Below are 57,014 nucleotides of genomic sequence, written 5' to 3' on the forward strand. Positions count from 1 at the left end.
AGAACAGCGCCTCGTTGAGCTTCTCGCCGGCCCGCAGGCCGGTGTAGCGGATCTCCACCTCCTCCGCCTCCAGCTGCACCTGACGGGCGAAGTTGCCATGCTCGCCGCCACCCCGCTCTCCGAATGGCAGCGGGTCTCCGCCGCTCTTCTCCTTGATGGCCTCGATCAGCTGGCTCTTGCGGAGGCGTCCGGTACCGCTGATCCCGAGGGTCGAGGCGAGCTTCTGCAGCTCGGCCAGGACCAGGCCGTCCAGGCCCGCGGCGGCGGTACGACGGCGCCGCGCCGGGGCCGCGGGGGCGTTGGCCGCGTCCGACGCCTCGGCGTCCGGGCGCGCGCCCATCAGATCGGTGGAGTCGCTCACTAAGGGTCCTTCCCTGGAGCGGACGTCGGCCTGTCTGGCTCGGCGACCGGTTGTGCTGTCCTGACCAACGCTCGACTGCGTCGGTCCGAGGCGGTGATCCCCCGAATGGCTCTGCCAATCGGGGAAGAGCTGCGATGTGCACGGTGGTGCGAAGTGGCGCGGGCCGGGCTTCGTGCCGACCCCGCTGCCCGCGATTCCCGGGCCCCCGTCGCGTCACGGCGACCGGGCCCCATCCGGGCGCGGTGCTACGTGGGAGGCCGCGGGAGGGAGTCAGGTGCCGTCACGGCTTCGGGATACGGCCGCATCCGCGCAGGCAGGCTGCGTACGCGCTGCGGAGGGGTCCCGGAGGATCGTGGTCCCGTTCGGCCACGGCCCCACTCGTGCGGACTGGCCGCAGCTGTGGGAGGGCGGGATCGGGACGCGGCGCACCGCACCCCGGAGGGCATCTGGTGCAGCAATGAGGTTAACACTACCGACCCCCTGACACATTCCCCGGCCCTGTTCTCGTCAATCGTGTCCGCGCGGGCGAACCGCTCAGCCGTCCAGCGGGAGCACCTGGGTGCCGGCGGCGTCCAGGTCCAGCCGGTGCGCGGCGAAGTCCGGGCCCGCGAAGGAGAGCAGCTTCTCGGCTCCGGCCTCGTCCGCCAGCGCCAGCACCGTGGGGCCGGCGCCGGAGATGACGGCGGGCACGCCCTCGGCGCGCAGGGCACCCACCAGGGCGGCGCTGCCGGGCATGGCGGAGGCGCGGTAGTCCTGGTGCAGGCGGTCCTCGGTGGCGGCGAGCAGCAGTTCCGGACGGTTCGTCAGGGCCTCGACGAGCAGGGCCGCGCGGCCCGCGTTGACGGCCGCGTCACCGAGCGGGACGGTCTTGGGCAGCAGGCCGCGGGCGGTCTCGGTGAGCACCTCGGTGGAGGGGATGAAGACCACCGGGACGACCCGGGAGGACGGCTCCAGGCGGACGGCCTTGGCCGACTCCTCGTCCGTCCAGGCGATGGTGAAGCCGCCGCGCAGGCAGGCCGCGACGTTGTCGGGGTGGCCCTCCAGCTCGGAGGCGAGGGCCAGCAGGGCGTCGTCGTCCAGGGCGGACGGGCCGCCGATGGTGACGGCCCGGGCGGCCACGATGCCCGCGCAGATGGCCGCGGAGGAGGAGCCGAGGCCCCGGCCGTGCGGTATCCGGTTGGCGCAGACGACCTCCAGGCCGCGCGGCTGGCCGCCGAGGCGGTCGAAGGCGGCGCGCATCGAACGGACCATCAGGTGCCGTTCGTCGCGCGGCAGGGAGTCCGCCCCCTCGCCCGCGATGTCCACCGAGAGGCCGCTGTCGGCCACCCGGACCACCACGTCGTCGTACAGGCCGAGGGCGAGTCCGAAGGCGTCGAAACCGGGGCCGAGGTTGGCACTGGTCGCGGGGACCCGGACCCGGACGGCGGCAGCACGGAACGCGGGACCAGCCATGGTGGTGGGACTCTCCTGAGGGATGACGGCCCGGTTGGGGGGCGGGCCTGCGGTGGTACGTGTGCGGGGCCTGAGGTCGGCGCCCCCGGCGGGCGGCGCGTCCGCACGCGGCACGGCCCGCTGGATCCAGACTATCGAAGAGAGGTTCCACAGCGGTACACCCCGCACCCCTCCGATCTGCCGTGTTGCCGGATCTGGCCGGAAAGCGTGCCGTTCCTGACGGCACGCGATCAGGTGCGGGAGCCCGTCGACGACGCGGACGGGCCACCCCCCGAAAGGGGCGGCCCGTCCGTTGACGCGGTGTCAGTCCAGCAGCCCCAGACGGCGGGCGGCCGCCTCGGGGTCGATCGGGACGATCTGCGGCTGCGGCGCGCCGGCCACCGCCCAGTCCGGGTCCTTGAGGCCGTTGCCGGTCACGGTGCAGACGATCCGCTGGCCCGGGTCGACCAGGCCGGCCTCCGCCTTGGCCAGCAGGCCGGCCACCGAGGCGGCCGAGGCGGGCTCCACGAAGACGCCCTCCTGGGAGGCCAGCAGCCGGTAGGCGGACAGGATCTGACGGTCCGTCACCTTGTCGATGAGGCCGCCGGAGTCGTCCCGGGCGGCCAGCGCGTAGTCCCAGGAGGCCGGGTTGCCGATCCGGATCGCGGTGGCGATGGTCTGCGGCTTGAGCACCGGGGCGCCGTCCACGATGGGGGCCGAGCCGGACGCCTGGAAGCCCCACATCCGCGGGGTGCGGGCGGCCAGGCCGTCCTTGGCGTACTCGGTGTAGCCCTTCCAGTAGGCGGTGATGTTGCCCGCGTTGCCGACCGGGAGGACGTGGATGTCCGGGGCGTCGCCGAGCATGTCGACGATCTCGAAGGCGGCGGTCTTCTGGCCCTCGATGCGCACCGGGTTCACCGAGTTGACCAGGGCGACCGGGTACTTCTCGGAGAGTTCACGCGCCAGGGTGAGGCAGTCGTCGAAGTTGCCGTCCACCTGGAGGATCTTCGCGCCGTGCACCAGGGCCTGGCCCATCTTGCCGAGCGCGATCTTGCCCTGCGGCACCAGCACGGCGGAGACCATGCCCGCGCGCACCGCGTACGCCGCGGCGGAGGCCGAGGTATTGCCGGTGGAGGCGCAGATGACGGCCTGGGCGCCGTCCTCCTTGGCCTTGGAGATGGCCATGGTCATCCCGCGGTCCTTGAAGGAGCCGGTCGGGTTGGCGCCCTCGACCTTGAGGTAGACCTCGCAGCCGGTGCGCTCGGAGAGGACCTGGGCCGGGACGAGCGGCGTGCCGCCCTCCAGCAGGGTGACGACGGGGGTGGCGGCGGTGACCGGCAGACGGTCGCGGTACTCCTCGATGAGCCCGCGCCACTGGTGGGTGTGACCGCTCTGGACTACGGCGTTCATGGTGCTTCCTACTCCCCTTCAACCCGCATGATGCTGGCCACGCCGCGCACGCTGTCGAGTGCGCGGAGCTTGTCGACCGTCGCCGACAGCGCGGCGTCGGTGGCGCGGTGGGTGACCACGACGAGCGAGGCGTCGCCCGCCCGTCGCCCGCCACCACCCTCAACGGAGGCGACTTCGTCGCCGCCCACGCTGCGGCCCTGCTGGCGGACGGTGTCGATGGACACCCCGTGGTCGGCGAAGACGGTGGCGACCTGCGCCAGCACGCCCGCCCGGTCGTCCACGTCCAGGCTGACGTGGTACCGGGTGATCACCTGGTCCATCGGCTTGGCCGGCAGCTGGCTGTAGACCGAGTCGCCCGGGCCGGTGGCCCCGTTGAGCTTGTTGCGGCAGACCGCGACCAGGTCGCCGAGCACCGCCGAGGCGGTCGGCGCGCCGCCGGCGCCCGGACCGTAGAACATCAGCCGGCCGGCCGCCTCGGCCTCCACGAAGACCGCGTTGTACGCCTCGCGGACCGAGGCCAGCGGGTGGCTGAGCGGGATCATCGCCGGGTGCACCCGGGCGGTGACCGACTCGCCGTCGGCGGCCCGCTCGCAGATGGCCAGCAGTTTGACCACGCAGCCCATCTCCTTGGCGGAGGCGATGTCGGCGGCGGTCACCTCGGTGATGCCCTCGCGGTAGACGTCCGCGGCGGTGACCTCGGTGTGGAAGGCGATGCCGGCCAGGATCGCGGCCTTGGCGGCGGCGTCGAAGCCCTCCACGTCGGCGGTCGGGTCGGCCTCGGCGTAGCCGAGCGCGGTGGCCTCCTCCAGCGCCTCGGAGTACCCGGCGCCGGTGGAGTCCATCTTGTCCATGATGAAGTTGGTGGTGCCGTTGACGATGCCGAGCACCCGGTTCACCTTGTCGCCGGCCAGCGACTCGCGCAGCGGGCGGATCAGCGGGATCGCACCGGCGACGGCGGCCTCGTAGTAGAGGTCCACGCCGGCCGCGGCGGCCGCCGCGTGCAGCTCGGTGCCGTCCTTGGCGAGCAGCGCCTTGTTGGCCGAGACCACCGAGGCGCCGTTCTCGAAGGCCTTGAGGATCAGGCTCTTGGACGGCTCGATCCCGCCGACCACCTCGATCACCACGTCGATGTCGCCGCGGCCGACCAGGGCCTCGGCGTCGGTGGTGAGCAGCTCCTCGGGGACCCCGGCGCGGGCCCGGCCGGCCCGGCGGACCGCGATGCCGGCGAGCTCGACCGGAGCGCCGATCCGCGCGGCGAGGTCGGCGCTGTGCGTCGTCATGATGCGCGCCACCTCGGAGCCCACCACACCACAGCCCAGCAACGCCACCTTCAGCGGGCGCGTACGCATCATCCGACTCCGCTCTGCTTTCTCGGGGATTCCGGCGGGCTCCATGGTCGGCGGTTGCCGCTGCCCGCAGGGTATTCGGTCCGTACCAGTCTCCGGGACCAGCCGCACGGATCTACGGCCGGTCCAGGATCTGAGACGAGGATTTCTCTATCCGATATCGAGACGCAGGAGATCCTCCTCCGTCTCGCGCCGGACGATCACCCGGGCCGAGCCGTCCCTGACGGCCAGCACGGGGGGCTTGAGGGCGTGGTTGTAGTTGCTCGCCATCGAGCGGCAGTAGGCGCCGGTCGCGGGGACGGCGATCAGGTCCCCGTCCGCCAGGTCGGCGGGCAGGAAGGCGTCGCGGACCACGATGTCGCCGGACTCGCAGTGCTTGCCGACCACCCGGACCAGCATCGGCGCGGCCTCGCTGGTGCGGGAGACCAGGGCCACCGAGTACTCGGCGTCGTACAGGGCGGTGCGGATGTTGTCCGACATCCCGCCGTCGACGCTGACGTAGGTGCGCAGTCCGTCGAGGGGCTTGATCGTACCGACCCGGTAGAGGGTGAACGCGGTCGGCCCGACGATCGCCCGGCCCGGCTCCACGCTCAGGCGCGGCGCGGTCAGCCCGGCGGCCGCGCACTCCCGGCGGACGATGTCCGCCAGCGAGGCGGCGATCTCGGCCGGCGTGCGCGGGTCGTCCTCGCTGGTGTACGCGATGCCCAGGCCGCCGCCCAGGTCGATCTCGGGCAGCTCCACCCCGTGCTCGTCCCGGACCTCGGCCAGCAGGCCGACCACCCGGCGGGCGGCCACCTCGAAGCCGGCCGTGTCGAAGATCTGCGAGCCGATGTGGCTGTGGATGCCGCGCAGCTCCAGGCTCGGGTGGGCGAGGGTGCGGCGCACCGCCTCGGCGGCCCGGCCGCCGTTCAGCGAGAGGCCGAACTTCTGGTCCTCGTGCGCGGTGGCGATGAACTCGTGGGTGTGCGCCTCGACGCCGACCGTCACCCGGATCAGCACCGGCTGCCGGACGCCCAGGCGCTCGGCCACCGCGGCCAGCCGCTCGATCTCCTGGAAGGAGTCCAGCACCACGTGGCCGATCCCGGCCTTGAGCGCCTGCTCCAGCTCCTCGACGGTCTTGTTGTTGCCGTGCAGCGCGATCCGCTCCCCCGGCATCCCGGCCGCCAGCGCCACCGCCAGCTCGCCCGGGCTGCACACGTCGAGGTTCAGCCCCTCCTCGTGCAGCCAGCGCACGATCGCCTTGGAGAGGAAGGCCTTGCCCGCGTAGTAGACGTCCGCCCCGGGCCCGAAGGCGTCCCGCCAGGCCCGGGCCCGCTCGCGGAAGTCGGCCTCGTCCATCACGTACGCCGGGGTGCCGTGCTCCGCCGCGATCGCTTTCACGTCCAGCCCGCCGACGGTGGCGACGCCGTCGGCGCCGCGCGCGACGGTGGAGGACCAGACCTTCGGGTCCAGCGCGTTGAGGTCGGCCGGGGGCGCCAGGTAGTGGCCCTCGGGCAGCACGTCCCCGTGGCGGGGACCGGCGGGGTGGGCGGAGCGGCTCATCTGCTTTTCCTTACGAGGAGGGGCGGTGACGAGTCCTGACGGACCGTCACCGCCCCCTGGATTCTCGGGGGTTGGTGCGTCTACATCCGCTCGGGCGTCGATACGCCCAGGAGCGTCAGGCCGTTGGCGATGACCGTGCGCGTGGCGTCGGCCAGCCAGAGGCGGGCGTGCGTGAGGTCGGTGACCTCCTCGTCGCCCTTGGGCAGGATCTGGCAGTTGTCGTAGAACCGGTGGTAGTCACCGGCCACGTCCTCCAGGTAGCGGGCCACGTGGTGCGGCTCGCGGTACTGGCCGGCCTGGGCCAGCACCCGCGGGAACTCGCCGAGCTGGCCGAGCAGGGCGCGCTCCCACTCGGTGGAGAGCAGCTCGGGCTTGAAGCCCTCGGCCGAGGCCTTGGCGATGCCCTTCTGCTCCGCGTTCCGCTGCACCGAGCACATCCGGGCGTGCGCGTACTGGACGTAGAAGACCGGGTTCTCGTTGGTCTGGCTGGTCAGCACGTTGATGTCGAGCGTGATGGTCGAGTCGGTGGGGTAGCGCACCAGCGAGTAGCGCGCGGCGTCCACGCCGATCCACTCGACCACGTCGTCGATCGTGATGATGTTGCCCGCCCGCTTGGACATCCGGACTTCCTGCCCGTCCCGGACCATCTTCACGAACTGACCGATCATCACCTCGATGTTCTTGTCCATGTCGTCGCCCGCGCAGGCGGCGATGGCCTTGAGGCGGTTGACGTAGCCGTGGTGGTCGGCGCCGAGCATGTAGACCGAGACCTCGCTGCCGCGGTCCCGCTTGCTCAGGTAGTAGGCGGCGTCGGCGGCGAAGTAGGTGGTCTCGCCGTCGGCCTTGATCAGGACGCGGTCCTTGTCGTCACCGAAGTCGGTGGTGCGCAGCCAGATCGCACCCTCCTGGTCGAAGACGTGACCCTGCTCGCGCAGCCGCTCGATGGACTTCTCCACCGCGCCGGAGTCGTGCAGGCTCTTCTCGGAGAACCAGGTGTCGAAGTGGGTGCCGAACTCGTCCATCGAGCGCTTGATCTCGGCGACCATCAGCTTGAGGCCCTCGGTGCGGAACACCTGGACCTGCTCGTCCTCCGGGAGGTCCAGCACGCCGGGGACGTTCTCCACCAGGACCTTGGCGATGTCGACGATGTACTCGCCGACGTAGCCGTCCTCCGGCGCGGGCCGGCCGTTCGCGGCGGCCTGCAGCGAGGCGGCGAACTTGCCGATCTGCACGCCCGCGTCGTTGAGGTAGTACTCGGTGGTCACCTCGGCGCCGGTCGCCTTGAGCACCCGGGCCAGCGAGTCGCCGACCGCCGCCCAGCGGACGCCGCCGATGTGGATCGGGCCGGTCGGGTTCGCCGAGACGAACTCCAGGTTGATCTTCAGACCCTTGAGCGCGTCGTTCCGGCCGTACGCCGGGCCGGCCTCGACGATGCTCCGCGCCAGCTCGCCACGGGTGGCGTCCTCCAGCGTGATGTTGAGGAAGCCCGGACCGGCGATGTCCACCTTCGACACACCGGCGATCTCTCGGAGACGCCCGGCCAGCGCCTCCGCGACGGCTCGCGGCGGCTTGCCGGCCGGCTTCGCGAGCTGGAGGGCCACGTTGGTGGCGTAGTCGCCGTGGTCCCTGTTCTTGGGCCGTTCGATCGTCACGTGCTCGGGCACGGCGACGGTCAGCTCGCCCGCCTCGATGGCGGCGCTCACTGCGGCCTGGACTGCCTGGGAGAGATCTGCGGGTGTCACGGGCCCCAGCCTAGGCGAGAGGGGGCCGGGGGCCGCACCTGGTTTGCCGGTTGAGACGTGCGCGCCGCGACCGCGTTCGCTCTCGGCGAACGCCCCGCCCCGCTCCCCCTACTCCCCGAACCCGTGCGCGAACCGCTGCCGCCGACCCGGGTCGCTCACCTTCATCGCCATCAACCGGCGCACCAGCGCCACCAGGTCGGCCGGGTCGAAGGGCTTCCCCAGGTACCCGTCCACCCCCACCGACTGGCCCTGCCTCAACTCGGCCGGGGCGCAGGCGCTCACGATCGCGATCGGCAGCCGCGCGGTGGCCGGCGCCGCCCGCAGCCGGGCCGCCGTCTTCAACCCGTCGAGCCTCGGCATCATCACGTCCAGCGTCACCACGTCGGGCGCCACCCGGCGGACCACCTCCAGGCACTCCGCACCGTCGGCGGCGGTCACCACCTCGAAGCCCTCAAGCTCCAGGTTGACTCTGATCAGCTGGCGGATCACCTCGCTGTCGTCCACCACGAGGACCCGCCCGGAGGCTCCGGACACCTCACCGAGGGTAGCCGCGCACCCACCCGCCCGTCCGGCCTTTTCCCCACATCCGTCTCACCTTCCGCCGGCCCCCTCCCAAACCCGTGCACGGACCACTCCCCCGACCTGGTAACGTTCTCTCCGTCGCCGCAAGGGGACACAGCAGGCCCCCGTAGCTCAGGGGATAGAGCACCGCCCTCCGGAGGCGGGTGCGCAGGTTCGAATCCTGCCGGGGGCACTTCGCAAGAAGTGCCACAGAGGCCCAGATTGACCATCGGTCAGTCTGGGCCTTCGTCATGTTCCGGGCCTTGGAGCGCGCAGCGCGGGTGTCCCGGGTTCCTCTGCCGGTGACGGGTGGTCAGCCGGCGACTTCCCGGTAGAGGTCCTGGAGGTCGGGGCCGAGGGCGGGGCTGTAGGAGGTGTCCTCGGTGTCGCCGCCCTGTTGGTGGCCGCCGATGATGCCGATGAGGTGGCCGGTAGTGGTGTCGATGAAGGGGCCGCCGCTGGTGCCGCCGGGGTAGGAGGGGCAGTCGATGCGGCGTTGGGTCGGGGACTGGGCGGTGGTGGTGTTGGTGCAGAGCAGCGGGGTGTCGCTGCGGGCGGGGTAGCCGTAGAGGCGGGCGGTGGCGGTGAGGGGGGCCGCGAAGTCGACCGGGGTGCCGCCGAGGACGGACTGGATGGTGCGGCCGGTGGTGGGGTCGGGGGCGATCTCGAGCAGGGCGAAGTCCTCGTCCGGGTCCTCGGAGTCCTGCCAGGCCTCGGTGGTGTGGACGGCGGTGACGCGCCAAGTGCCGTACGGGGCTTCGCCGTTGCGGTAGGCGGGGGTGAAGGTGACGCCTTCGGCGGTGTCCAGGCAGTGGGCGGCGGTGACGGCCAGGGTGCCGCCGGGGCTGTCGATGACGCCGGCCGTGCAGAAGTGGTGGCCGCCGGAGGAGAGGACGCCGACGCGGTCGGCCTCGGGGCCGGACGGTGCGGTGGAGGTGGTGCCGTACACGACGGCGACGGGGGTGGGAGACGGCGCGGGGGTGGGGGAAGGCACGGGCGCGGGGGCGGGCGAGGCGGGCGGGTCGGCCGCGGGGACGGTGACCGCCTCCGCGGCGGTGAGGGCCTGCGGGGTGGGGGCGGTCTCCGGGGGCGTCGCGTTGCGCGCGGCGGCGGGCGTGACGGCGAGCAGCAGGCTGAAGGCGGCGGCCAGGCCGAGGCGGTGCCAGAGGTTCAAGGCTGCGCTCCTGCCGAGAGGGGTCCGGGGGTTCCCACCTTGGGCTGCGGTTCTGAGGATCGGATGATCCACCGCCTTGAAGAGCCTGGGAATCCCCCGGACGGAACCTGGGAGCGACTACCTGAGGTCGGTCACGCGGCGTCAGTCCACCACCGCGGGTTCGACGATGCGGCCGTCGTGGAGTTCGAGGACGCGGTCGGCCTGGGACATCAGGGTCGGGTCGTGGGTGGCGACCAGGGCGGTGACGCCCTGGGAGTGGACGACGGCGCGCAGGAGGTCCATGACGGCGAGGCCGGTCTCGGAGTCGAGCTGGCCGGTGGGCTCGTCGGCGATGATCAGGGCGGGGTCGTTCGCGAGGGCCCGGGCGATGGCGACGCGCTGCTGCTGGCCGCCGGAGAGTTCCGAGGGGAGCTGGTCGGCATGGCCGGCCAGGCCGACCAGGGCGAGGAGGGTGTGGACGCGCTCCTCGCGTTCGGCGGCGGGCAGGCGCCGCAGCCGCATCGGGACGCCGACGTTCTCGGCGGCGGTGAGCACCGGCAGCAGGCCGAAGGACTGGAAGACGAAGCCGATGCGGTCGCGCCGCAGGGCGAGCCGGCCGTTCTCGTCGAGCGCGGAGAGGTCGGTGCCGTCGATGACGATGCTTCCGCCGGTGGCACTGTCGAGACCGCCGACGAGGTTGAGCAGGGTGGTCTTACCGGAACCGGACCTGCCCTTCAGGGCAGTGAGTTCCCCCCGTTCGGCCATAAAGGAAACGCCCCGAAGGGCATGCACCTCATTGGCCCCGCTGCCGAAGCTCCGTCGCAGGTCAGAGACCTGGACCATGGGCCCGGACTGGTTCTCCGTCATTTCGGCATCCCCCAGAGAGTGTGACGAGGGAAGAATTCTGCCCATCAACATCTCGATTCGCGCAAGACCCTTCCCGTAACGAACGATCTCTGACAGAGTCGTCCGCTATCCGGGACGGGGGTTTACGGGGAATGTTCATGTTCGTTCTGCGGCGCCTGCGTGGGCGGCTGCCGCTCGCCGCTGCGGTCCTGCTCATGGTGCTCACCACGACCACCGTGCTGACCGCGCTGGCGGCCTTCGACCGCACGGTCGGCGAGGCCGGCCTCCGCCGTGCCCTGACCGGGGAGCCCCGGGCCGCCGTACTGGTGGGGACCGACCGTCAGAGTGCGCGCGAGAAGGACGACGCCGCGGTGGCCGCGTTCGGCCGCGAGGTGTTCGACGGGCTGCCGGTGACCACCCGCAGCGTCGCCCGCAGCAAGGCGTACGGGCTGCCCGCCAAGCAGGCCCAACCGGCCGACGCGCAGCCGGACTTGACCGTACTGGCCGCCCTCTCCCCCGACCGGGTCGAGCTGCTCGGCGGCCGGCTGCCGCAGCCGCCGCGGCCGGGCGCCCCGGTCGAGGTGGCCGCGCCGCAGGGCGCGCTCCCCCGGCTCGGCCTGGACGCCGCCGCGCTGCCCGCGAAGCTGACCATCGTCGACCGCTACACCAACGTCCCGCTCGACGTGCTGGTCACCGGCGTCTACCGGGCCGCCGACCGCTCCGCGGACTACTGGCGGCTGGACCCGCTGGGCGCCCGCGAGGTGCAGGTCAAGGGCTTCACCACGTACGGGCCGATGCTGGTGGACGACTCCGCGTTCACCGGCGGCCGGGTGGACCAGGGCGGCCGCAGCTGGCTGCTGACCACGGACTTCTCCACCGTCACCACCGAGCGGATGGCGTCGCTCCGGCAGCGTCTCCCGCAGCTGCGGGAGGACTTCCAGCAGCGCAGCGGGCTGCAGGCCGAGACCGGCCTGGCCGATCTGGTCGGCGAGCTGCGCTCGGCCGCGCTGGTGGCCCGGTCGACGCTGCTGATCGGGGCGCTCCAGCTGGTGGTGCTGGCGGTGGCGGCGCTGCTGCTGGTGGTGCACCTGGTGACCGAGCGCCGCGCGGGCGAGAACGCGCTGCTGACCGCGCGCGGCGGCAGCCGGGCCCAGCTGGCCGGGTACACGGCGGTGGAGTCGGTGCTGCTCGCGCTGCCCGCCGCGCTGCTGGCCCCCCTGCTGGCGGGCCCGGTGCTGCGGCTGCTGGGCCGTCAGGAGGCGCTGGCGGGGCTGGCGCTGGACAGCACCGGCTGGTGGCAGCGCTGGCCGGTGGCGCTGGTCTGCGCGCTGGCCGGCGTGGTGCTGACCTCGCTGCCTCGGGGCGGCGCGCAGCGCACCCGGTCCCGGCGGCAGGCGGTGGTGAGCACGGCCGCGCGCTCCGGCGCGGACGTGGCGCTGCTGGTGCTCGCGGTGCTGGCCTACCGTCAGCTGGCGGGCCGCACCGGCGGGTTGTCCACCACCGCGGACGGCGAGCTCGGGGTCGACCCGGTGCTGGTCGCGGCGCCGACCCTGGCGCTCTGCGCGGGCACCCTGCTGGTGCTGCGACTGCTGCCGTTCGCGGCCCGCTGGGGCGCCCGGACGGCGGCCCGCGGCACGGGGCTCGGCCCGGCGCTGGCCGGCTGGCAGCTGGCCCGCCGCCCGGGGCGGGCGAACGGCCCGGTACTGCTGCTGGTGCTGGCGGTGGCCACCGGCGTGCTGGCGCTCGGTCAGCACACCGCCTGGAGCCGCTCCCAGCACGACCAGGCCGACTTCACCACCGGCGGCGGCCTGCGGATCTGGGGTTCGGCGATCGGCGTCCTCGGCCAGTCCGGCCGCTACGGCGCGCTGCCCGGCGGCGAGCGGCTCGTCCCGGCCTCGCAGGTGGACCAGAGCCTGCCCGCGGGCAAGGTCGGCAAGCTGCTGCTGCTGGACACCGCCAAGGCGGCCCGCGAACTGCCCGTCCGCCCCGACCTGTTCGACGGCGTCCCGGCCCGGGACGTGCTCGGTCCGCTGGCGGGCGCGCCCGGCGGCGGCGTGCCGCTGCCCGGCAGTCCGGTGCGGGTCGACCTGACCGTGGACGTGAAGCTGGGCCCGATGCCGGAGACCGCCTTCCCGCCGGACTCGGTCCAGGGCCCCTCGCTCCGGCTGATGCTCCGTGACCGGTACGGCCTGGTGCACCGGGTGTCGGTGCCCTCGCTCGGGACCGGCGGCGAGCGGACCGTCCGGGTCGACCTGGCCGCCCTGGCCGGCCCGCCGGTCGGCTCCGTCGCCACCCCGCTCACGCTGGCCGCCGTGCTGGTCAACTTCCCCCAGAGCTACGCCCAGCCGGAGGGCGAACTGACGGTCCGCCGGCTCGCGGTGTCCGACACCGCCGACGGCCCGGCCGCGCCGGTGGCGCTGCCCGGCACCGGCTGGCAGGCGCACCAGGAGGCGGAGGTCCGGCCCGGCGAGTCGACGCCGAAGGACGCGCTCAAGGTGCTGCCCGGCCCGGAGGGCGGCCTGGCGATGGGGTACCAGCCGACCGGCGCCTCCCCCTTCGGCCTGGCCTCCGTCGTGCTGGCCCCGCCCGGGGCCCGGCCCGACGGGCGCCCGGACGACGGGCCGCTGCCCGCCGTCGCCACCCGGGACTACCTGGCCTCGGTCGGCGCGAAGACCGGCGACCGGATCGAGGTCCTGGTCGGCGGGGTGAAGCTGCCCGTGCGGGTCGTCCGGGCGGTGGAGGCGCTGCCGGTGGCCGGGGCCACCGCGATCGCCGTCGACCTGCCGGCCGTGCACGGCCGGCTGGCCGCCCGCGGGATCGAGGCGGGCGCCCTGATGGAGTGGTGGCTGCCCGCCGCCGCACCGGGCGACCGCGCCCCGGCCGTGGCCGCCGCCGCGCTGCGCGGCGGGCCCGGCCTCCAGCAGCTGGAGCTCTCCGGCGAGCGCGCCGACGCCATGCTGCGCGATCCGCTGAGCGCCGCCCCGCAGGGCGCGCTGGCCGCGCTGGCGGTGGTCTCCGCGCTGCTGGCGGCGATCGGCTTCGCGGCCTCCGCCGCCGCCTCGGCCACCGAACGGGCCGGCGAGTCCGCCGTCCTGCTGGCACTCGGCACGCCCCGGCGGCTGCTGACCCGGGCGGTGGCGGCCGAACAGGCCGTCCTGGTGCTGCTCGGCACCGGCGTCGGCCTGGTGCTCGGCGCCGCCCTGGTCCAGCTGGTGGTGCCGCTGCTGGTGCTCACCCCGGCCGCCCGGCAGCCCCTGCCCGAGGTGCTGGTCGGCCTGCCGCTCTGGCCCACCCTGGCGCTGACCGCCGCCACCGCCGGGCTCCCGCTGCTCACGGCCGCGCTCGGCGGCGCCCGTCGAGGCGGCCCGGCCGCCGGTCTGCGCCGCCCGGAGGAGTCATGACCGCTCAGCTGACCACCACCCCGGACGGGCCGGAGCCCCGGCACCGCCCGGCCGGCGCGCCCTGGGTCCGCACCCGTCTGCGGGCCATGCCCGCGGCCGCCCTGCTGACCGCGCTGCTCGCGCTGGTCACCGCCTTCCTGGCCGCCGCCCTCCCGCTGACCGCGGACCGGGGCGCCGACCGCGCGCTGCGCGGCTACCTGGCCGGTGCCGGCGAGGACGCCACCAGCCTGCACGCCGGCGCTCCCGGCCGGTTCGGCAACGAGATCGCCTCCCTGGACTCCGTCGCGAAGCTGCTCACCGAGAAGATCGGCGCCGAGCTGCCGCTCGCTCCGGGCGGCCCGGTGTACGGCACCGGCGGCGTCCACTGGCAGGGGCTCAGCACCCCGGGGGTGGCCGCTCCGGACGGGGTGCCGCCGGAGCTCACCCTGCTCTACCTGCACGAGGCCGAGAAGCACCTCCGGCTGACGCAGGGTCAGTGGCCGACCGGCCGGCCGCAGGACGGCGAGCCCTGGCCGGTGGTCTTCGCCGAGGCCACCGCCAAGACCCTGAACATCCACCTCGGCCAGGTCCTGGACGCCGGAGCGGACGCGCGGTTCGGCGGCGAGGCCCCCCGGGTCAAGGTGGCCGGGCTGTTCACCGCCGACTCCAAGGACCCGTTCTGGATCGGCCACGGCTGCGCGCTGAAGGCCTGTCAGACCTACACCCGGACCCCGCCGTACGACATGTACTGGCAGGCGGCCGCCCTGGTCAGCCCCGACTACGTGAAGGCGGTCGGCGCCTGGGGCACCGGCACGATGGACTTCTGGCGCCTGCCGGTCAGCACCGAGGCGCTGCGGGCCGACCGGCTCGCCGAGACCTCGGGCTCGCTGGCCACCGTCACCTCCGGCCCGGTCGCCGCCTCCGTGGTCTCCGAGAGCCGGCGCACCGACCTGCGGGTGGAGTCCCAGCTGCGCGCCCTGATCGACGAGGCGCGGGCCCGGCAGACCGCCGCCACCACGCTCACCTCGGTCGGCCCCGCCGGGGCCGCCGGAGTGGCCGCCGTGGTGCTCTGCCTGGCAGCCGCGCTGGCCGCCGACCGCCGCACCGCCGAACTCCGGCTGCTCCGGGCCCGCGGCGGCAGCACCGGCGGGCTGGCCCGGCGGCTGCTCGCCGAGGGCGCCGTCACCGTGCTCCCCACCGCCGCGCTCGGCACCGCCACCGCCCTGCTGCTCCTCCCGACGTACCGTCACACCACCGCCCTGGTCGCGGCGGTGACGGTCACCCTGCTCGCCTGGCTGGCCTTCCCGGTCCGGGCGCTGCTCGCCCTGCGGGCCCCGAAGCCCGGCAGCCGCCGCCGGCTGATGGCCGAACTCCTCGTCCTGGCCGCCACGGTGGCCGCCGTGACGCAGGCCCGCCGCCGGGGCGTGACCCCGGTCGGCGAGGGCATCGATCCGCTGCTGGTCGCCGCCCCGCTGCTGCTCGCGCTCTCCGGCGCGGTGCTGCTGGCCCGGCTCCAGCCGCTGCTGATCGGTCTGCCGGCCCGGTGGTCCGCCCGCCGCCCCGGCGCGGTGGGCTTCCTCGGCCTGGCCCGGGCCGCCCGTGGCGGTCCCGGCGGACGGCCCTCGGTCCTGCCCCTGCTGGCCCTGCTGCTCGCGGTCGGCTGCGCCGCCTTCGGCTCCACCGCCCTGGCGGGGGTGACCACCGAGCGCGCCGCCTCCGCCCGCTACCAGGTCGGCGGCGACGCCACCGTCCGGGCCCTGGTGCCCGGCACCCTCCCGGACGGCTTCGCCGAGGCCGCCGCCCGGCTGCCCGGTGTCCGCACTGCCGTCCCGGTGCGGACCGAGGACGACCTGACCATGACCTCGGAGGACGGCGGCTCGGCCCGGGTCGCCCTGGTGGCCGCCGACCCCGTCCCGTACGCCGAGGTGGCCGCGGTCGCCGGGCGCGGCACCTTCGACCCCGCCCTGCTCGGCCCCGCCCGGGACGGCGTGCTGCCCGCCCTGGTCAGCCCCTCGATCCCACAGGGCGACTACAAGCTCTACCTGCCCGGCGGCATGCTGCGGATCCACACCGTCGGCACGGTGGGCATGAGCCCCGCCGTGCTCGGCACCTCCATCCCGACGGTGCAGATCGCCGCCGTGCCGGCGGTCGGCCCGGCCAACAGCTGGCTCGCCACCGGCCCGGTCGACGAGGGCGCCCTGCGCGCGCTCGCCGAGAAGAGCTTCCCCCGGGTCGACGACGCCGCGATGCCGGACGCGCAGAAGCCCGGCTTCAGCGTGCACACCAGCGCCGGGACGGTGCGCGCGCTTGGCGAGGACCCGCTCCAGGCCGCCGCCGAACGCACCTTCTGGGCCGCCGTCGTCACCACCGCCCTCTACGCGGTGCTCGCCGTGCTGCTCACCCTGGTCCGGGCCGTGCCCGAACGGGCCGCGCTGCTCGCCCGGCTGCGCACCATGGGCCTGATGCCGCGTCAGGGCCTGGCCCTGGTGCTCGCCGAATCGCTGCCCCCGGTGCTGCTGGCCGCGGCCGGCGGAGCCGGGGTCGCGGTGGCCGCCGTCCTGCTGCTCGGCCCGGCCGTCGACCTCAGCCCGCTGGTCGGCACCGCCGTCGACCCCGGCCTGCGGCTGCTCACCGGCCCGGTCGCCGCCCAGGCCCTCGGCCTGGCCGCGCTGGCCACCCTCGCGGTGCTGGCCGAGGCCGCCGTCACCGCCCGACGCCAGATCACCACCGAACTGAGAGCAGGTGACCAGTGACCACCACCCCACCGCCCAGCCTGGCCGACCTCCGGGCCAAGGCGCTGGCCGCCGCCGCCCCGGCGGCCCCCAAGGGCGACGCCGCCATCGTCTGCGAGCGGCTGGTCCGGATCTTCACCACCGACAAGGTGGAGGTCCAGGCCCTCCAGGGCCTCGACCTGACCGTCGACCGCGGCGACCTGGTCGCCCTGGTCGGCGCGTCCGGCAGCGGCAAGTCCACCCTGCTCAACGTGCTCGCCGGGCTGGACACCCCGACCGCCGGCTCCGCCACCGTGGCCGGCTGCGACCTGCTCACCCTCGGCGGCAAGGAACTGCTGCGCTACCGCCGCGAGGTGGTCGGCTTCGTCTTCCAGCAGACCGCGCGCAACCTGCTGCCCTTCCTGACGGCGGCCCAGAACGTGGCCCTGCCCATGCAGTTGCGCGGCGGCTCCCGGAAGTCCGGGCGGCAGCAGGCCGCCCGGGTCGGCGAGCTCCTGGAGGCCCTGGAGATCGGCGAGTTGGCCGGACGCCGCCCCGCCCAGCTCTCCGGCGGCCAGCAGCAGCGCGTCGCCATCGCCGTCGCCATGGCCAACGACCCGGCCGTCCTGCTGGCGGACGAGCCGACCGGCGAACTCGACTCCGAGACAGCCGCCGGCGTCTTCGAGGCCCTGCGCACCGTCAACCGCGAACTCGGCGTCACGGTGGTGGTCGTGACCCACGACCCGATGGTGGCCGGCGAGGTCCGCCGCACGGTCGCCATCCGCGACGGCCGCACCAGCAGCGAGGTCCTGCGGCGCACCGTCACCGACGAGGACGGCCAGGAGAGCGTCAGCGAGCGCGAGTACGTGATGCTCGACCGCACCGGCCGGGTCCAGCTCCCCCCGAAGTTCGTGGCGGCCCTCGGCATGCAGCACCGCGTCGCGGCCGACCTGGCAGCCGACCACATAGAGATCCGCCCGGACGACCACACGTAGGACTCGGCCCGGAAGGGCAGCGACCCAGGGGCGCGAGGAACTGCGCGGGTCGGAAGGCGGCCCACCGGCAACTGAACCGCCGTCAGCCAGTTGCAGGTGCTGCCGTTCCCCTGCGCGCAGTTCCCCGCGCCCCCGGTGTGACCACTCTCGTCAGCCAGCCGTGCCGTTCCGCTGCGCGCTCACGCGGCGGAGCCGCAGATCAGCAGAGCCCCGCGCCCCCGGGATCACCACGTACGTCCCTCGCGGCCCCGCACGTGCGTCCCTCGCGTCACCACGTGCGTACGACGGGCCCCGTTCCGGGGGCGGTGCAGGCGTACGCCCCGGTCAGTGCTCCCGCGTGGGCGGCGTCGAGCGGTGGGCGGCCCGCGAGCCAGGCGTGCAGGAAGCCGGCGACGTTGGCGTCGCCCGCGCCGTTGGTGTCGACCACGGGGCGGCCCGGGTCCACGGCCGGGACGTGGTGCAGGACGGAGGGGTCCTCGCGCAGCAGCACCCGGCTGCCGGCCGCGCCGTCAGTGGCGCAGACCACCCGCGCCCGGCCGTCCGCCAGGACGCGCCGCATCAGGTCCGCCGTCCGCCCCCGGCTCCCCGCCGCCGAGAGGAAGACCAGGTCGGCGTTGAGCGCGTAGTGCAGGTGGTGCGGGTTCTCACCGTCCCAGTCGTGCAGGTCGGTCGAGCTGGTCCGGCCGAGCCGCCGGACGTCCTCGAACATGTCGCGGTTGACGCCGGTGATCGAGAGGTGGACGTGCCGGCTGCGCTCCAGGTGCGGCAGGTAGAAGGCGGACGGCAGCCGCAGCTCCGCCGGGTGCCGGCCGTCGTAGAAGGAGAACCGGCGGCCCTGGGCGTCCACCAGGTTGACCGAGCGCGGGGTGCCGTCCGGGGAGACCAGGTGGTGGAACGGCAGTCCGTGGCGCCGGAATTCGGCCAGCAGCAGTTCGGCCTGCGGGTCGTCGCCCAGGTAGTCGAGGAAGGTGGTGCGCAGCCCCAGCCGGTGGGCGCCGAGCGCGACCCCGGTGCCGGTGTGTGCGGCATGGTCGCGCACCGGTGGGACGTGCAGCGAGTCGGCGTCGGGCAGGTGGAGCCGGTCCACCCGGACGATGGTGTCGACGCCGGCTCCGCCGACCACCAGCAGGTCGTTCTCGGTCATGGCGGGAGTCAACCAGGGCCGCCCGTACGACGGCAATCCCTTGCGGAAAGAATCCGCAAGGGATTGCCGGGAGTTGACGCCCCGTCAGGCGGGGTCAGACCGCCGCGTGCACCGTCCGCTCGGACTCCGCCTCCCCCGGGACGGGCTTGTGGTCGATCATCAGGAAGGCGATCACCGCCGCCGCGATCAGGATGCCCATGGCCACGACGGTGGCCACCGAGTAGCCGTGCACCGCACCCTGGGCCTGCACCGCCGGGTCGGCCGCGTTCCGGCTCACCAGGTAGGTGGTGGTGACGCTGGCCGCGATGGTGTTGAGCAGCGCGGTGCCGATCGAACCGCCCACCTGCTGGGCGGTGTTGATGACGGCGGAGGCGGCGCCGGTCTCGTTGGGGGCGACGCCGAGGGTGGCCAGGCTCATGGTCGGCATGAAGATCAGGCCCATGCCGAAGCCGAGCAGCAGCTCGCTGGGCAGCACCATCGTCAGGTAGGAGCTGTCCACCTTGAGGTTGATCAGCCAGGCCATGCCGGCCGCGGCCAGCAGCAGCCCGGGCACCACCAGGTTCCGGGACGGCACCCTGGTCATCATCCGGGCCGCGAAGCCGGTGGAGGCCAGGATGATCGCCCCGGTCATCGGCAGGAAGGAGACGCCGGCCATGACCGGCGAGTACCCCTTGATCACCTGGAGGTAGTAGGTGAGGAAGAGGAACAGGCCGAACATCCCGATCATCGCCATGCCGACCGCCAGCGCGGCGCCGCCGCGGTTGCGGTCGCCGATGATGTGCAGCGGCAGCAGCGGGTGGGTGGTGCGCTTCTCCACCACGACCAGCAGGGCCAGCAGCAGCACGCCGAGCACCAGGCAGCCGAGCACCAGCCAGTCGCCCCAGCCGCGGCCGGTGGCCTCGGAGGTGCCGTAGACGATGGCCAGCAGGCCGCCGCAGCCGAGCACCGCGCCGGGCAGGTCGAGCCTGGTCCGGTGGTGCTTCTCCACGTGGTCGCGCTGGAGCAGGTAGAAGGCGCCGATCGCGGCGCCGAGGGCGATCGGGATGTTGACGAACAGGCACCAGCGCCAGTCCAGGTACTCGGTGAGCAGACCGCCGGAGATCAGGCCGATCGCGGCGCCGCAGCCGGCGATGGCGCCGAAGACGCCGAAGGCGGTGGAGCGTTCCTTCGGGTCGGTGAAGGTGGTGGAGAGCAGCGAGAGGGCCGAGGGGGCGAGCACCGCGCCGAAGGCGCCCTGGAGGGCGCGGGCGGCGAACAGCATCCAGCCCTCGGTGGCCAGGCCGCCGATCGCGGAGGCCACCGCGAAGCCGAGCAGGCCGACGGTGAAGGTCCGCTTGCGGCCGAACAGGTCGCCGATCCGGCCGCCGAGCAGCAGAAGTCCGCCGAAGGCCAGCGTGTAGGCGGTGATCACCCACTGCCGGTTGGCGTCCGAGATGCCGAGGGCCTTCTGGGCGGATGGCAGCGCGATGTTCACGATGGTCGCGTCCAGCACGATCATCAGCTGGGCGATGGCGATCACGGCCAGTGCCCACCAGCGGCGGGAATCGGCCGTGCGGTCTTCGGGAGCGTGCAGATGGGACACCGTGGGCCGCCTTCCGGGGGACGCCGGAGAGAGCGCGCTCTCTCCGAGCTGCTCCATCCAGGAGATCCCTCGGACGGGTGAGCGGCAATTCGGCCGCCCGGGCCGGTGCCCGGGCGGCCGTCCGCCCCTACAGTGCGGCCAGCACCTCGACCAGGTCGTCCAGGCCGAGCGAGCCCTGGGAGAGCGCGGCCATGTGCCAGGCCTTCTGGTCGAACTCCTCGCCGCGGGCCACGGCGGCCGCCCGGGCCGCCTCCCGGCCGCGCAGCCAGGCCCGCTCGCCGAGCTTGTAGCCGATCGCCTGGCCGGGCAGGCCGAGGTAGCGGATCAGCTCGCTGTCCAGGAACTCGACCGAGAGCCCGCAGTAGCGGCCGAAGAACTCCCGAGCGTCGTCGGGGAGCATCGCCTCGCCCGGCCGGTACGGCGAGTCGGCCGGGAAGTCCAGGCCGACGTGCATGCCGATGTCCACGATCACCCGCAGCGCGCGCATCATCTGCGCGTTCAGGTAGCCGAGCCGGTGGCCGGGGTCGGTCAGGTAGCCGAGCTCGTCCATCAGGCGCTCGGCGTACAGCGCCCAGCCCTCCAGGTTGGCGCTCACCCCGCCGAGGGTGACCTGATAGGTCGACAGCTTGTCGGCGCAGTACGTCCACTGGGCCAGCTGGAGGTGGTGGCCGGGGACGCCCTCGTGGTACCAGGTCGAGACCAGGTCCCAGACCGGGAAGCTCTCCCGGCCCAGCAGCGGCAGCCAGGTGCGGCCGGGGCGGGAGAAGTCCAGCGAGGGGGCGGTGTAGTACGGGGCGGCGGCGCTGCCGGGCGGGGCGATCCGGGACTCGACCTGCAGCAGCGGGTCGGCCAGGTCGAAGTGCACGCCCTGGAGGTCGCTCATCGCCTGGTCCATCAGGCCCTGGAGGTACTCCCGGACGGCCTCCTCCCCCCGGATCGCCGGGCCGTCCTTCTCCAGCCAGGCCATCGCCTCCATCGGGGTGGCTCCGGGCAGCACCTTGCCGGCCTCGGCCCGCATCTGCGCGTCCAGCTCGTGGAACTGCCCCCAGGCCCAGGCGTACGCCTCGTCCAGGTCGAGGTCGGAGCCGGTCCAGTAGCGGACCCAGCGGGCGTACCGCTCGCGGCCGACGGTGTCGGACTGGCCGGCGGCGGCCGCGCCGTAGACATCGCGCAGCCAGTCGCGCAGCTCGGCGAAGGCCTCGGCGGCGGAGACGGCGGCCGCCGTCAGGGCCTCCCGCTGCTCGGCGGGGGCCGGCTCGACGAAGCGGCCGAACCAGCCGCCCGGGCCGCCCTCCAGCCACTCCTCCAACTGGCCGACCACGGTGGTGACCTGACGGGGGCCCGAGAGCAGGCCGCGCTCGATGCCCTCGGCGAGCAGCTCGCGGTAGCCGGCCAGGGTGGCGGGCACCCGGGCGAGTCTGCGGCCGATCAGCTCCCACTGCTCCGGGGTCCCGGTGGGCAGCAGGTCGAAGATCTCGCGGACGCCGTGCAGCGGGGAGGAGAGGTTGCGGACGGCGCGGAAGTCCTCGCCGGCCTCGTGGACGGCCAGCTCCGCGGTCAGCCGCTCGCGCAGCAGCCGGGCGCAGCGGCGCTCGGCCTCGTCGGCGGCCGCACCGGCCGCCTCCGCCGCGTCCAACCGTGCCAGGGTGTGGCGGGCCAGCTCGGCCACGGCGGCCTGGCCGGCCGGGGAGAGGTCGGGGAGCCGGTCGTCGTCCTGCGGCCCCAGCCCGAGGTAGACCGCGGTCAGCGGGTCGAGGGCGACCAGGGCGTGGACGTACGCGTCGGCGATGCGGCGCGGGGTGGAGCCGTCGCTGTCGGAGTTGATCAGTGGTTCAACCATCCGGACATCCTCGCGCAGGCGGGCCGGTTTGCAAGCCCCCCGGAGAGGGATGCCGGGGCGCCGCCGGAAACTGCCCCCGGCAGTTCGGACCGACCGTCAGGGGGCGGCACGGCGGCGCAGGGCGCGCAGGGCCTCGACCGGGTCCCAGACCGGGCGGCCGCGGGCGAAGCGGTAGAAGCTCAGGCCGATCAGCACCGAGCAGAAGTGGCCGAGGTCGGTGAAGGTGTGCGAGGTGATCAGCGGGAGGAGGTAGAAGAAGAGCAGGCCGGTGCCGTAGACCCAGCGCCAGCGGCCGGCGAACCGGTAGGTGAGCACGCCCTCGACCCCGGCCAGCGCGTAGGAGACGCCCACGTCCACCGTGGTGGCCATGTTCTCCGGCAGCCGTCCGGCGTCCACTCCCCAGGCGACGATGCCCTCGCTGATGAAGGTGGCCAGCACGTGCGCGGTGAGCGCGACGGCCAGCCAGCGCAGGGTGCCGAGCCAGCGCTCGGCCGGGACGTGGAAGACGTTGAAGATCACGAAGTAGAAGGGGAAGGAGGCGGACTCGGTCCAGATCGCGCTGGCCAGCAGGGCGTGCACCGGGTGCGAGCGCAGCTGGTCGATGTTGGTGGACCGCTTCCCCAGGAACCAGTCCAGGTTGGCCGGGTCGATCCGGGCCACCACGAAGCTGGTGCAGGCCAGCAGCAGCAGCCAGGTGAAGGTGCCGGGCGCCGCCCTGACGTACCGCCAGACCGCCTGCCCCGCGCGGGCGGCCGCGCCCCGGCGCACGGGCTGCTCGTTCACGCTCTCCTGCAACCCGACTCCCTCGCTGGTGCGGCCGACGCTGACATGATGGTCCGTTATGTCCGCTTCATCGGGCCGCCCCGCCGAAACCGGGGCAGATCGGGGGAGGGGTGGAGGCCGGGCGGGCGGCTACCCTGACGGCCATGACTGCGACGATCCCGACCACGGACCCGGCACCGGCTCCGGCTCCGGCTCCGGCCACGGCCTCGGCGGAGGTCCCGGCGGACCCGGCCACGGCGACGCGGCGGCCCGGATACCGGCGGCTGCCCGTGCAGCAGCGTCGGGAGCAGCTGATCGCGGTGGCGCTGGAGCTGTTCGCCTCCCGCCCGCCGGAGGAGGTCAGCCTCGACGACGTGGCCGAGGCGGCCGGCGCCTCCCGGCCGCTGGTCTACCGGTACTTCGCCGGCAAGCAGCAGCTCTACGAGGCCGCCCTGCGCAGCGCGGCGGAGGAGCTGTCGGGCCGTTTCACCGTGCCGCCGGACGGCACGCCGACCGAGCAGCTGGCCGCGGTCCTGGACCGGTACTTCGAGTTCGTGGCCGAGCACCACACCGGGTACGGGGCGCTGCTGCGCGGCGGGTCCGTGGTGGAGACGGCGCGGACCGGGGCGATCGTGGACGAGGTGCGGCGGGTCGCGCTGCGGCGGACGCTGCGGCACCTCGGGGTGCGGGAGGCCGCAGGGCCGCGGCTGACCCTGCTGGTCCGCTCCTGGATCTCGGTGGTCGAGGCCTCGGCGCTGACCTGGCTCGACGAGGGGCGCCAGATCGAGCCGGAGTCGCTGCGGGACTGGCTGATCGACCAGTTCGTGGTGATGACCGCCGCGACCGCCGCCCACGACCCGCAGACCGCGGGGGTGTTGACCGCCCTCCTGGACCGCGACCCGCAGGCGGTCGCCCTGCTGCACCGCCTGGCCCCGTAACGGCGCGAGGAACGTACGTGGTGATCCCGGGGGCGCGAGGAACTGCGCGCGGGGGAACGGCAGCACCTGCAACTGGCTGACGTGCCCTCAGGTGCAGGTGAGCCGCCTTCCGCACTCGCGCAGTTCCTCGCGCCCCCAACAAACTCGCCTGCGGCGAGCGCGTCAGGCCTTGCCGAGGACCTGGCGTTGGCGGCCGAGGCCGGTGACCTCGAGTTCGATCACGTCGGCGGGCTGGAGGAACGGGGTGCCCGGGCGGCCCAGGGTGACGCCGGCGGGGGTGCCGGTGACGATGACGTCGCCAGGCTCCAGGACCATGAAGTGGCTGAGGTAGCGGACCAGTTCGACCACCGGGAAGATCATCTCGGCGGTGGTGCCGTCCTGCCGGAGCTCGCCGTTGACCCAGAGGCGCAGCCCGAGCTCCTGCGGGTCCCCGGCCTCGTCCGGGGTGACCAGCCAGGGGCCGAGCGGGGTGAAGGTCTCGGCGGACTTGCCCTTGTCCCACTGGCCGCCGCGGTCGAACTGGAAGGCCCGCTCGGTCACGTCGTTGACCACCGCGTACCCGGCGATCGCCGCGGCCGCGGCCTCGTGGTCGTCCAGGTACCGGGCCGTCCGCCCGATCACCACGGCCAGTTCGACCTCGTAGTCGGTCTTGGTGCTGCCGCGCGGCACCAGGACCTCGTCGTACGGACCGACCACCGTGTTGGAGGGCTTGAGGAAGACCACCGGCTCGGCCGGGATCGCCGCGCCGGCCTCCGCCGCGTGGTCACGGTAGTTGAGGCCGATCCCGACCACCTTGCCCGGCCGGGCGACCGGGGCGCCGGTGCGCTCGCCCTCGATCGAGGTGACCGGCAGCTCGCCGGCCGCGACGGCCCGGGCGAGCCCGGCCGGGTCGAGCGCGGCCAGGAAGGCCCCGTCGATGTCGCCGGTGATCCCGGAGAGGTCGTACGCGGTGCCGTCCTGCCCGAGCACCACGGGGCGCTCGGCGCCCTGGGGGCCGACTCGGAGGAGCTTCACTGCCCATCACCACCTGGTTCGTCGCATGCCATGGAGGAGCATCCGAGGTATATCAACCGCCGGAGCCTTCGATCCAGAGGTGTCCAGTCGGCGGATTCCTATCAATTCATCCAAGCCGCCGGAGCACCGATTCGGTGTCCAGCACGCTTGACAGCGGGCCCCCGGTGCTCCGTCGGAGCTGACTGGTAGACAGGTGCCCATGGCGATCAGCAAGCACATCGAGGAGTTCCACGGGCTCCCGGTCCACGACTTCACCGACCACGAGGGCACGCCCGATGCCGGGCCCGCGCCGGAGTCGGTGGCCTGGCGGGTGCAGGTGGAGTACGACGGGGGCCAGGACTTCGCGGCGGTCTGGGCGGCCTTCACCGCGGCGGTGGACACCACGCGGGTGCGGGCCCTGGTGATCGGGCCGTGGTGGGAGGAGGAGTACGAGCTGGTGACCCCGGTGGTCACCGCGCTGGCGGCGGACGCCGCGCGCTTCCCGCAGCTGCGGGGGCTCTTCCTCGGTGAGGTCACCTTCGAGGAGTGCGAGATCTCCTGGCTCCAGATGGACGACGTCACCCCGCTGCTGACGGCCTATCCGGAGCTGACGGAGCTGGTGGTCCGCGGCGCCGACGGCGACTACGAGGGCAACGGCGGGCTGCGGCTGGAGCCGGTGAAGCACCAGCACCTGCGGGCGCTGCGCTTCGAGTCCGGCGGGCTGCCGGGCGAGGTGGTGCGGGCCGTGCTGGCCTCCGACCTGCCCGCGCTGGAGCGGCTGGAGTTCTGGCTCGGCACCTCCGACTACGGCGCCAGCTACACCGACGAGGACCTCGCCCCGCTGCTCTCCGGCGAGCTGTTCCCCGCCCTGCGCCACCTCGGTCTGGAGAACGGCATGCGGCAGGACGCGCTGGCCGCCGCCGTGGCCGACGCCCCGCTGACCGCCCGTCTGGAGGGGCTGAGCCTGGCCCTCGGCACGCTGACCGACGCGGGCGCCGAGTCGCTGCTCGGGCTGACCCACCTCAAGCGCCTCGACCTGCACCACCACTACCTCACCGCAGCCGCGCAGGAGCGGCTGCGCGCCGCGCTGCCCGGCGTCGAGCTGGACCTCTCGGGGGCCGAGGACCCGGAGGACGACTGGCGGTACGTGGCGAACGGCGAATGACGGTCCGTCACGCGGTCGTCGGCCACCCGGGCCACCGCCGGGTGGAGCTCTTCGCGGCGGCGGTCCGGGCGGCCGGGCTGCCCGAGCCGGTACTGCTGCCCTGGCGGGAGGTGCTGCGCGGCGAGGTCGAGGTCCCCGAGGGCGCCGCCGTCCGGGTGGACTCCCCCGGCGAGGACCCGGAGGTGGACGCGCTGCTGCGCGGCCCCGGGTACGCGCCGACCCGGGTGGAGGGCAGCGCCGCCTGGTACGCCGGGCTGCTGCGCGGCCTGGGCACCCTGGCGGAGGCGGTCGGCCGCGCCCCCGGCGCCCGGCTGCTGGCGGACCCGGCCCAGGTGGCCGTGGTCTGCGACAAGCGGGCCACCCACGCACTGATGACGGCTCACGGCGTCCCGGTGCCCCGGGCCCTCGGCGGCGGGCCGGTCGAGGGTTGGGACGGGCTGCGCCGGCGGCTGGCGGAGGCCGGGCTGAACCGGGTCTTCGTGAAGCCCGCGCACGGCTCCTCCGCCGCCGGGGTGGTGGCGCTGGAGTTCGGCCCGCGCGGCCGGGTGCACGCCACCACCTCGGTGGAGCTCGCCCCGGACGGGCTGCACAACTCGCTCCGGGTCCGCCGCTACACCGCCGAGGCCGAGATCGCCGCGATCGTCGACCGGCTGGCCCCGGACGGGCTGCACGTGGAGCGGTGGGTGCCCAAGGCCGCGCTCGGCGGCCGCTCGGCCGACCTGCGTCTGGTGGTGGTGCACGGCAGGGTCACCCACGTGGTGGCCAGGACCGCCGCCGGACCGCTGACCAACCTCCACCTGGGCGGCCGCCGGGGCGGGCCGGCGGAGCTGCGGGCCGCCGCCGGTCCGCACTGGGCCGGGCTGCTGGAGCTCGGCGCACGGGCCGCCGCCTGCCTGCCCGGCCTGCCGATGGTGGGCGTGGACGTGCTGCCCTCGGCCGGCTGGCGGCGCTTGTACGTCGGCGAGGTGAACGCCTTCGGCGACCTGCTGCCGAACCTGCCCGGCCTCCCCGAGGGCCCCGCCCCCGGGCTCGACACCTACGGCGCCCAGATCGCGGCGCTGCTCGGAGAACAGTGAAGACACCCGACATGCCCCACACCCCCGACATGAACGAGGTGGTCGGCAGCCACGACCTGCTGCTGGTCACCCTGGACACGCTCCGCTACGACGTGGCCGAGGAGCTGGCCGCCGCCGGGCGGCTGCCGAACCTCACCGCCGTGCTCCCGGGCGGCCGTTGGGAGCGGCGGCACTCCCCCGGCAGCTTCACCTACGCCGCCCACCAGGCGATCCTGGCCGGCTTCCTGCCCACCCCGGCCTCGCCGGACGGGCCGCACCCGCGCCTGTTCGCGGCCCGGTTCGGCAGCTCGGAGACCACCGCCGAGCGGACCTGGGTCTTCGACGCGCCCGACCTGCCCACCGCCCTGGCCGCCGCCGGGTACCGGACGGTCTGCATCGGCGGGGTCGGCTTCTTCAACAAGCAGGGTCCGCTCGGCTCGGTGCTGCCCGGGATGTTCCAGGAGAGCCACTGGGAGCCGGAGTTCGGCGTCCCCTCGCCCACCTCCTTCGAGGCCCAGGTGGCCCGCGCCGAGCAGGTCGCGGCGGCACAGCCGCCGGAGCAGCCGCTCTTCCTGCTGCTCAACGTCTCCGCCCTGCACCAGCCCAACTGGTTCCACCTCCCCGGGGCCACCCGCGAGGACGGCGACACCCGGGCCAGCCACGCCGCCGCGCTGGAGTACGTGGACGCCCACCTCGGGCGCCTGTTCGCCGCGATGAGCGCCCGGCGGCCCTGCTTCGCCGTGGTCTGCTCGGACCACGGCACCGCCTACGGCGAGGACGGCTACACCGGCCACCGGATCGGCCACGAGGTGGTCTGGACGGTGCCCTACGCACAGTTCTTTCTGGAACAGCACAGTTTCTTGGAGCAGCAGCGTTCATGAGGCCCTATCAGTCCTACGTCTACGCCTACCCGCACAAGACCGCCTACCGGCCGCTGCGGGACCGCCCCGCGCTCTCCGAGCTCTGGCGGGACGAGCCGCAGCAGGCGCTCTCGCTCTACGTGCACGTCCCGTTCTGCGAGGTGCGCTGCGGCTTCTGCAACCTCTTCACCCGGATCGGCAGCCCCGACGGCCTGACCACCGCCTACCTGGACGCCCTGGAGCGGCAGGCCGCGGCCGTCCGGTCCGCCCTGGACGAGGGGGCCCGGTTCGCCCTGGCGGCCTTCGGCGGCGGCACCCCGACCTACCTGACGGCGGGTGAGCTGGAGCGGCTCTGCGACCTGACGGAGCGGCACACCGGCGTGGACCTGCGGGCCGTGCCGCTGTCGGTGGAGGCCTCCCCGGCCACCGCCACCGCCGACCGGCTGGCGGTGCTGGCCGAGCGCGGCGCCACCCGGCTGAGCCTGGGCGTGCAGTCCTTCGACGACCAGGAGGCCCGGGCGGCCGTCCGCCCGCAGAAGCGGGCCGAGGTGGAGGCGGCGCTGGGCCGGATCCGGGCGGCCGGCTTCCCGGTGCTCAACATCGACCTGATCTACGGCATCGACGGCCAGACCGGGGCCAGCTGGCTGCGCTCGCTGGACGCGGCACTGGCCTGGCGGCCGGAGGAGCTCTACCTCTATCCGCTGTACGTCCGTCCGTTGACCGGGCTGGCCCGGCGGGAGACCCCGCAGGACTGGGACGGCCGGCGCCTGGCGCTCTACCGGGCCGGGCGGGACCACCTGCTGGCGCAGGGGTACCGGCAGGTGTCGATGCGGATGTTCCGCCGCGCCAACGCTCCGGCCGAGGTGGCGGGCGAGTACAGCTGCCAGACCGACGGCATGGTGGGCCTGGGCTGCGGGGCGCGCTCCTACACCTCCCGGCTGCACTACTCCTTCGACTACGCGGTGGACCCGAAGGAGGTGCGCTCGATCATCGACTCCTACGTGGCCACCGAGGACTTCGGGCACGCCGAGGTGGGCCGCCCGATGACCGGCGACGAGGCCCGCCGCCGCCACCTGCTGCAGTCGCTGCTCCAGGCCGAGGGGCTCGAACTCGACGGCTACCGGAGTCGGTTCGGCTCCACCCCGGCCGAGGACTTCCCGGCCGAGCTGGCCTCCTTCGACGCGCGCGGCTGGCTGTCGGAGACCAGCGGCCGACTCGCGCTGACCGCCGAGGGGCTGGCGTACTCGGACGCGGTCGGCCCCGCCCTGTTCTCCCCGGCGGTGGCGGCGGCGATGGCGGAGTACGAGCTGCGATGACCACCTTCCTCGGCCTGCCCGGCCAACCGGCGCCGGTGCCACCGGAGTTGACCGTCCTCTACCGGGGCCCGCTGTCCTCCTGCGACTACGACTGCCCGTACTGCCCGTTCGCCAAGCGGCGGGACAGCCCGCAGACCCTGCGGGCCGACCGGGCCGCACTGGAGCGCTTCACCGCCTGGGCGGCGTCCCAGCCCGGCCTCTCGGTACTGTTCACCCCCTGGGGCGAGGGGCTGGTCCGTTCCTGGTACCGGCGGGCGATGGTGCAGCTCAGCCGACTGCCGAACGTCCGCCGGGTGGCGATCCAGACCAACCTCAGCTGCCGCACCGGCTGGCTGGCCGAGGCCGACCTGGACGCCCTCGCCCTCTGGGTGACGTACCACCCCGGGCAGGTGGCCCTCGACCGCTTCCTGGCCAAGTGCCGGGAGCTGGACGCGCTCGGCGTCCGGTACAGCGTCGGCATCGTCGGCCAGCCCGAACACCTGGCCCCGGCAGGGGAGTTGCGAGCGGCGCTGAACCCGTCGGTCTACCTCTGGGTGAACGCCGCCGAGGGCCGCACCTACACCGACGCCGAAGCGGCCGACTGGCAGGCCCTCGACCCGCTGTTCGCCTGGAGCCGCCACCCGCACCCCAGCGAGGGCCGCGCCTGCCGGACGGGCTCCTCGGTGGTCTCGGTCATGGGCGACGGCTCGGTGCAGCGCTGCCACTTCGTCCGCGCGCCGCTCGGCAACCTCTACGACGGCTCCTACCGGGCCGCCCTGGCCGAGCGGCCCTGCCCGCTGCCGGTCTGCGACTGCCACATCGGGTACGTCCACCTGGAGACCCTGCCGCTGTACGAGGTCTTCGGCGCGGGCGTGCTGGAGCGCGTGCCGGAGGCGCTCAGCGGCCCACCAGCAGGGCGAGTTGACCGCCCACCGGCCCCGCCTGGCCGCTCAGCCGGGCGGTGAACCGGGCCAGGTCCCGGGCGGCGTCCTCGGCCACCAGGCCGGTGACGCCGGTGGCCAGCACGTCCGCCATCAGCCCGGCCGCCTCGGGGTACCGGCCCTCGGCGGCCAGGCAGAGCGCCAGGTCGTGGCAGGCCCGCAGGGTGCGCGGGTCGTGCGGACCGCAGACCCGGGCGAACTCGCCGATCAGCGGCCAGAGCCGGCGGCCCGCCTCGGCCGGCGCCCCGGCCGAGGCCAGCGTCCAGGCCTCGTCCGCCCGTCGGCGCAGCTCGGCGGTGCTGGTCAGCGGGACGTCGGCCAGCCGGCGGGCCACCGTCAGCCCGTCCGGCGGCCGCTGCTCCGGGTCCTTGGCGAGCAGTTCGAGGATCAGCTCCTCCAGCTCGGCCGGCAGGCCCGGCACCCGCTCGCGCGGCCGCGGCGGCGGGTCGCTGACGTGGCCGTGCATCACCACGAAGACGTCCTCGGCGCCGAACGGCGGCTTCCCGACGCAGAGTTCGTAGAGGATGCAGCCGACCGAGTAGAGGTCGGAGCGGCCGTCCACCTTGGTGCCCGTCCACCGCTCGGGTGCCATGTAGGGCGGGCTGCCGATCACCGTGCCGACGGTGGTGAGCCCGGCCGCCCGGCCGTCCAGCCGGGCGATGCCGAAGTCCAGCACCTTGGCGGTGCCGGAGTCGGCGATCATGATGTTCTCCGGCTTGATGTCCCGGTGCACCACCCCGGCCCGGTGGGCGGCCGCCAGCGCCTCGCAGACCTGGCCCAACCACCGGAGCACCTCCGGGAGTTCGAGCTTCACCTGGCGGGCCAGCGCGGACAGCGGGCGGCCGCGGACCAGCTCCATCACCAGGAAGTGCAGGCCCTCGCTCTCCCCCAGGTCGTGCAGGGTGACGATGTGCGGGTGGTTCAGCGAGGCCACCGCCCGGGCCTCGTCGGTGAACCGCTCCAGGTCGGCCGGGCTCCGGTAGGCCGCCTCGGAGATCACCTTGACGGCGATCTCCCGGCCCAGCCGGGTGTCCTCGGCGCGCCAGACCACGCCGAAGCCACCCCTGCCCAGCTCGTCCACCAAGCGGTACTTGCCGTCCAGCACGTCCCCGGCCTGCATCCTGCTCTCCCCCACGTCCGCCCGCGTCGAGGCGAGTCCACCACACCCGGGCGGCCGGGAGGAGAACTTCGGGCTACTGGTTGGTCCTGGGCAGACCGGGCGGGTTGAGCTCGGAGGACTGCACGGCCTCGTTCTCCAGCCCCCAGCGCTTGAGCACCTGGCCGTAGGTGCCGTTCTTGATGACGGTGTCCAGCGCCTCGTGCAATGCCTTCACCAGGCCGTTGTCCTTCTTGGTGGTGGCACCGATCTTGCCGAGCACCTGGGCGCCCGCGCCCGAGTAGGTGCCGACGATCTCGGTCTCGCCGGTCTGCGCGGCGTGGAAGGCGGCGACCGGGTTGGGGCCGAGGTGGGCGTCGATCCGGCCGGAGCCCAGCGCCAGGTAGTAGTCGGAGGAGTTCTGGAAGTACTTGATGTCCACCGGCTTGAGGCCGTTCTTGACGTTCTCCTCGTTCCAGGCGACCAGCAGCTTCTCCTGGTTGGTGCCGGAGGCGACCGAGATGGTCCTGCCGGCCACGTCCTTGGGGCCGCTGACCTTCCAGCCGGAGCCCTTCTTGGCCTCGAAGCCCAGGATGTCCAGCCGGTAGGTGGCGAAGTCGTACTTCTCCTTGCGGGCCTCGGTGACGGTGATGTTGGACAGGCCCACGTCGTACTTGCCGGAGTCCAGGCCGACGAAGATGTTCTCCCAGGAGACCGGGTTGAGCTCGACCTTGAGGCCCAGCACGTCGCCGATCAGGAAGGCGACGTCCGGCTCCACCCCGATGATCGTCTTGTTGTCGTCGGCGTAGAAGTCCAGCGGCGGGACGGTGCCGAGCGAGTCGACCACCTTGAGCGTGCCGCGCTTGCGGATCTCCTCCGGGACGAGGGCGGCGATCGCGTCCACCTTGGCGGTGGAGACGCGCTTCTGGTCGGCCGTCAGGTTGACCTTGGTGCCGTCCGGCGCGGTGTTCCCCTTGCTCTCCGCCGCCGGGGCGGGTCCACCGCAGGCGGCGAGCAGCAGGGCGAGGGCGGGCAGGGCGAGCAGGGAGCGGCGGTGCGCGGACACGGTGATGGACTCCATCGGGATCAGAGGACCTTGGCCAGGAAACTGCGGGTTCTGTCGTGCTGCGGACGGTCCAGCACCTCGGCGGGCGGGCCCTGTTCGACCACCACGCCGCCGTCCATGAAGACCACCGTGTCGGCCACCTCGCGGGCGAAGCCGATCTCGTGGGTGACGACGATCATCGTGGTGCCGGCCTCGGCCAGGTCCTTGATGACGTCGAGCACCTCGCCGACCAGCTCCGGGTCGAGCGCCGAGGTGGGCTCGTCGAAGAGCAGCACCTTGGGCTCCAGGGCCAGCGCCCGGGCGATGGCGACGCGCTGCTGCTGGCCGCCGGAGAGCTGGCGCGGGTAGGCGTCCGCCTTGTCGGCCAGGCCGACCCGGGCCAGCAGGGCCAACGCCTGCGCGCGGGCCTCGGCCTTGGGGCGGCGCAGCGCGCCGACCGGGGCCTCGGTGACGTTCTCCAGCACGGTCAGGTGCGGGAAGAGGTTGAAGTTCTGGAAGACGAAGCCGATGTGGGTGCGCTGGCGCAGCACCTCGCGCTCCTTGAGCTCGTACAGCTTGCCTCCCGAGCGCCGGTAGCCGATCAGCTCGCCGTCGATGGTGACGTGGCCGCGGTCGAGCTTCTCCAGGTGGTTGATGGCCCGCAGCAGGGTGGACTTGCCGGAGCCGGAGGGGCCGAGCACCACGGTGACCGACCCGGCCTCGACCTGGAGGTCGACCCCGCGCAGCACCTCCAGCCGGCCGAAGGACTTGCGGACGCCGCGGACGTCCACCATGGCGGTACTGGTCATGTCCGGCCTCCTGCGGCGACGGGGATCTGACGGAGCCTCGACCGCAGCTGCTGCCACGGGGTGGGCGGCGGGGTGCGGTCGGCGCCCCGGGCGAAGTGGCGCTCCAGGTAGTACTGGCCGATGGAGAGCAGGGTGGTCAGCACCACGTACCAGACGGTGGCCACCATCAGCAGCGGCACCACCCGGCCGGTCCGGCCGTAGACCACCTGGACCTGGTAGAAGAGTTCGCCGATCGCCATCACGTAGACGATCGAGGAGCCCTTGAAGAGCGAGATCACCTCGTTGCCGGCGTTCGGCAGGATGGCGCGCATGGCCTGCGGCAGCACGATCCGGCGCAGTTGGCGCAGCCGGGGGATGCCCAGCGCGGCGGCGGCCTCCAGTTGGCCGGCCTCCACCGAGATGACCCCGGCCCGGATGATCTCGGCCGCGTAGGCGGCCTGGTGCAGGGCCAGCCCGAGCACGGCGGCGCCGAGCGCACCGAGCAGGTCCATGGTCTCGAAGCTGGCCACGGTCGGTCCGAACGGGATGCCGATCCCGAACTCCTTGTAGAGGTACGAGAGGTTGAACCAGAAGACCAGCTGGACGATCAGCGGGATGGAGCGGAAGGCCCAGACGTAGGCCCAGGCGATGGTCTGCAGGATGCGGCTCGGGGAGAGCCGCAGCAGGGCCACCACCGCTCCCAGGGCGAAGCCCAGCACCGTTCCGTAGAGGGTGAGTTGGAGGGTCACCCCGACGGACCTCAGGATGGTGTCGGCGGTGACGAAGGCCCGGAAGGTGGCCCAGTCCCAGCCGGGGTTGGTGGCCAGCCCGTGCAGGAACTGGGCCACCACCACCAGGGCCAGCACCCCGGCCACCAGCCGCCAGGGATGGCGGGCGGGCACCACGGGCAGGTCGGCCAGGTCGTCCTCGGCCACCGCCGGCCGCTCGGTCACGGTCGCGGTCATGGTCAGGGCCTCTCGGGCGGGCTGATCTCGGACGTCGGGATGGCCGACTCGGCGGTGCCCCACTTCGCCAGGATCCTGGCGTAGGTGCCGTTCTGGATCAGCTGGTTGACGGCCCCCTGGAAGGCCGGGGTGAGCGGGGAGCCCTTCTTGAAGGCGAAGCCGACGTCCAGCCGGCGGAACTCGCTGAGGAAGCGGGTGCCGGAGGCGGGCTGGGCGGCCTGGTGGCGCAGGCCGTTGATGGTGGACATCACCAGGTCGACCTTGCCCTGCTGGAGGCTGGTCAGGGTGGCGCCCGAGTCGGAGTAGGCGCGCACCTCGTAGGCCTTCTTGCCGGCGTCGGTGCAGATGTTCTTCTTCGCGTTCAGGGTGGTCTCGAAGGTGGTGCCGACGCCGGTGCCGATGGCCAGGCCGCAGAGGTCGTCGATGGTCTTCACCGGCTGCCGGGCGTCGTCCTTGCGGACCGCGAAGCCCTGGCCGTCGTTGATGTAGGTGACGAAGTCGATGGTCTTCAGCCGGGCGGTGGTCACCCCGAAGTTGCCGGTGCCCAGGTCGAACTTGCCGCTGTCCAGGGCGGGGAGGATGGTCTCGAAGGCGGCCTCCTCGCGCTGGATCCTGATCCCCAGCACCTTGGCCACCGCGTCGGTGAAGTCCACGTCGATCCCGGCCGCCTTCTTCACCGCCGGGTCCGGGTAGAAGGCGCTCGGCGGGGTGCCGGAGGAGCCGCCCAGCTTGAGCGTGCCGGCCTTGCGGACCTCCTCGGGCAGCAGGGCCGCCACCGAGTCGACCTTGGCGACGGCGGAGACCACGTCCTGGCTCGCCGCCGCCAGCGCCGAACTCCCGGCCGGGGAAGGGGCGTTGGCAGGACCGGAGCCGCAGGCGGTGGCCAGCAGGAGCGGGAGCAGGGCGGCTGCGGCCAGAGCGGGAGTGCGTCTCACGGGGTCGGTGCCTTTCGGTGCAGGTGCTTCTCGAAGGGGAGCGGGCCGGCGTCGGGGCCGGGGGCGCCGGTGTCGAACAGCGGGGTCCAGCCCGCCGCCAGGTAGAGCGCCTTGGCCTCGGGCTGGCGCGGGCCGGTGGTGAGGTACATCCGCCGGTAGCCGGTGCGGGCGGCCTCGGCCTCCAGCTCGGCCAGCACCCGGCGGGCCAGGCCCCGGCGGCGGTGCGCCGAGTGCGTCCACATCCGCTTGACCTCGGCCGTGCCGTCCTCGTACCGGCGGTAGGCGCCGCCGGCCACCGGCTGACCGTCCGTCAGCAGGAGCAGCAGGGTGCCGTCCGGCGGGGCGAACTCGGCGGCCGGGAAGCGGGTCATCTCCTGGGCGCCGCCCGGGCCGTAGCGGGTGACGTACTCGTGGGTGAGCTCGCGGACCAGCGGCTCGGCGAGCGGGTCGTCCAGGCGGACCCGGCGGACCTCCAGCAGTCCGGTCATGCGGCGGTGGCCTCATCGGCGGCCGCCTTGGCCGCGTCCCGCTTGGCGACCTCCTCGCGGACGATCGGGATGACGTACCGGCCGAAGTCGACGGCGTCGTCCAGCAGGTCGTAGCCGCGGGCGGAGAGGATCTCCACGCCCAGGTCGTAGTAGTCCAGCAGGGCCTGGGCCACCGTCTCCGGGGTGCCGACCAGGGCGTTGGAGTTGCCGGCCCCGCCGGTCGCGGCGGCGGTCGGGGTCCACAGGGCCCGGTCGTAGCGCTCGCCGGCGGCGGCGATCTCCAACAGCCGCTGGGAGCCGGTGTTCTCCGGCGCCCACTCGCCCTCCGCGCCCTTGGGGCGCGGCAGCAGGCCGCTCTCCGAGACCCGGGCACGGATCCGGTCCACCGTGCGGTGCGCCTTCTCCCAGGCCAGCTCCTCGGTGGGCGCGATGATCGGGCGGAAGGCCACCTGGATCCGCGGCACGTCGGTGCGCCCGGCCTCCTTGGCCGCCTGCTTCACCCGCTCGATCTGCTCGGCGGTGCGGGCCAGCGGCTCGCCCCACAGGCAGAAGATGTCGGCCTCGGCCGCTCCGGCCGCGTAGGCCGCGTCCGAGGAGCCGCCGAAGGAGACCTGCGGGCGCGGCTGCTGGACCGGGAAGACGTCGGCGACGAAGTCCTCGAAGCGGTAGTACTCGCCGTGGTGGTCGAAGCGGCTGGTGCTGGTCCAGATCTTCTTCACCAGGGCGATGTACTCCCGGGTGCGGTCGTACCGCTGGTCCTTGGTGACGAAGTCGCCCTCGCGGCGCTGGTCCTGGTCGGTGCCGCCGGTGATGAAGTGCACCGTCAGGCGGCCGTCGCTGATCTGGTCCAGGGTGGCGAAGGTCTTGGCGGCGAAGGTCGGGTAGGAGACGTTCGGCCGGTGGGCCAGCAGGATCTGCAGGGTGTCCAGCTCGGAGGCGATGTACGCGGCGGCCGGCGCCGGGTCCGGCGAGCCGGACCCGTAGGCGAACAGCACCCGGTCCCAGCCGTGCTCCTCGTGGGCGCGGGCCAGCCGCAGGGTGTAGTCGCGGTCGAAGGCGCCGCCGCTGCGGGGGTTGGTCTCCGAGCCGTCGTTGGTGGCGGCGATACCGAGGAACTCGACGGGCATGGCGGGCCTTTCGGACGTGCGGACATGGCGGTGCGAGGGGAGGGGGTGCGCGCGGCGGCGGGAGTGGAGGCTTCGGACGACCCCTGGGGGCGGCTCCGGTGGTTCGAGTGGAACAGCGGGCCTCACGGGGCGTCAACTGCCCTGGGATTCCTTCATGTTCTGTTATCAGCCGGGTCACAGCAGGCAACGTCGGACCGCTCGGGACGGCCTTGACAGGGGAACGGGTCGGCTGCCTACGATCGGGAACCGGACGCGTTGAGGGGCGCGGCCGGGCGCGGCGGCCCGCCGATCCGGAGCCGCCCCATGGCCGTTGTCCTCTCCCCTCCGCCCGAGACCTCCACCCCGCTGTCCGACGATCCGCCGATCGTGCCCCGGCGCCGCCCGGGCCGGTGGGCCGCCTCGGCCCTCGCCCTGCTGGTGCTCGCCCTGGTGCTGAACTCGGTGGTGCGCAACCCCGCCTTCCAGTGGGACGTGGTGGCGCAGTACTTCACCACCACCGCGATCGCCCAGGGGCTGCTGCTGACCCTCTGGCTGACCGCAGCCGTGATGGTGCTCGGCTTCGCCCTCGGCACCCTGCTGGCGGTGCTCCGGCTGACCGACAACCCGCTGCTGCGCAGCCTGAGTTGGGGCTTCGTCTGGATCTTCCGCTCCACCCCGCTGCTGGTCCAGCTGCTGTTCTGGTTCAACATCGGCGCGCTCTACCCGACGGTGGGCCTGGGCCTGCCGTTCGGCCCGGAGTTCTTCACGGTGAAGACGGTCAACCTGTTCGGCCCCACCCTCACCGCCGTGATCGGCCTGACCCTGCACGAGGCGGCCTACGCCGCCGAGGTGGTCCGCGGCGGCATCCTCTCGGTGGACCACGGCCAGCTGGAGGCCGCCCAGGCACTCGGCCTCGGCCGGGCCCGGGTGCTGCGCCGGATCGTCGTCCCGCAGGCGATGCGCTCCATCGTGCCGACCGCCGGGAACATGCTGATCGGCACCCTCAAGGGCACCAGCATCGTCTCCGTGCTGGCGGTCCAGGACCTGCTCTACTCGGCCCAGTTGATCTACAACCAGACCTACCAGGTGATCCCGCTGCTGCTGGTCGCCACCCTCTGGTACGTCGCCGTGACCAGCGTCCTCTCGGTCGGCCAGTACTACCTGGAGCGGTACTACGCACGCGGCAGCAGCCGGGGCGGACTGCCACCGACGCCGCTCCAGCGGCTGCGGGCCCTGGCGACCCGGGCGGGGGCACGGGCATGAGCACCCTGGTGATCGTCGGCGCCGGGCCCCGGACCACCGGTCTGCTGGAGCGGATCGCCGCCAACGCGGACGGACTGCTGCCCCCGGACCACCCCCTGGACATCCACCTGGTCGACCCGCACCCGGCCGGCCCGGGCCGGATCTGGCGCGACGCGCAGTCCTCGCTGCTGCGGATGAACTCGATGGCCGAGGACGTCACCCTGTTCACCGACGAGCGCTCGGTGATCGACGGGCCGGTCCGGCCCGGGCCCTCGCTGGCCGAATGGGCCCCGCACCAGGAGGAGTTCGCCCCGTACGAGCCGGTCGCCTCGGCGGCGGTGGAGGCCGAACTCCGCACCCTGGCGCCCACCGACTTCCCGACCCGCCGGGCCCAGAGCGCCTACCTGGACTGGGCGCTCCGCCGCGCCCTCGCCGAGCTGCCCCCGCAGGTCACGGTCACCATCCACCGGGACACCGTGCTCTCCGTCACCGGCCCGGCCGACGGCCCCCAGCTGGTCGAGCTCTCCGACCGGGTGCTGACCGCCGACCAGGTGGTGCTCGCCCTCGGCCACCTGGCCGCCGAACCCGACCCCCGGCACGCCCGCTTCGCCGCCTTCGCCGACCGCCACGGCCTCTTCCACCTGCCGCCCGCCTTCACCGCCGACACCGACCTCAGCGGCCTCGCCCCCGGCGAGCACACCCTGGTCCGGGGCTTCGGCCTGGCCTTCGTCGACCTGCTGGTCCTGCTCACCGAGGGCCGGGGCGGGCGCTACGAGGAGCGCCCGGACGGGCGGCTGCGCTACCTGCCGTCCGGCGCCGAGCCGGTGCTGCACGTCGGCTCGCGGCGCGGCGTCCCGTACCACTCCAAGACCGGCTACCGGCTCCAGGGGCCGCCCGCCCCGCTCCCCCGGTACTTCGACGGGGCGGCGGTGGACGGGGTGCTCTCGCTGCCCGGTGAGCTCGAACTGCGGCGGGACGTCTGGCCGTTGATGGCGAAGGAGATCGGCTTCGGACACTACCACGAACTCTTCCACGCCCATCCCTCGCGGGTCGCCCTGGCGTGGCGGGACTTCCTCGCCGAGTACGACCGACTGGACTGGTACGACGCCGAGTTGACGGAGCTGGTGGCCAAGGCCGTCCCGGACCCGGCGGACCGGCTGGACTTCGAACGGCTGGACCGGCCGCTGGCGGGGCGGCAGTTCACCCCGGAGGAGTTCCAGGCGCACCTGCTGGCGTACGTCGAGGCGGACGCCGACCGCCGGGCCGACCCCGCGCACAGCGCCGACCTCGGCGCGTTCCTCGCCCTGCTCTCGCTCTTCGGCCAACTGCCCCGGCTGGTCGCCTCCGGCCGGCTGACGGACCGTTCGACGGCCGAGGAGCTGGAGGGGTGGTGGTTCGGGTTCTTCAGCTTCCTCGCCTCCGGCCCGCCCGGGTTCCGGCTGCGGGAGCTGGTGGCGCTGGCCGAGGCGGGGGTGGTGCGGTTCCTCGGCGGCGAGCTGTCCGTCTCCACCGACGAACGGCGCGGCACCTTCACCGCGACCAGCACCACCGTGCCCGGCCACCTGGTGCACGGCACCGCCCTGATCGAGTCCTACCTCCCCGAACACACCCTGGACCGCTCCACCGACCCCGTCCTGCGCGGCCTCCTCTCCACCGGAGCCGCCACCGCCCAACCCGCCACCGGCCTGCTCCTGGTCGACCCCGCCGACGCCCGCGTCCTCTCCCCCGACGGCACCCCCCACCCCCGCCGCACCGCCCTCGGCCCCTTCACCACCGCCCGCACCCACACCGCCTTCGCCCGCCCGCGCACCAACGCACCGGGCTTCCGCCAGAACGACGCGGTCGCCCGCCGGCTGCTGACGGAATTGGTTGCACCAGGGGCGCGAGGAACTGCGCGGGTCGGAAGGCGGCTCACCTGCAACTGAACCGCCGTCAGCCAGTTGCACGTGCTGCCGTTCCCCAGCGCGCAGTTCCTCGCGCCCCTGCGGGGCGCAACCACCCGCGCCCCCGGTGTCCCCGAATTCGTCCACACCTACGATGGGAGGCGGACAGGTCCGTACGAGGAAGTAGGACGTCATGGCGAAGCAGCCGCCGCAGGTCGACCCCGCGCAGGACCGGGCGAAGGTCACCGATCCGAAGCACGCGGCGGCGGGCCTCCCCGCCGTCGGGCACAGCCTGCGGATGGCCGCCGAGCAGATGAGCCCCAAGCGGGTGCTGGCCACCCTGACCAAGGTGAACCAGCCCGACGGCTTCGACTGCCCCGGGTGCGCCTGGCCGGAGCCCGGCAAGACCCACACCGCCGAGTTCTGCGAGAACGGGGCCAAGGCCGTGGCCGAGGAGGCCACCGAGCGCCGGATCACCTCCGCGTTCTTCGCGGAGCACTCCGTCGCGGAGCTGGCCGAGCGCTCCGGCTACTGGCTCGGCCAGCAGGGCCGCCTCACCCAGCCGATGCTGCTGGACGAGGGCGCGACCCACTACGCGCCCGTCTCCTGGGAGCGCGCCTTCGCCATCGTCGCCGAGGAGTTGAAGCAGCTCGCCTCCCCCGACGAGGCCGCGTTCTACACCTCCGGCCGGACCAGCAACGAGGCCGCGTTCCTCTACCAGCTGTTCGCCCGCCGCCTGGGCACCAACAACCTGCCCGACTGCTCCAACATGTGCCACGAGTCCTCCGGCTCGGCCCTGGTGGAGACGCTCGGCGTCGGCAAGGGCAGCGTCAGCCTCAAGGACCTCTACCAGGCCGACCTGATCATCGTGGCGGGCCAGAACCCGGGCACCAACCACCCGCGGATGCTCTCCGCCCTGGAGCGGGCCAAGCGGGCCGGCGCCACGATCGTCAGCGTCAACCCGCTCCCCGAGGCCGGGCTGGAGCGCTTCAAGAACCCGCAGAACGCCCGCGGCCTGGCCGGAAACGGCACCAAGCTCACCGACCTGTTCCTGCAGATCCGCCTCGGTGGCGACCTCGCGCTCTTCCGGGCGCTCAACCAGATGATCCTGGCCGCCCCGGACGGCGTGGACCGCGCCTTCGTCGAGGAGCACTGCCACGGCTTCGAGGAGTTCGCCGCCGAGGCCGCCGCCACCACCCGGGCGGAGGTGCTGGCCGCCACCGGGCTGCCCTGGGAGCAGATCCGGCAGCTGGCCGAGCTGACCCTCTCCTCCCGCAAGGTGATCGTCTGCTGGGCGATGGGCCTGACCCAGCACCGGCACGCGGTGCCGACCATCCGGGAGGTCGTCAACTTCCTGCTGCTGCGCGGCAACGTCGGCAAGCCGGGCGCCGGCGTCTGCCCGGTCCGCGGACACAGCAACGTGCAGGGCGACCGCACCATGGGCATCTTCGAGCGGCCCGCCCCGGCCTTCCTGGACGCGCTGGAGAAGGAGTTCGGCTTCGCCCCGCCGCGCGAGCACGGCCTGGACTCGGTGGACACCATCCGCGGCATGCGGGACGGCAAGGTCAAGGTCTTCTTCGCGATGGGCGGCAACTTCGTCGCGGCCACCCCGGACACCGAGGTGACCGAGGCGGCGATGCGCCGCTGCGCGCTCACCGTGCACGTCTCCACCAAGCTCAACCGCTCGCACGTGGTGACCGGCGCCCGGGCGCTGATCCTGCCCACCCTGGGCCGCACCGACCGGGACTGGACGGCGGCCGGCGCCCAGTTCGTCAGCGTCGAGGACTCGATGGGCATGGTGCACTCCTCGCGCGGCGGCCTGCGCCCGCCCTCGGACGAGCTGCTCTCCGAGCCGGCCATCGTCTGCCGGCTGGCCCGGGCGGTCTTCGGCGAGCAGGACGAGCTGCCCTGGGAGCGCTTCGCCGAGGACTACGACACCGTCCGGGACCGGATCTCCCGGGTGGTGCCGGGCTTCGACGACTACAACGCCAAGGTCCGCGCGCCCGGCGGCTTCGCCCTGCCGCACGGCCCCCGGGACAGCCGGACCTTCCCCACTCACACCGGCAAGGCCAACTTCACCGTCAACCCGTTGACCGCCCCGGTGGTCCCCGAAGGCCGGCTGCTGCTCCAGACCCTGCGCTCGCACGACCAGTACAACACCACGATCTACGGCCTGGACGACCGCTACCGGGGCATCTCGGGCGGCCGCCGGGTGGTCCTGGTGAACCCGGAGGACGCGGCCGCGCTGGGTCTGGCCGAGGGCTCGTACACCGACCTGGTGAGCGAGTGGCGGGACGGCTCGGAGCGGCGGGCCCCGCACTTCCAGGTGGTGCACTACCCGGTGGCCCGGGGCGGGGCGGCGGCGTACTACCCGGAGACCAACGTGCTGGTGCCGCTGGACTCCACCGCCGAGATCAGCAACACGCCGACCTCCAAGGCCGTGGTGATCCGCTTCGAGCCGGACAGCGGGCTCTGATCTCCTCCCCCTGACGGCGCGACACCTCCGGACAAGTGAGCCAATATGTCGGATTTGCACCTAATCTGACACCAGCTCACCCGATCCGGAGGTCCCGCCGTGCCCGACACCGACCAGCCCGAGAGCGCCGCCGGCCGGGAACTGACCGAGGGTCCGCCCACCCCGGCCGCCAAGCTGATCCCGCTGATCGGCCCGGCGATCCTGACCGGCATCGGCTCCTCGCTCACCCTGCTGGCGATCAGCGAGGTCGCCGAGCGCCTGGACCACCTGCTCTGGGACGTCATCCCGGGCGGCATCGGCATCGGCGACTTCACCCCCTGGTGGATCATCGTGGTGCTCACGGTGACCGGCGCCGCCGTCGGCCTGGTGGTCTGGAAGGCCCCCGGCCACGCCGGGCCGGACCCGGCCACCACCGGCCTGGTCGACCCGCCGGTCTCCCCGCTGGTCCTGCCCGGGCTGACGGTGGCCACCATCCTGGCCCTGGCGGGCGGGGTGAGCCTCGGGCCGGAGAACCCGATCACGATGATCAACATCGCGCTGGCCTACTGGATCGGCCGCCGCTTCCTGCCCGCCACCGGCGCCACGCTCTGGGTCGCCCTGGCCGCCGCCGGGACCATCGGCGCGCTCTTCGGCACCCCGCTCGCGGCGGCGCTGATCCTCTCGGAGATGCCCGGGCCCGGCGCCCTCTGGGACCGCCTGTTCGCCCCGCTGATCGCCGCGGTCACCGGCTCGATGACCACCCTGCTGATCGCCGGGGAGGAGTTCTCCATCAAGGTGCCCGGCTATCCCGGCGCCCGGCTGGCCGACGTCGGCTGGGCCCTGGTGATCGGCGCCGTCAGCGCGGCCTTCGGCCTGGCCGCCGTCTACCTCTTCCCCCTGGTGCACCGGACCTTCCGTCAGATCCCGCACCCGGTGGCGATGCTGACGGTCGGTGGCCTGGTGCTCGGCGCGCTGGGCGCGCTCGGCGGCCACCTCACCCTGTTCAAGGGTCTGGAGGAGGTGAAGGAGCTCACCCTGGACTACGACGACTACAGCTTCGGGGCACTGCTCGGCATGGCCGTGGTGAAGCTGGTCGCGCTGGTGGTCGCCAGCTGCTCCGGCTTCCGGGGCGGCCGGATCTTCCCCGCCGTGTTCGCGGCGGCGGCGCTCGGCTTCGCCTTCAGCGCGCTCTTCGACTCCGTGCCGCCCGCGCTCTCGGTGACCTGCGCGGTGCTCGGGGTCCTGATGGCCGTCACCCGGCAGGGCTGGATGAGCCTGTTCACGGCGGCGGTGCTGGTGCCGGACACCGCCCTGCTGCCGATGCTCTGCGTCGCCGCCCTGCCGGCCTGGCTGCTGGTCACCGGCCGCCCGGAGATGCAGCTCCCGGAGGAGGAGCCGGTCACGGCGTAGCGGTGCCCCCCGCGGCGCTCTGCGAGCCGGAGGCGGAGGCCGAGGCGGACTGGCCCGACCCCGAGGCGTCCGCCGACGGGGTGCCCGGGGCCGAGGCGTCCGCCGACGGGCTGGCGGAGCCCGAACCGGACGGGGTGCCCGAGCCCGACGGCGAGCCCGAACCCGACGGGGTGTCCGAGGGCGAGGCCGACGGAGTACCCGAACCGGAGGGCGAGCCGGAGCCGGACGGAGTGCCCGAACCGGACGGCGAACCGGAGCCCGAGGGGGTGCCGGTGGCCGGCGGCTGGGTGGTGCCCGAGCCGGTGCCGGGCTGCTGCGGGGTGACCGGGACGGGCGGCAGGTTCTCCTGCTTGGTCGGCTGGATCGGCGTCACGCCGTCCGCGCCCTTGGGGATGTCCGGCACCTTCCAGGCGCCGCCCTGGTCGTCCGGGGCGGACTCCGGGTCGGGGCGGACGGCACCGAGGATCGGCATCGCGCCGACCGGGGAGACCTTGATCACCGCGCCGGTGCGCGGGGCCTGCACGATCAGGCCGCCGCCGATGTACATCCCGATGTGGGTGGCGCCGCCGTAGTAGACCACCAGGTCGCCCGGCCGCATCTGGTTGAGCGGCACCTTGGCCAGCTCGGCCCACTGGTCCTGGCTGACCCGGGGGATCCGCACCCCGGCGGCCAGCCAGGCCTGCGAGGTGAGGCCCGAGCAGTCGAACTTGTCCGGGCCGGTGCCGCCCCAGAGGTAGTCCTTGCCGAGCTGGGCCAGCGCGAACGCGACCGCCTTGCGCCCGGCCTGGGAGGGGGTGCGCTCGCCCTTGCCGAGCGCGCCGGAGGCCAGGAAGGCCAGCTGGGCCTCGTCGGCCCGGGTCTTCTCCAGCTGCTCCAGCTCGGTGCGCTGGGCGCCGGTCAGCGAGCTGACCATCTGCTCGACCTCGGCGAGGCGCTTGGCCACGTCGGCCTTGGCCGCCTCCTGCTGGGTGAGCAGCGCCTGGGCCTGGGCCAGCGAGGCCTCGGCCAGCTGCTGGAGCACCGTCAGCGAGGCCCGGTCGGCCTTCAGCTTGTCCAGGAACTCGCTCTGCGAGCGGCCGGCCGCGGCCAGCAGCTCGGCCAGCACGACGGCCTCGTACGGGTCCTTGGCGAGCAGCAGCTCGGCCATCTCGGAGGCGTTGCCGTTGCGGTACTGGGCGGCGGCGAGCAGCGAGGCCAGGTCGCCGCCGGCCTCCACGGCCGCCTGCTGCGAGGTCTGACGGCTCTTCAGGTCGGCCACCACGGCCTGCTGCTCGGCGAGCTTGGCGACCGTGCCGTTGTACTGCTCGGTGGCGGCCTCGGCCTCGCGGTAGAGCTCGTGCAGCCGGTCCAGCATCGGGCCCAGGGTGGCCTTGGCGGCGGCCAGCGGGTCCTGGCCCGGGGAGACGGTGAAGGAGGGCGCCGGCGGCGGGGTGGGCGCGGCGAGGGCCGTCCCGGCCGAGGTCAGCGCGAGTGCGGCGACCGCCAGCACCGCGCCGCAGCGCAGGGCGGCGCGCACCCAGGGCCGCACGCCGTTGTCCGTGGTCCGCACCCCAGCGTGCATCTGCCCGCCCTCCCCGTAGTCCCAGCCGTCGGCCGGGCCCCTCAGCCTGGCAATCGCCCCCGATCCTGCCATGCCCCCCGTCGGCGCAGACAGGGGGTTACCGGACGGTTCGGTGAATTCTCAGCGTGATCTCACCCGGGATGTGAGACACCTCTCAACAAACCCTGACCAGACCGGACCAATCCGGACAGAACCGCTGATCAGTGGCCTGATCTCCACCCTTCCACGGCCTGACCGCAACCCCCCGGACACCTTCGGAACCACGACTCCGCGCCCAGTTCACCTTCCGTTCACCATCCACTCCTACGGTCGCCCGTGACACCAGCGTCAGTACGACAACTACGACGATTGTTTGGGTTATGGAACACATCACGTTCCTGGTGGCCGTTGTGATCATCACGGCGCTCGCCTTCGACTTCACCAACGGCTTCCACGACACCGCCAACGCGATGGCCACCTCCATCGCCACGGGAGCCCTCCGTCCGAAGGTCGCCGTCACCATCGCGGCCGTCCTCAACTTCGCCGGGGCCTTCCTCTCGGTGAAGGTCGCCACCACCATCTCCGGTGGCATCGTGAACGAGAAGGCGGGCATCCAACCGTCGATCATCTTCGCGGCCCTGGTCGGCGCGATCCTGTGGAACCTCCTGACCTGGCTCAAGGGCCTGCCGTCCAGCTCCTCGCACGCCCTGTACGGCGGCCTGATCGGCGCCACCGTGGTCGGCGTCGGCCTCAACGGCGTCAACTTCGGCACCGTGGTCTCCAAGATCCTGATCCCGGCCGTGGCCTCCCCGATCGTGGCCGGCCTGGCCGCCTGGGGCGCCACCAAGCTCGCCTACCGGATCACCCGCGGCGGCAAGGCCAAGAGCACCGAGAAGGGCTTCAAGGCCGGCCAGATCGCCTCCGCCTCGCTGGTCTCGCTGGCCCACGGCACCAACGACGCGCAGAAGACCATGGGCATCATCACCCTGACCCTGGTCTCCGCCGGCGCGCTACCCAAGGGCGCGCTGCCCCCCACCTGGGTCATCGTCTCGGCCGGTGCGGCCATCGCGATCGGCACCTACATGGGCGGCTGGCGCATCATCCGCTCGATGGGCAAGGGCCTGACCGACATCCAGGCGCCGCAGGGCTTCGCCGCCGAGACCGCCGCCACCACGGTCATCCTGACCTCCACCCACATGGGCTACGGCCTCTCCACCACCCAGGTCTGCTCCGGCGGCATCATGGGCGCCGGCCTCGGCGGCCCGAAGGCCGAGGTCAACTGGGGCATGGCCCGTCGCATGGTCTACACCTGGGGCCTGACCCTGCCGGCCGCCGCCGCGGTCGGCGGCGTGGCCGCCTTCCTGGCGGACCAGGGCACCTGGGGCGTCCTGCTGGTCGGCGCGGCCCTGGTGGTCGGCTCCGGCGCGATGTACCTGATCTCCCGCCGCCAGCCGGTGCACGCCGGCAACGTCAACGACGTCACCCCGGTCGAGGTCCCCGTGACCCAGCCCACCACCCCCGCCGCGACCACCGTCGCCGCCTGAGTCCGGAAGGGACCGAACCATGAGCATGAGCATCAAGTGGGCCGCCCTGGCCGAGACCGCCGGCATCAGCTTCGCGGTCACCGTGGCCACCGTGCTGGTCTTCTCCCTGGGCATCGTGGCGCTCTCCCGCCGCGAGGCCGCCCTGGAGTCCGGCGCGGCCGGCTCCGGCAAGGGCACCGTGGCGCTGGGCGCCGCCGGCCTCTGCTTCGCGGCCTGCGCCTCGGTGGTCGGCTACGGCCTCTACCTGATCGCGGGCTAGCCGCCAGGAACGGCACGAAGCCCCCGGATCCGTCCGCCAACGGACCCGGGGGCTTCGTCGTACGCTCCGTCAGTTCCGGGCGGGCTCGGGGGCGGCGGCCCCGGCCGGGGCGTCCTGCTGGGTGGTGCGCAGCGGGACCTCACGGATCATCAGCACCACCAGGAAGGCCAGCAGGGCGAACGGCGCAGCGATCAGGAAGACGGTGGCCACGCCGCGGCCGAAGGCGTCGGTGACCATCGGGACCACCTGGGCGGGCAGCGCCTTGAGGTCCGGGATGCCGCCGCCGGTCGCCCCGGCCGGCAGGTGGGCGGCGGCCAGGCTCTCGTTCAGGTGCTTCGACACCTGGTGGGAGAGCAGCGCGCCGAGCGCGGAGACGCCCATCGCGCCGCCCATGGTGCGGAAGAAGGTGACGGTGGAGCTGGCGGTGCCGAGCTCGTGCCGGGGCACGGTGTTCTGCACGGCGAGCACCAGGTTCTGCATGGTCAGGCCGAGACCGACGCCGGTCACGGCCATCCCGACCGCCAGCAGCCCGTACGGGCTGTCGTCCCGGACGGTGCCGAGCAGCGCGAAGCCGAGGGTGAGCAGGCCCGCCCCGGCCACCAGGTAGGCCTTCCAGCGGCCGTAACGGGTGATCAGCTTGCCCGCCACCGTGGAGGACAGGGCCAGGCCGAGGATCATCGGCAGGGTGAGCAGCCCGGCCATGGTCGGGGACTCCTTCCGGGCCAGCTGGAAGTACTGGCTGAGGAAGGTGGTGGCGCCGTACATCCCGATGCCGACCAGCACGCTGGCGATCGAGGCCAGCGTGACGGTGCGGTGCCGGAACAGGTCCAGCGGCACGATCGGCTCGGCGGCCCGGCTCTCCGCCCACACGAACAGCCCGGCCAGCACCAGCCCGCCGCCGACCATGGCGGCGGTCTGCCAGGAGAGCCAGGGGTAGCTGTCCCCGGCCAGCGTGATCCAGATCATCAGCAGGCTGACCGCGCCGGTGATCAGCACCGCACCGAGGTAGTCGATCTTCGCCTCGCGCTTCACCACTGGCAGCCGCAGGGTGCGCTGCAGCACCACGATGGCGATCAGCGAGAACGGGATGCCCAGGTAGAAGCACCAGCGCCAGCCGAGCCAGTCGGTGTCCACGATCACGCCGCCGATCAGCGGGCCGCCGATGGTGGCCAGCGCGAAGACGGCGCCGAAGTAACCGCTGTACCGGCCGCGCTCGCGCGGCGGCACCATGGCGGCCAGGCAGATCTGGGCCAGTGCGGTGACGCCGCCGGCGCCGATGCCCTGGAGCACCCGGCAGGCGATCAGCTGGCCGGTGTTCTGGGAGAGCCCGGCCAGCGCCGAGGAGACGATGTAGATCACCAGCGCGGCCTGCACCAGCTTCTTGGGGCTGACCAGGTCGGAGAGCTTGCCCCAGATCGGGGTGGCGGCGGTGAGCGAGAGCAGCGCGCCGGTGACCACCCAGGTGTAGGCGGTCTGGCCGCCGTGCAGGTCGTGCAGGATGTGCGGCAGGGCGTTGGCCACCACCGTGGAGGAGAGCACCGCCACGAACAGGCCGAGCAGGAGCCCGGAGAGGGCTTCCAGTACCTGACGGTGGCTCATGGGGGCAGGGTCGGAAGCTGTGCTCATGGGGGTCCTTAGGCCTGAGATTCGTTGCCTCGGGCAACCATAGGACGCGATGGTTGTGTCAGGCAACCAACGACGGCGATTCCCGGCCACCGCCGGGGCGGCAGGGCCTGCCCGACAATTCGCGCCGGATCAGGCCGGGTCGTCCGGTGCGTGCGATCGGCGTGCGGCCGGGGCGCCCTCGTAGCGGAGCTACTTGGGCGTTTCGGCCGTGCGGCGAGCGTGCGTGCAGGGCGGGCCGGACCCGGCGGGAATTGTCGGGCAGGCCCTGAGTCAGGTCAGCCGAGCTTGGGCTCGCCCAGGGCGTCGTTCAGGCGGCCGAGCAGGGCTCCCAGCTGGGCCAGGTCCTCGGGCTCCCAGCCGTCCAGCATCAGCCGGAAGCGGTCCAGCCGGCCGCTGCGGGCGGCCAGGTAGCGGGCGGCGCCGTCCTCGGTGAGCGAGACCAGCGAGGAGCGCCGGTCCAGCGGATCGGTCTCCCGGGCGACCAGGCCGAGCTCCTCCAGCACCTTCACCTGGCGGCTGATGGTCGGCTTGCCGACCCCGAAGTGCAGCCCGATGTCGGTCAGCCGGACCTGCCCGGACTCCAGCACGAAGCCGAGCATGCTGTACGCCACGCCCTCCAGCGCCGGGTGCACCTGGCGGGACATCTCCGCCGCCCGGGCCCGGCCGCGCCGGAACAGCACGGCGATCTCGCGCTCCACGGCGACCAACGCCGCCTCCGCCGCCACCCCGTCAGCCGTACTCGCTCCCATGGCAGCAGTATCCCGCAGTCGCGCCTCCCCCTGAACGGCAACTGTTTCATGATATGAAGTATCCGTTTTGCCCGTCTTTGCGATAGGAGAGGTTCGATGGCCGACCAGGCCCGCCGCGGCTTCGCGACCGAGCTCAAGGACGCGGTCACCCCGCGCGCCTTCCTGCTCGTCCTCGGGGTGCTACTGCTCCAGCTCGGATTCATCACCTCGTACGTCGGCGCGCTGCACCACCCCACCCCGCACGAGCTCTCCATCGCCGTGGTCGCCCCGCCGCAGGTCAGCCCCAAGCTGGTCGGCGCGCTGGAGCAGGTGCCCGACGACGCCGTGCGGGCCACCACCGCCGCCGACCGGGCCGCGGCCGAGGAGCTGATCCGCGATCAGAAGGTCTACGCGGCCTGGATCTTCGACCCCGCCTCGACCCAGGACACCCTGCTGGTCGCCGACGCCCGCGGCCCGGCCGCCGCCACGGCCGCCGAGAAGATCGTCACCGCCGTCGACCAGACCCAGGGCCGCACCGTGAAGGTGGAGGACGTCATCCCGCTGGCCGCGGGCGACGCGGAGGGGCTCTCCTCCTTCTACCTGGTGATCGGCTGGTGCGTCGGCGGCTACCTGGTCGCCTCGATCCTCGGCATCTCGGCCGGATCCCGCCCGGCCAACGCCCGTCGCGCGGTGATCCGGCTCGGCACCCTGGCGCTCTACTCGGTGGCGGCCGGCATCGGCGGCGCCGTCATCATCGGCCCGGTGCTGAACGCGCTGCCCGGCTCCAGCTGGGCGCTGATCGGCCTGGGGAGCCTGGTGGTGTTCGCGGTCGGGGCGATCACCATGGCGCTGCAGTGCCTCTTCGACATCGTCGGCATCGGCGTGGCGGTGCTGATCTTCGTGGTGCTCGGCAACCCCAGCGCGGGCGGCGTCTTCCCGCCGCCGCTGATGCCGCCGTTCTGGCGGGCCATCGGCGCCTGGATCCCCAACGGCGCCGGCACCGACGTGGCCCGCTCGATCGCCTACCTCGGCTCCACCAACGTGCTGGTCCCGCTGCTGGTCCTGGTGGCCTGGGCGCTGGTCGGCGTGGCCGTCACGATGGTCGCGGTGATCCGCCGCCCGCGCGTCGGCCGCGAGCGGATCCCGGAGCTGGAGGCGGACCGGGGCGCGGAACAGGCCACGGCCTGACCGTCCGTCAGCACGGCCGCGGGGCCGCACCGGGAGGGATACCTCCGGTGCGGCCCCGCCGCCGTTGCTACTCCCGGGCGCCGATCGCGTCCGCCGGGTGGGCCCGCAGCGCGGCCCGGGCGGGCAGCGCGGTGGCCGCGAAGGCCAGCAGGGCGGCCGCGCCGACCACGCCGAGCCAGGTCAGCGGCGGGGCGTACGGGGTGCCCGAGCCGGTCATGCCCGCGCTGTACGCGCCCAGCGTCAGGGCCGCCACCGCCGTGCCGAGCGCCACCGCGAGCAGCACCACCGTCAGGGTCTCCCAGCGGAGCATCGCCCGGACCTGACGGGCCGTCGTGCCGATCAGCCGCAGCATCGCGAACTCGCGGCGCCGGGCGGCGGTCGCCATCACCAGGGTGTTCACCACCGCGATGCCGGTGAAGGCGATGATCAGGCCCATCGCCACGTAGTTGACCTGCGCCTGGGTGCCCGCCTGGGCCTCCCGGGCGGCGTCCACCTGGGCCCGGTCCAGCACCCGCACCGCCGGGAACGGCCGGACGGCGGCGGCCAGCGCGGCCCGGTCGGCGGTGCCCGCCACCAGGACCGAGGAGGCCAGCGGGACGTCCACGTGCGCGGCGACCAGACCGCGGGGCAGCAGCAGGTCCCCGAAGCCCAGACCGCGGTGGTAGACCGCGACCACCCGCAGCGGGGCGGCGGTGCCGTCCCCGAGGGTCACCTCCAGCCGGTCCCCCACCGTGACGCCCTTGACCTCGGCGGCCAGCTCGCTGACCGCCACGGTGTCCTCGGCCATCGCGTCCAGCGACCCCGCGCCCACCTGCGGGTCCAGGGTGCGGGCCAGGCCCTGCGGGGTGACGCCCTGGGCCGGGAACTTGTCCTGCCCGGCCCGCACCGAGGTGCGCAGCACCTCGGTCACCGCCTGCACCCCCGGCACCCGGCGGACCGCCTCGGCCGCCGCCCCGGGCACGCCCGGCCCCGCGGCGGCCAGCACGTACGGCGCGCTGGTCCCGGCCACGGCCTGCTCGCGGGCCGCGTGGGAGGCCGTGGTCTGGGTGAACAGGATGGTGGAGGCCATCGCCACCGCCAGGCTCAGCGGGGTGACCACGGCGGCCAGCCGCTTGGCGTTCGCCCGGGTGTTCTGCTCGGCCAGGAAGCCCGCCGCGGGTGCGGCCAGCCGGGCGACCCGGCCCAGCAGGAAGGTGGCCACCCTGGTCACCAGCGGGCCCAGCAGGGCGATCGCGGCGGCGGCCAGGATCACGCTCAGGAAGGTCACCGGGGTGGCGGCGGCCTCGGTGCGCAGACCGCTCAGCACGTACACCAGCGCCCCGTACCCGGCCGCCAGCAGCAGGCCGGCGGCCAGTCGGCCGGCGCCGATGCCGGGCTTGGGCTGCGCGGCCTCGGCCAGGCCCTCGGTCGGGTGCACCCGGGCCGGGCGGCGGGCCGAGACCCGGGCCGCGCCCCAGGCCGCCAGCAGCGTGGCCGGGACGGCCAGCAGCGGCGGGACGGCACTGAGCGTCAGCTCCAGGGTGTCCGGCAGCGCGCCGACCGCGACGAAGCGGCCGTGCATCCAACCCGCCAGCAGCAGCCCGGCCAGCGCCCCCGGCACTCCGGCCAGCAGGCCGACCACCAGCGCCTCCCGGCCCACCATCCGGCGCAGCTGACGGGGCGTCGCCCCGACCGCCCGCAGCAGCGCCAGCTCCCGGGCCCGCTGCTGCACGGAGAGCGCGAAGGTGCCGGTGACCACCAGCAGCGCGACCAGCAGCGAGGTGCCGCCCATCGCCGCGCCCAGGCTGACCAGGCTGACCCGGGCCTTGCCCGCGTCCAGGAACTCCACCGGGCCGCGCTCGTCCCCGGTGCGCACCTTGGCGGTGGTGCCCGCCAGCGCCGCCTCGGCGCCGCGCCGCACGGCGGCCGGGTCGGCCCCCGGAGCGGTCAGCAGGCCGATCACGGCGACCCGGCCCTGGTGCCCCGCCAGCCGGCGGGCCTCGGCGGCGGCGAAGAACAGCGAGGACTGGCGCTCGACCCGGCCCTGCGGGGCCGCGACGCCGACCACCGTGTACGCGGCGGGCGCGCCGGTGGACTGCACGGTGACGGTGGCGCCCACCGGCTGCCCGGCGGCGGCGTCCACCACCAGCTCGTTCGCGGCGGCCGGGGCCCGGCCCTCGCGCAGCGCGTACGGGGTCAGCGCGGCGGAGTCCCAGGCGTGCCCCCAGGAGGCGCCCGGCCGGACCCTGCCGTCGGGGGCCACCAGGTGGGCCGGGAAGGTGAGTTCGGGGACGGCGGCGCGCACCCCGGGGACGGCGGCGAGCCGCTCGGTGAGCCCGGCGTCCAGCCAGGCCCGCTCGGTCAGCGGCTTGGCCTTCTCCTTGGTCTTGCCCTTCTTCTCCGAGGTCCAGTGCACCTCCTGATCGGCCGTCACCAGCACCGGGGTGCCGGCGTAGCGCTCGGTCGGGATCCGGCCGCGCAGGCCGGTCTCCAGCAGCGCGGCGCAGGCGGTGACCAGCGCGGCGGCGCAGAACAGGGCGACGAAGGCCCCGACGAAGGCGCCCTTGCGGGCGCGCAGGGTGGAGAGCGCGAGGGTGAACATCAGGCCCACGCCCCCAGCCGGCTCATCCGCTCGGCCACCCGGTCGGCGGTGGGCGCGGGCATCGCGTCCACCACGTCGCCGTCCGCCAGGAACAGCACGGTGTCGGCGTACCCGGCGGCCACCGGGTCGTGGGTCACCATGACCACGGTCTGGCCCAGCTCGTCCACGGTCTGGCGCAGCAGTCCGAGCACCTCCTTGGCCGTCATGGTGTCCAGCGCGCCGGTCGGCTCGTCCCCGAAGACCACCTCCGGCCTGGTCACCAGCGCCCGGGCGATGGCCACCCGCTGCTGCTGGCCGCCGGAGAGCTCGGCCGGGCGGTGCCCGGTGCGGCCCGCGAGGCCGACCCGCTCGACGATCCGCTCCAGCCACTCCCGGTCGGGCTTGCGGCCCGCCAGCAGCAGCGGCAGCGTGATGTTCTGCAGGACCGTCAGCGAGGGCAGCAGGTTGAAGGCCTGGAAGACGAAGCCGATCCGGTCCCGGCGCAGGTGGGTCAGCGCCGTCTCGTCCAGCCCGGCCAGCTCGGTGCCGCCCAGCGTCACGGCGCCCCCGGTGGGCCGGTCCAGGCCGGCCGCGCAGTGCAGGAAGGTGCTCTTGCCGGAGCCGGACGGCCCCATCACCGCCGTGAAGCTGCCGCGCGGGATGTCGACGGTGACCCCGCGCAGCGCGTGCACGGCGGCGGCGCCGCGGCCGTACACCTTGGTCACGGAGGCCAGCCGGACGGCTTCGGCCGTGGCGGTGGTGGAGGGGGTGAGGATCTTGGGCATGCCCCCAGCCTGCTGGGGGCGGGAAAGATGATCTAGTGTCAGAAGTGGCAAGGGGTGACAGCTTGTTGCCACGCTCGACGGGGGACGGGGAACAATGTCGGGTCTGACCGCACTTGGCGTGTCCGATGACCAACTGAGGCTTTACCGCTACTTCCTGAGACATCCGGGGCACGACACCGAGGAGGCCGCCGCCTCCTTCGGGCTCGAACCGGCCGCACTGGCCGGGGCCCTGACGGAGCTTCAGGACAAGGGGCTGCTCCGGGTCTCCGATCGGCACACCGTGCTGGTCTCCGACCCGGCCGTGGCCGTGGAGTGGCTGGTGGAGCGGGAGCTCGGCGCGCTCAAGCTCGCCGGGGACCAGGTGGCCGCCGCCCGCAAGGCCATCCCGGCGCTGGCCGAGGAGCACAAGCACGGCCTGGCCGAGACGCCGGTCGGCGACATCGAGCGGGTGGACGGGGTGGACGCCATCCGCGAACGCCTCACCGAGCTGGGCTTCTTCACCTTCCGCGAGCTGATGGCCCTGCTGCCGAACCGCTGGCAGCCGGAGAGCATCGCCCAGGCCCGCGAGTCCGACCTGCGGATGCTGCGCCGCGGCATCCGCTGGCGCACCGTGGCCGGCCCCGAGGCGCTCGCCGACCCGGACACCCTGGCCTACCTGCGCGAGCTGGTCGCGCACGGCGCCGAGGTCCGCGCCACCGACCAGGCGATCCGGCGGATGGTGGTCTGGGACCGCAGCACCGCGATGGTCCCGGTGGACCCGGACGACTACCTCCGGGCCACCCTGGTGATCCGTCAGGCCGGCGTGGTGGCGAACACGGTCGCCTGGTTCGAGCAGGTCTGGTCGAGCGGCCGCGAGCTCCCCGCCGCCCCCACCGAGACCCCCGCCCCGGCCCCGCTCGGCCCGCTGGAGCGGCGCGTCCTCGACGTGCTGGCGCGCACCGACAAGGACGAGGCGGCCGCCCGCGAGATGGGCGTCTCACTGCGCACCTTCCGCCGCTACATCGCCGACCTGATGCAGCGCCTGGGCGCCGCCAACCGCTTCCAGGCCGGGTTGCTGGCCAAGGAGAAGGGCTGGATCTGACCGGGCCCGGCCCGGACGGCGGAAGCCCGGCCCCCGTGGGACGGGGCCGGGCTTCCGAGGACGACGGGCGGGTCAGACCCGCTCGGGCTCCGGCTGTTGCTCCGACCGGGTGTCCAGACGGTCGGTGAAGACGAACCTGGCCATCGCCCAGTAGCGGAAGACCATCGCCAGCAGGGTGCCGACGATCATGCCGCTGAGGAAGTCCGCGACGTCCTCGCCGAACTTCGAGATGTGCGGTTCCCGCAGGTCCAGCACGTACTGGGAGAACGCCAGCGGAAGGCTGTTCACCACGATGGCCAGACCGCTGACCACGAAGAACAGCACCGCCTCGCGCTTGTGCCCGTACGCGCGGAACGACCACTGCCGGTTCAGCAGGTACGAGACCACGGTGGCGATCAGGGTCGCGATGGTCAGCGCGGCCACCGGCTTGGCGCTCAGGACGGTGGCCCGCAGGCTGAGGTTGATCACCAGGGTGAGCAGGAAGCAGGTCCCGCCCACGAGCAGGAACTTCACCAGCTTGCGGTGCTTGACCAGGAACGGTCGCGCCCGGTGCGGGACTCGGGACAGAGCCCGTTGCGTGGGTGACGGCATTTCGGCAGTCTCGCACGCCGTCCCGGGGCACGGGTACTCGGACCGTCCGCCCGGGAACGACTACTCCACCGCGATCCGCAGCACGCCCGTGGTGGTGCCCTGGAGGACCACCCGGCCGGGCGCGATCGACCCCACCATCTGCAGCGTGTCGAAGAGGAAGCCGGCCCCGAGGTACGCCGTCCGCACGGTGCGGCCGGTCTCCGGATCGATCTCCGCGTAGCGGTACGGGTCGAGCGCCGAGGTGCCGTCGGTGCCGGGGATCACCGGTTCGCGCAGCACCGTGCGCAGCAGCCCGTCGGCGGTGGAGAGCCGGGGCACCGCGGCGGACCGGGTGCGGTTGTCCCAGCGCAGGTCGCAGCCGCTGCCGTCGGCCCGTACGTCCACCCGGCTGAGGCCGCCGCGGAAGGCGGCGGAGGAGGGCACGCTGGGCCCTGCGCCGTCCGGCAGGGCCGGGTACGGGTAGCCGTAGGTGCTGGCCACGAAGACCGCGTTGCCCACCGCCACCGGGGAGTTCTCACTGCCGCTGCCGCCGGCCCTGAGCACCGGGACGGAGCAGACCAGCCCGCCGTCGGAGGTCCGGTGGACCAACAGGTTGACGGTCGGGGCCGCGTTGTCGACCACGGTCAGGTAGTCCGTGCCGGTGCGCGGGCCGAAGAAGGTCGGGGTGGAGCCGCTGCCCCAGCTGAGCTGGCCGGGCTTGCGGCCCGGGCCCCGGTCGTACGGCCGGCGCCAGCGCACCTCGGGGGTCCCGTCCGGGCGGGCGGTGAGCAGGTAGGTGGCGTGGGTGGTGGTGACCGCCGCGCCCTCGGGAGCGGTGGAGATGGAGTTGGCGATCGTCTCGCCAGCCGGGAGGGCCAGGGTGCGGACGGCGCCGGTGCTCCCGTCGTCGGCGGTGCCGACCACGCCGCCGCCGGTGGCGAACCAGACCCGGCCCTGCCAGTCCGGCGACAGGCCGGTCACCGCGTCGCCGTCCGGGACGGCCCCGGCCAGCGGGAGGCGGGAGTCCACGGTCAGCTGCCAGCCGCCGGAGGCCGTGCGGCGGTGGCCGATCCGCAGCAGGTCGCGGTTGCCGTCCACGACGACCAGCCGGTCACGGTGGTCCAGGTACGCGTACACCCCGCCGAGCAGCGAGCCCTTGGCGAGGGTCAGCTCGGTCAGCGAGCGGCCGTCGGACGGGTCGAGCAGGTGGACGGTGGGGGCCCGGCCGAAGATCTCGGTGCACAGGGCCACCGGGAGGCCGTCGGCGCCGACCAGCACGGTCGGGCAGGCCGAGGCCAGCGCCGTCCGGTGCGAGCCGATGCTGCCCGCGCCCGGGCCGGGCAGCGGGGTGGCGTCCGAGGAACCGGTGTCGCCGTGCATGGTCGCGGTCCCGGGCGGGCCCGCGTACGGGTTGGCCGGCGGGAGCGGGGCGTACGGCTCGGCGGCCGCGTGGGCCGGGGCTTGGGCGGAGAGCAGCAGCGCGGCGGTGACGAGCACGGCGGCGCGGGTGCGCAGGCGCATGGGAGTCCGTTTCCGGGAGGAGGGGCACGACAGGGGTGCACTCCGCCCGGTGGGACGTGAGAGGAGCCCGGCGATCGGCCGGGCGGGAGGGCACCGCGCGGATCAGCGCGCGCGGTGACAGATGGCCGAGGACGCACGGGCCAGGT

At 73.7% G+C, this 57,014-nt stretch carries 45 protein-coding genes and 1 tRNA gene; 18 read left to right on the forward strand and 28 right to left on the reverse strand.

Going from position 1 to position 57,014, the window contains the following annotated elements; all coding sequences use genetic code 11:
* From ACWEPF_RS26325 to ACWEPF_RS26355, 7 genes are all read right to left on the reverse strand, one after another.
* On the reverse strand, positions 1–361 hold a 361-nt coding region (locus ACWEPF_RS26325; protein ID WP_452174454.1), incomplete at its 3' end, for a Rho termination factor N-terminal domain-containing protein.
* Between the two features lie 534 nt (positions 362–895).
* Complete coding sequence (gene thrB, locus ACWEPF_RS26330) at positions 896–1,813, reverse strand: homoserine kinase (protein WP_452174455.1); 918 nt, start codon at positions 1,811–1,813, stop codon at positions 896–898.
* A 303-nt stretch (positions 1,814–2,116) separates the two neighbouring features.
* Positions 2,117–3,202 carry a threonine synthase gene (thrC, locus tag ACWEPF_RS26335; protein ID WP_345290093.1) on the reverse strand — a complete coding sequence of 362 codons (1,086 nt, stop codon included), beginning with the start codon at positions 3,200–3,202 and terminating at the stop codon, positions 2,117–2,119.
* An 8-nt stretch (positions 3,203–3,210) separates the two neighbouring features.
* Positions 3,211–4,551, reverse strand: a complete 1,341-nt coding sequence (locus tag ACWEPF_RS26340) for a homoserine dehydrogenase (protein ID WP_345290249.1) — start codon at positions 4,549–4,551, stop codon at positions 3,211–3,213.
* Between the two features lie 147 nt (positions 4,552–4,698).
* Positions 4,699–6,090: a diaminopimelate decarboxylase gene (gene lysA, locus ACWEPF_RS26345; RefSeq protein WP_452174456.1), complete on the reverse strand. Its 1,392-nt coding sequence runs from the start codon at positions 6,088–6,090 to the stop codon at positions 4,699–4,701.
* An 80-nt stretch (positions 6,091–6,170) separates the two neighbouring features.
* Complete coding sequence (gene argS / locus ACWEPF_RS26350) at positions 6,171–7,832, reverse strand: arginine--tRNA ligase (RefSeq protein ID WP_452174457.1); 1,662 nt, start codon at positions 7,830–7,832, stop codon at positions 6,171–6,173.
* Positions 7,833–7,940: 108 nt separating this feature from the next.
* Positions 7,941–8,366, reverse strand: a complete 426-nt coding sequence (locus tag ACWEPF_RS26355; RefSeq protein ID WP_345290089.1) for a response regulator — start codon at positions 8,364–8,366, stop codon at positions 7,941–7,943.
* A gap of 148 nt (positions 8,367–8,514) precedes the next feature.
* Here ACWEPF_RS26355 and ACWEPF_RS26360 point away from each other — a divergent pair.
* Positions 8,515–8,586, forward strand: a tRNA-Arg gene (locus tag ACWEPF_RS26360).
* 120 nt (positions 8,587–8,706) lie between these two features.
* Here the strand turns inward: ACWEPF_RS26360 and ACWEPF_RS26365 are convergent.
* The gene (locus ACWEPF_RS26365; RefSeq protein WP_452174458.1) at positions 8,707–9,567 is read right to left on the reverse strand and encodes a trypsin-like serine peptidase; all 861 of its coding nucleotides are present in this window, start codon (positions 9,565–9,567) and stop codon (positions 8,707–8,709) included.
* A 141-nt stretch (positions 9,568–9,708) separates the two neighbouring features.
* On the reverse strand, positions 9,709–10,413 hold the full coding sequence (locus ACWEPF_RS26370) for an ABC transporter ATP-binding protein (protein WP_345290087.1): 705 nt from the start codon (positions 10,411–10,413) through the stop codon (positions 9,709–9,711).
* Between the two features lie 137 nt (positions 10,414–10,550).
* Here ACWEPF_RS26370 and ACWEPF_RS26375 point away from each other — a divergent pair, with 137 nt between their 5' ends.
* From ACWEPF_RS26375 to ACWEPF_RS26385, 3 genes are read left to right on the forward strand one after another with little or no spacing between them, the layout of a single operon-like run.
* Entirely contained in the window at positions 10,551–13,793 is a 3,243-nt protein-coding gene (locus ACWEPF_RS26375) for an FtsX-like permease family protein (protein WP_452174459.1), read from the forward strand.
* Positions 13,790–16,525, forward strand: coding sequence for a hypothetical protein (locus ACWEPF_RS26380; RefSeq protein ID WP_452174460.1), 2,736 nt, complete (start codon positions 13,790–13,792; stop codon positions 16,523–16,525). The genes ACWEPF_RS26375 and ACWEPF_RS26380 overlap by 4 nt, the downstream gene beginning before the upstream one ends.
* Complete coding sequence (locus ACWEPF_RS26385; RefSeq protein WP_380150122.1) at positions 16,522–17,478, forward strand: ABC transporter ATP-binding protein; 957 nt, start codon at positions 16,522–16,524, stop codon at positions 17,476–17,478. The genes ACWEPF_RS26380 and ACWEPF_RS26385 overlap by 4 nt, the downstream gene beginning before the upstream one ends.
* Before the next feature lie 268 nt (positions 17,479–17,746).
* Here ACWEPF_RS26385 and ACWEPF_RS26390 read toward each other — a convergent pair whose 3' ends face one another.
* The 4 genes from ACWEPF_RS26390 to ACWEPF_RS26405 form a co-directional block, all read right to left on the reverse strand.
* Positions 17,747–18,622, reverse strand: coding sequence for a carbohydrate kinase family protein (locus ACWEPF_RS26390; RefSeq protein WP_452174461.1), 876 nt, complete (start codon positions 18,620–18,622; stop codon positions 17,747–17,749).
* A 94-nt stretch (positions 18,623–18,716) separates the two neighbouring features.
* Entirely contained in the window at positions 18,717–20,261 is a 1,545-nt protein-coding gene (locus ACWEPF_RS26395) for an MFS transporter (protein WP_380150123.1), read from the reverse strand.
* Positions 20,262–20,331: 70 nt separating this feature from the next.
* Positions 20,332–22,044 (reverse strand): DUF885 domain-containing protein, encoded by a 1,713-nt coding sequence (locus ACWEPF_RS26400; RefSeq protein ID WP_452174462.1) that lies wholly within the window; start codon positions 22,042–22,044, stop codon positions 20,332–20,334.
* A gap of 96 nt (positions 22,045–22,140) precedes the next feature.
* Positions 22,141–22,827 (reverse strand): rhomboid-like protein, encoded by a 687-nt coding sequence (locus tag ACWEPF_RS26405; protein ID WP_345290081.1) that lies wholly within the window; start codon positions 22,825–22,827, stop codon positions 22,141–22,143.
* A gap of 143 nt (positions 22,828–22,970) precedes the next feature.
* On the opposite strand from ACWEPF_RS26405, the gene ACWEPF_RS26410 reads away from it, so the two are divergent.
* The gene (locus ACWEPF_RS26410; protein WP_452174463.1) at positions 22,971–23,744 is read left to right on the forward strand and encodes a TetR/AcrR family transcriptional regulator; all 774 of its coding nucleotides are present in this window, start codon (positions 22,971–22,973) and stop codon (positions 23,742–23,744) included.
* A gap of 162 nt (positions 23,745–23,906) precedes the next feature.
* On the opposite strand, the gene ACWEPF_RS26415 is transcribed toward ACWEPF_RS26410, so the two are convergent.
* Positions 23,907–24,758, reverse strand: a complete 852-nt coding sequence (locus tag ACWEPF_RS26415; RefSeq protein WP_452174464.1) for a fumarylacetoacetate hydrolase family protein — start codon at positions 24,756–24,758, stop codon at positions 23,907–23,909.
* A 199-nt stretch (positions 24,759–24,957) separates the two neighbouring features.
* Here ACWEPF_RS26415 and ACWEPF_RS26420 point away from each other — a divergent pair, with 199 nt between their 5' ends.
* Genes ACWEPF_RS26420 through ACWEPF_RS26440 form a run of 5 tightly spaced genes read left to right on the forward strand, consistent with a single transcriptional unit; the run spans position 24,958 to position 30,077 of the window.
* Positions 24,958–25,902: an STM4015 family protein gene (locus ACWEPF_RS26420; RefSeq protein WP_452174465.1), complete on the forward strand. Its 945-nt coding sequence runs from the start codon at positions 24,958–24,960 to the stop codon at positions 25,900–25,902.
* Positions 25,899–26,978, forward strand: a complete 1,080-nt coding sequence (locus ACWEPF_RS26425) for an STM4014 family protein (RefSeq protein WP_452174466.1) — start codon at positions 25,899–25,901, stop codon at positions 26,976–26,978. Before ACWEPF_RS26420 ends, ACWEPF_RS26425 begins: the two co-directional genes overlap by 4 nt.
* Before the next feature lie 29 nt (positions 26,979–27,007).
* Positions 27,008–27,838, forward strand: coding sequence for an STM4013/SEN3800 family hydrolase (locus tag ACWEPF_RS26430; RefSeq protein WP_452174491.1), 831 nt, complete (start codon positions 27,008–27,010; stop codon positions 27,836–27,838).
* Complete coding sequence (locus ACWEPF_RS26435) at positions 27,835–29,133, forward strand: STM4012 family radical SAM protein (RefSeq protein WP_452174467.1); 1,299 nt, start codon at positions 27,835–27,837, stop codon at positions 29,131–29,133. The genes ACWEPF_RS26430 and ACWEPF_RS26435 overlap by 4 nt, the downstream gene beginning before the upstream one ends.
* Entirely contained in the window at positions 29,130–30,077 is a 948-nt protein-coding gene (locus tag ACWEPF_RS26440; protein WP_452174468.1) for an STM4011 family radical SAM protein, read from the forward strand. The genes ACWEPF_RS26435 and ACWEPF_RS26440 overlap by 4 nt, the downstream gene beginning before the upstream one ends.
* Here ACWEPF_RS26440 and ACWEPF_RS26445 read toward each other — a convergent pair.
* The 7 genes from ACWEPF_RS26445 to ACWEPF_RS26475 all read right to left on the reverse strand — a co-directional run bounded on the left by ACWEPF_RS26445 (position 30,010) and on the right by ACWEPF_RS26475 (position 36,497).
* Entirely contained in the window at positions 30,010–31,173 is a 1,164-nt protein-coding gene (locus ACWEPF_RS26445; protein ID WP_452174469.1) for a serine/threonine-protein kinase, read from the reverse strand. The two genes, ACWEPF_RS26440 and ACWEPF_RS26445, sit on opposite strands and share 68 nt — an antisense overlap.
* Before the next feature lie 73 nt (positions 31,174–31,246).
* Positions 31,247–32,230, reverse strand: a complete 984-nt coding sequence (locus ACWEPF_RS26450; RefSeq protein ID WP_452174470.1) for an ABC transporter substrate-binding protein — start codon at positions 32,228–32,230, stop codon at positions 31,247–31,249.
* Between the two features lie 5 nt (positions 32,231–32,235).
* A complete protein-coding gene (locus tag ACWEPF_RS26455) occupies positions 32,236–33,003 on the reverse strand; it encodes an amino acid ABC transporter ATP-binding protein (RefSeq protein ID WP_452174471.1) in 768 nt (255 codons plus the stop codon).
* The gene (locus ACWEPF_RS26460; RefSeq protein ID WP_452174472.1) at positions 33,000–33,947 is read right to left on the reverse strand and encodes an amino acid ABC transporter permease; all 948 of its coding nucleotides are present in this window, start codon (positions 33,945–33,947) and stop codon (positions 33,000–33,002) included. The genes ACWEPF_RS26455 and ACWEPF_RS26460 overlap by 4 nt, the downstream gene beginning before the upstream one ends.
* A gap of 2 nt (positions 33,948–33,949) precedes the next feature.
* Positions 33,950–34,882 carry an ABC transporter substrate-binding protein gene (locus ACWEPF_RS26465; RefSeq protein WP_452174473.1) on the reverse strand — a complete coding sequence of 311 codons (933 nt, stop codon included), beginning with the start codon at positions 34,880–34,882 and terminating at the stop codon, positions 33,950–33,952.
* Entirely contained in the window at positions 34,879–35,370 is a 492-nt protein-coding gene (locus ACWEPF_RS26470; RefSeq protein WP_452174474.1) for a GNAT family N-acetyltransferase, read from the reverse strand. The genes ACWEPF_RS26465 and ACWEPF_RS26470 overlap by 4 nt, the downstream gene beginning before the upstream one ends.
* Positions 35,367–36,497 carry an LLM class flavin-dependent oxidoreductase gene (locus tag ACWEPF_RS26475; protein WP_452174475.1) on the reverse strand — a complete coding sequence of 377 codons (1,131 nt, stop codon included), beginning with the start codon at positions 36,495–36,497 and terminating at the stop codon, positions 35,367–35,369. The genes ACWEPF_RS26470 and ACWEPF_RS26475 overlap by 4 nt, the downstream gene beginning before the upstream one ends.
* Before the next feature lie 303 nt (positions 36,498–36,800).
* Here ACWEPF_RS26475 and ACWEPF_RS26480 point away from each other — a divergent pair, with 303 nt between their 5' ends.
* The 4 genes from ACWEPF_RS26480 (at position 36,801) to ACWEPF_RS26495 (ending at position 43,466) form a co-directional block, all read left to right on the forward strand.
* Positions 36,801–37,739, forward strand: coding sequence for an amino acid ABC transporter permease (locus ACWEPF_RS26480; RefSeq protein WP_452174476.1), 939 nt, complete (start codon positions 36,801–36,803; stop codon positions 37,737–37,739).
* Positions 37,736–39,643, forward strand: a complete 1,908-nt coding sequence (locus tag ACWEPF_RS26485; RefSeq protein WP_452174477.1) for an FAD/NAD(P)-binding protein — start codon at positions 37,736–37,738, stop codon at positions 39,641–39,643. Before ACWEPF_RS26480 ends, ACWEPF_RS26485 begins: the two co-directional genes overlap by 4 nt.
* A 151-nt stretch (positions 39,644–39,794) precedes the next feature.
* Entirely contained in the window at positions 39,795–42,077 is a 2,283-nt protein-coding gene (locus tag ACWEPF_RS26490) for an FdhF/YdeP family oxidoreductase (RefSeq protein WP_452174478.1), read from the forward strand.
* Positions 42,078–42,176: 99 nt separating this feature from the next.
* A complete protein-coding gene (locus ACWEPF_RS26495; protein ID WP_452174479.1) occupies positions 42,177–43,466 on the forward strand; it encodes an ion channel protein in 1,290 nt (429 codons plus the stop codon).
* Here ACWEPF_RS26495 and ACWEPF_RS26500 read toward each other — a convergent pair.
* On the reverse strand, positions 43,456–45,027 hold the full coding sequence (locus tag ACWEPF_RS26500; protein ID WP_452174480.1) for an NlpC/P60 family protein: 1,572 nt from the start codon (positions 45,025–45,027) through the stop codon (positions 43,456–43,458). The two genes, ACWEPF_RS26495 and ACWEPF_RS26500, sit on opposite strands and share 11 nt — an antisense overlap.
* Positions 45,028–45,386: 359 nt before the next feature.
* Here ACWEPF_RS26500 and ACWEPF_RS26505 point away from each other — a divergent pair, with 359 nt between their 5' ends.
* Both ACWEPF_RS26505 and ACWEPF_RS26510 read left to right on the forward strand, forming a co-directional pair.
* Complete coding sequence (locus ACWEPF_RS26505) at positions 45,387–46,550, forward strand: inorganic phosphate transporter (RefSeq protein ID WP_345290060.1); 1,164 nt, start codon at positions 45,387–45,389, stop codon at positions 46,548–46,550.
* A 19-nt stretch (positions 46,551–46,569) separates the two neighbouring features.
* Positions 46,570–46,809 (forward strand): hypothetical protein, encoded by a 240-nt coding sequence (locus tag ACWEPF_RS26510; RefSeq protein WP_380150126.1) that lies wholly within the window; start codon positions 46,570–46,572, stop codon positions 46,807–46,809.
* Between the two features lie 69 nt (positions 46,810–46,878).
* Here the strand turns inward: ACWEPF_RS26510 and ACWEPF_RS26515 are convergent, their stop codons facing one another.
* Positions 46,879–48,408: an MDR family MFS transporter gene (locus ACWEPF_RS26515; RefSeq protein ID WP_345290058.1), complete on the reverse strand. Its 1,530-nt coding sequence runs from the start codon at positions 48,406–48,408 to the stop codon at positions 46,879–46,881.
* Positions 48,409–48,710: 302 nt separating this feature from the next.
* Positions 48,711–49,184, reverse strand: coding sequence for a MarR family winged helix-turn-helix transcriptional regulator (locus ACWEPF_RS26520; protein ID WP_452174481.1), 474 nt, complete (start codon positions 49,182–49,184; stop codon positions 48,711–48,713).
* Positions 49,185–49,280: 96 nt separating this feature from the next.
* Between ACWEPF_RS26520 and ACWEPF_RS26525 the strand changes: the two genes are divergently transcribed.
* Complete coding sequence (locus ACWEPF_RS26525; RefSeq protein ID WP_452174482.1) at positions 49,281–50,351, forward strand: ABC transporter permease; 1,071 nt, start codon at positions 49,281–49,283, stop codon at positions 50,349–50,351.
* A 67-nt stretch (positions 50,352–50,418) separates the two neighbouring features.
* On the opposite strand, the gene ACWEPF_RS26530 is transcribed toward ACWEPF_RS26525, so the two are convergent.
* A complete protein-coding gene (locus ACWEPF_RS26530; protein WP_452174483.1) occupies positions 50,419–52,932 on the reverse strand; it encodes an ABC transporter permease in 2,514 nt (837 codons plus the stop codon).
* Positions 52,932–53,696: an ABC transporter ATP-binding protein gene (locus ACWEPF_RS26535; RefSeq protein ID WP_452174484.1), complete on the reverse strand. Its 765-nt coding sequence runs from the start codon at positions 53,694–53,696 to the stop codon at positions 52,932–52,934. Before ACWEPF_RS26535 ends, ACWEPF_RS26530 begins: the two co-directional genes overlap by 1 nt.
* 118 nt (positions 53,697–53,814) lie before the next feature.
* Between ACWEPF_RS26535 and ACWEPF_RS26540 the strand changes: the two genes are divergently transcribed.
* Positions 53,815–54,777 carry a helix-turn-helix transcriptional regulator gene (locus ACWEPF_RS26540; RefSeq protein ID WP_452174485.1) on the forward strand — a complete coding sequence of 321 codons (963 nt, stop codon included), beginning with the start codon at positions 53,815–53,817 and terminating at the stop codon, positions 54,775–54,777.
* Between the two features lie 72 nt (positions 54,778–54,849).
* Here ACWEPF_RS26540 and ACWEPF_RS26545 read toward each other — a convergent pair whose 3' ends face one another.
* On the reverse strand, positions 54,850–55,368 hold the full coding sequence (locus tag ACWEPF_RS26545; protein ID WP_380150127.1) for a GtrA family protein: 519 nt from the start codon (positions 55,366–55,368) through the stop codon (positions 54,850–54,852).
* A 60-nt stretch (positions 55,369–55,428) separates the two neighbouring features.
* Positions 55,429–56,868 (reverse strand): hypothetical protein, encoded by a 1,440-nt coding sequence (locus ACWEPF_RS26550; protein WP_452174486.1) that lies wholly within the window; start codon positions 56,866–56,868, stop codon positions 55,429–55,431.
* Positions 56,869–57,014 lie beyond the last annotated feature (146 nt).

It is taken from the genome of Kitasatospora sp. NPDC004289 (assembly GCF_053602875.1).

Bases quoted from the DNA above. Each gene is read 5' to 3' on its own strand.
- thrB (WP_452174455.1), bottom strand. From the start codon at position 1,813: ATGGCTGGTCCCGCGTTCCGTGCTGCCGCCGTCCGGGTCCGGGTCCCC.
- thrC (WP_345290093.1), bottom strand. From the start codon at position 3,202: ATGAACGCCGTAGTCCAGAGCGGTCACACCCACCAGTGGCGCGGGCTC.
- ACWEPF_RS26340 (WP_345290249.1), bottom strand. From the start codon at position 4,551: ATGCGTACGCGCCCGCTGAAGGTGGCGTTGCTGGGCTGTGGTGTGGTG.
- lysA (WP_452174456.1), bottom strand. From the start codon at position 6,090: ATGAGCCGCTCCGCCCACCCCGCCGGTCCCCGCCACGGGGACGTGCTG.
- ACWEPF_RS26370 (WP_345290087.1), bottom strand. From the start codon at position 10,413: ATGACGGAGAACCAGTCCGGGCCCATGGTCCAGGTCTCTGACCTGCGA.
- ACWEPF_RS26375 (WP_452174459.1), top strand. From the start codon at position 10,551: ATGTTCGTTCTGCGGCGCCTGCGTGGGCGGCTGCCGCTCGCCGCTGCG.
- ACWEPF_RS26380 (WP_452174460.1), top strand. From the start codon at position 13,790: ATGACCGCTCAGCTGACCACCACCCCGGACGGGCCGGAGCCCCGGCAC.
- ACWEPF_RS26390 (WP_452174461.1), bottom strand. From the start codon at position 18,622: ATGACCGAGAACGACCTGCTGGTGGTCGGCGGAGCCGGCGTCGACACC.
- ACWEPF_RS26395 (WP_380150123.1), bottom strand. From the start codon at position 20,261: ATGGAGCAGCTCGGAGAGAGCGCGCTCTCTCCGGCGTCCCCCGGAAGG.
- ACWEPF_RS26400 (WP_452174462.1), bottom strand. From the start codon at position 22,044: ATGGTTGAACCACTGATCAACTCCGACAGCGACGGCTCCACCCCGCGC.
- ACWEPF_RS26410 (WP_452174463.1), top strand. From the start codon at position 22,971: ATGACTGCGACGATCCCGACCACGGACCCGGCACCGGCTCCGGCTCCG.
- ACWEPF_RS26420 (WP_452174465.1), top strand. From the start codon at position 24,958: ATGGCGATCAGCAAGCACATCGAGGAGTTCCACGGGCTCCCGGTCCAC.
- ACWEPF_RS26425 (WP_452174466.1), top strand. From the start codon at position 25,899: ATGACGGTCCGTCACGCGGTCGTCGGCCACCCGGGCCACCGCCGGGTG.
- ACWEPF_RS26430 (WP_452174491.1), top strand. From the start codon at position 27,008: ATGAACGAGGTGGTCGGCAGCCACGACCTGCTGCTGGTCACCCTGGAC.
- ACWEPF_RS26435 (WP_452174467.1), top strand. From the start codon at position 27,835: ATGAGGCCCTATCAGTCCTACGTCTACGCCTACCCGCACAAGACCGCC.
- ACWEPF_RS26440 (WP_452174468.1), top strand. From the start codon at position 29,130: ATGACCACCTTCCTCGGCCTGCCCGGCCAACCGGCGCCGGTGCCACCG.
- ACWEPF_RS26445 (WP_452174469.1), bottom strand. From the start codon at position 31,173: ATGCAGGCCGGGGACGTGCTGGACGGCAAGTACCGCTTGGTGGACGAG.
- ACWEPF_RS26450 (WP_452174470.1), bottom strand. From the start codon at position 32,230: ATGGAGTCCATCACCGTGTCCGCGCACCGCCGCTCCCTGCTCGCCCTG.
- ACWEPF_RS26455 (WP_452174471.1), bottom strand. From the start codon at position 33,003: ATGACCAGTACCGCCATGGTGGACGTCCGCGGCGTCCGCAAGTCCTTC.
- ACWEPF_RS26460 (WP_452174472.1), bottom strand. From the start codon at position 33,947: ATGACCGCGACCGTGACCGAGCGGCCGGCGGTGGCCGAGGACGACCTG.
- ACWEPF_RS26470 (WP_452174474.1), bottom strand. From the start codon at position 35,370: ATGACCGGACTGCTGGAGGTCCGCCGGGTCCGCCTGGACGACCCGCTC.
- ACWEPF_RS26475 (WP_452174475.1), bottom strand. From the start codon at position 36,497: ATGCCCGTCGAGTTCCTCGGTATCGCCGCCACCAACGACGGCTCGGAG.
- ACWEPF_RS26480 (WP_452174476.1), top strand. From the start codon at position 36,801: ATGGCCGTTGTCCTCTCCCCTCCGCCCGAGACCTCCACCCCGCTGTCC.
- ACWEPF_RS26485 (WP_452174477.1), top strand. From the start codon at position 37,736: ATGAGCACCCTGGTGATCGTCGGCGCCGGGCCCCGGACCACCGGTCTG.
- ACWEPF_RS26490 (WP_452174478.1), top strand. From the start codon at position 39,795: ATGGCGAAGCAGCCGCCGCAGGTCGACCCCGCGCAGGACCGGGCGAAG.
- ACWEPF_RS26500 (WP_452174480.1), bottom strand. From the start codon at position 45,027: ATGCACGCTGGGGTGCGGACCACGGACAACGGCGTGCGGCCCTGGGTG.
- ACWEPF_RS26505 (WP_345290060.1), top strand. From the start codon at position 45,387: ATGGAACACATCACGTTCCTGGTGGCCGTTGTGATCATCACGGCGCTC.
- ACWEPF_RS26510 (WP_380150126.1), top strand. From the start codon at position 46,570: ATGAGCATGAGCATCAAGTGGGCCGCCCTGGCCGAGACCGCCGGCATC.
- ACWEPF_RS26515 (WP_345290058.1), bottom strand. From the start codon at position 48,408: ATGAGCCACCGTCAGGTACTGGAAGCCCTCTCCGGGCTCCTGCTCGGC.
- ACWEPF_RS26520 (WP_452174481.1), bottom strand. From the start codon at position 49,184: ATGGGAGCGAGTACGGCTGACGGGGTGGCGGCGGAGGCGGCGTTGGTC.
- ACWEPF_RS26525 (WP_452174482.1), top strand. From the start codon at position 49,281: ATGGCCGACCAGGCCCGCCGCGGCTTCGCGACCGAGCTCAAGGACGCG.
- ACWEPF_RS26530 (WP_452174483.1), bottom strand. From the start codon at position 52,932: ATGTTCACCCTCGCGCTCTCCACCCTGCGCGCCCGCAAGGGCGCCTTC.
- ACWEPF_RS26535 (WP_452174484.1), bottom strand. From the start codon at position 53,696: ATGCCCAAGATCCTCACCCCCTCCACCACCGCCACGGCCGAAGCCGTC.
- ACWEPF_RS26545 (WP_380150127.1), bottom strand. From the start codon at position 55,368: ATGCCGTCACCCACGCAACGGGCTCTGTCCCGAGTCCCGCACCGGGCG.
- ACWEPF_RS26550 (WP_452174486.1), bottom strand. From the start codon at position 56,868: ATGCGCCTGCGCACCCGCGCCGCCGTGCTCGTCACCGCCGCGCTGCTG.